The following is a 43,532-nucleotide window of genomic DNA, read 5'->3' as shown; positions in this document are numbered from 1 at the left end:
CCCCGTCCTCCGGCCTTGACCTGGGCCTTGACCACCACAGGTCCGCCGAGTTCTTCAGCGGCTGCCTTGGCCCCGTTCGGATCAGTGGCCACGGAACCGGGCAGCGTCGGCACTCCGTGGGCGGCGAAGAGCTCCTTCGCCTGGTACTCGTACAGATCCACTCGACTCTCCTTTGCACGCAGGCTTGCATACAGTATGCACAACTTTGCGCGAAGGACCAAGCCTTTTCGATTCGACGACAAGTCCGACGCCTTCCCGGCAAGCAAGAGTGACCACCCGGAACCCGAGTGCCCCTGCGGCACATGTGCACAGCCTGCGCCAAAATGGAGGTGTGCGACTCGGAGGCGGGCTGCGCTCGCGCCTGCTTCGCGGTGACAGCAAGGGCTGTGACCGAACTCTCGGGCACTGGACTGTGGAATACTGTATACTGAAACCATCGGAACCGTACAACCGCAGTCGCAGGACCAGCACGGACGCTGAGCTGCTCTGCCGTCCCTGGGAGTTCACCTATGTCGCTGCCGTCAGGATTGCCGCAGGAGCTCTCGTCCCGGCAGGTCGCACGCCCTGTCCCACTACGGGAAACCGTCTACGAAGCCATCCTCGAGATGATCGTCACGGGCGATCTCCAGCCCGGTCAGCACCTGGTGGAAAAGGAGCTGGCGGAACTGCTGGGCGTCTCGCGCCAACCCGTGCGGGAAGCCCTGCAGTGGTTGCAGAAGGACGAGTGGGTCGATCTACGCCCGGGATACGGCGCTTTCGTTCACGTGCCCACCTCCGAGGAAGCCGACCAGCTGCTGGGAGTGCGCACGCTGCTGGAGGCCGAGTCCGCGCGCCTGGCGGCCACGCAGGCCGGCGAAGCCGGTATCGACAGGCTTCGGGAGATCTACGACCGCGGTATCGCCGCGCTCGCCGAGGACGACATCGACAGCGTCGTGGCGGCCAACGCCGAACTGCACACCTGCATCACCGAGCTTTCCGGCAACAAGGTGCTCATGGAGCTGGCAAGCCAGGTCGGTCGCAGGGTGCGCTGGTACCACACGCCGGTCGCCCGGAACCGCGGCCAGAAGGCCTGGGACGAGCATGCCGCGCTGATCGAGGCCATCGCCCAGGGCGAGGCCGACCGCGCGGCGACGCTGATGCGCGAGCACACCGAGCACACCCGGCGGTCCTACCTCGAGCAGAACGACGAGGAGCACAGCGGCGAGGACGAGCCCACCCCGGCGAAGTCCTCCCGGCGCCGCAAGCGGTAGTGCGGCAACCAACCCCCCTGGCCCGCCCCGCGTCCGGACGCACGCAGGATCGGTCCGTAAGGCCGCTTCGCCTCCGGACCTTCCCCGCCGAGAGTGCCCTATGCCTGCCCCGTGGTCGGCTCCGTGGATTCCTCCGCGGGGCGCCGGGAATCCTGCATGTGCTCCCAGCCGAAACGCCCCTTGATGCAGAGGTTGCCGTGGCCCACGGAATGGTCGTGCGGCGAGGTGACGCGCACGATCTCGTTGTCCTGGGTGTGCAGGGTGAGGTTGCAGCCGACGCCGCAGAACGTGCAGACGGTGGTCGTCTGCTGCTGCCGCGACTCGTCCCAGCTGCCCTCTGCGCGCATGTCGAACTCCTTTTTGAAGCTCAGCGCTCCGGTGGGACAGACCTCGATGCAGTTACCACAGTAGACACACTCCGAGTCCGGCAGCGGGTTCGCGAACTCCGTGGAGATCCGCGCATCGAAGCCGCGGCCGGCAACGGCGATGGCGAAGGTGTTCTGCCACTGTTCCCCGCAGGCGTCCACGCACTTGTAGCACAGGATGCACTTGCCGTAGTCGCGGACGTAGAGGTCGTTGTCCACTTTGGCCGGCTGCTGCACGGTCGCGGCCGTGGTGCCGTCCGGCTCCTCGTGCTCGCCGGGCGGCCGTTCGTCGTGGTCGTCGGCGGGCGGATCCGGGGGACCGAACCGCTCCGGCTTCGCCTGGTACTGCTCCATCCACTCGGCGACGTGCGGCGTCGTGGACAGGTCGGCCGACGAGCCGAGCAGTTCGAGCACCAGCTTGCGACTGTGCCGGGTGCGCTCGGAATCGGTGCGCACCACCATTCCCTCGGTGACCTTGCGGGAGCAGGAGGGAACCAGTGTCCGCGAACCCTCCACCTCCACCATGCACACGCGGCAGGCGTTCGCCGGGCGCAGCGTATCGCCGTAGCACAGGGTCGGGATGGACGTGCCCACCGCCGTGCAGGCGTCCAGGATGGTCGACCCTTCCGGGACGCTGACGGTCTCGCCGTCCAGTGTGACGTCCACCAGCCGACGCGGCAGGCCGAGATCGACGACGGTCATGCGGGTCCTCCTTTCGACAGCGTGCCGAGTCGGTCGATCGCCGATTCGACCGCGTTCCACGCGGTTTGCCCCAGCCCGCAGATGGACGAGTCCCGCATCACCTGACCGACCTCGCGCAGCAGGGCGAGATCATCGCCGTCGGGGGGTGCCTTTCCGCCCGCCATGCGCTGCAGCGCCTCCTCCTGGCGCACCGTCCCGACCCGGCACGGCACGCACTGCCCGCACGACTCGTCACGGAAGAACGACGCGATTCGCAGCAGCATCGCGGGCAGGTTCACCGTGTCGTCGAAGACGAGGACGACGCCCGAACCGAGTGTGGTCCCGGCTTCCTGCGCACCCTCCATCGTCAGCGGAAGATCGAGCTCGCCCGGCCGGACGAAACCACCTGCCGCCCCGCCCAGCAGCACCGCGCGCAACGTGCGCTCCTCCGGCACACCTCCCGCGAGGTCGAGCAGCTCGCGCAACGTCGTGCCGAACGGGACCTCGTACAGCCCGGGACGGGCCACAGTGCCGGACAAGCAGAACAATCGGGTGCCGGTCGAGCGCTCCGTTCCGATGCGCGCGTACGCCTCGCCGCCCTCGATGAGGATCAGCGGTACGTTGACCAGTGTCTCCACATTGTTGACCACGGTCGGCTTGCCGAACAGTCCTTCCTCCACCGGCAGCGGCGGCTTGCTGCGCGGCTCACCGCGGTATCCCTCGATGGAGTTGAACAGGGCGGTTTCCTCACCGCAGATGTAGGCCCCGGCACCCCGGCGGATCTCGATGTCGAAGTCGACGCCCTCGTGCCCCATGATGCTGCGGCCGAGAAAGCCTCGTTCGCGGGCCTGCGCGATGGCGTTGGCCAGCCGACGTGTCGCCCGCGGGTACTCGCCGCGGATGTAGAGGTAGCCCTTGGCGCACCCGGTGGCGAAGCCGGCGATGGTCATCGACTCGATGACGGAGAACGGGTCGCCCTCCATGAGAATGCGGTCCTTGAAGGTGCCCGGTTCGCTCTCATCGGCGTTGCAGACGAGGTAGTGCGGCCGCACCGGCTGGGAAGCCGTGCTGTCCCACTTGCGCCCCGTGGGGAAGGCCGCACCTCCCCTCCCCATCAGCTTCGCGTCCGTGACCTGCTTGATGACTTCCGCCGGGCCCGCGCGCAGGGCGTTGCGCAGCGCGATGTAGCCGCCGTGGGCGCGGTAGTCGTCCAGGCTGTCCGGGTCGACGACACCGACCCGGTGCAGCAGTCGCAGCTCGGGATCACCCGCCTGGGGAACCGACTCGCGTGCCGGGGGTTCCCGGTCCGCATCGGCCGGTCCGGAGCGCGCCGATTCTTCGATCTCGTCGGTGCCCGCGGGTGCGAGCAACTGCGTGCGAGCGGGATCGCCCGCCTCGAACGCCAGCGCCGCCGGTGCGCGCTCGCACGCCCCCAGGCACGGGCTGTGCTGCCACGTCATCCCGTCGACCGCCGTTCCCGCAGGGCCGAAGGACTGTTCCAGCCTGTCGCACAGCTCGGAGGAGCCGTTGGCCTTGCACGCCAAGTCGGTGCAGACGTGCAGCACCCTCGACGGCCTGGGCCGCAGCGCGAACAGGGCGTAGAAGCTCGCCACGCCGTAGGCATCGGCCGGAGGCACCGAGAGCTGCCTGCAGATGTGGTTCAGTGCTCCCTGGCTGATCCAGCCGATTCGATCGTGCACGGCGTGCAGAGCGGGCAGCAGCATGTCCCGCCCGTCCCGCGTGCCGTTGCCGTGCGCGGATCCGTTGCCGTGGGCGGCCCCGTGGGCGGGAAAGGGCCCACTTCCGTTCGGATGCCCGCCGTTGTGCGCATCCCCGTGGCCGTGGACCGTGCCCGGATCGAGACCGTTGCCTCCCTCCGGTGATCCGAGCAGGGCGTCCACCGCGGCCCGTTCGGCCTCGGTCGGCGTGGCATCAAGGTAATGCAGATCCACAGCAGCTCCTCACGTGCACTCGGGAGCCGATCCCCGCCTGCGGGGCGAAATCGGGCCGTCGCCGGTGTGTGGTGATCATGTCGAAGCGGGTGCGTCAGGACACCGGGGTCGCGGCTGCCGGAGCGGTGTCGGAGGCCGCGGTTTCGATCTGGTGGTTGAGCAGATCCGCAAGCGCGTTGATCACGCGCAATGTCGGCGCCGAAGTGCCGGTCAGGTCGGCCAGCTCGACGACCGCGGCCAGCAGCACGTCCAGCTCCATGGGCTTGCCACGCTCCAGGTCCTGCAGCGTGGACGTCTTGTGCTCACCGGTGCGCTCGGCGCCTGCCATCCTGCGTTCGATGGCGATGTCCGGGTGACATCCCACCCCGGCGGCGACATCGAGGGTCTCGCGCATCATCGTGACGACGAGTTCCCGGACATCCCGGTGCCGGCACATGCCGGCCATGGTGGCTCGGGTCAGCGCGCTGATCGGGTTGAACGCGATGTTGCCCATCAGTTTGATCCAGATCTCCGGCCGCAGGTCCCGTTCCACCGGACACTTGAGACCGCCGGCCACCATCGCGTCGCTGAACTCCCGGCAGCGCTCGGACATGCTGCCGTCCGGTTCGCCGATGGAGAACCGGGTGCCCTCGAGATGCCGCACCACTCCCGGTGCTTCCAGTTCCGTTGCCGCGTAGACGACACAGCCGATGGCGCGATGCAGGGACAGCGCCTCGGTCACGGCCCCGTCCGGGTCGACACTGTGGATGCGATGGTTTTCGTACTCACCCGGCATGCCGTGGAAATACCACCACGGGATGCCGTTCTGCGCCGCGATGACCGACGTCCGCTCGTGCAGCAACGGATGGACCATCGGACCTGCCGCGGCATAGGAGTTGGCCTTCAGGCCGAGGAAGACGTGATCCACCGGGCCCACTTCAGCCGGGTCATCGGTGGCATGCGGGCGCACGTGGAAGTCCCCTCGCGGGCTCAGCACCTGCACTCCGTCGCGACGCAGCGCTTCCAGATGAGGCCCTCGGGCGATGAGGGCGACTTCAGCGCCGGCGCGTTGCAGGCTGGCACCGACATACGCGCCGATGGCGCCCGCACCAAGAACAGCGACTCTCACATCGAACTCCGCTCTCCCCAGGAATTCGGCGGGATACCGTCATTGCATTCAGCATACTGTATGTCGCCCCGCAGGCAAATGCCCTTTCTGCGATCGGGCCTTCGCCTGCGGTCCAAGCGGCTGTCGACAAGTGGGGCGCCGTGGCGGGTCGTGCTCATGCCCGGTCCCGTGCCACCCGGAGTGAGCCTACTGCGCCTGTGAAGGCCTCCCCCTGCCCCGAAAGCGCCCGCACGGGCCGTTCGACGACGAGGCACCGCGCATCTCTGGACAGAAGCCCACCTTCAAGAGTATGCATACCTCCATACGGTATTCAGTATGGAGCTATCGCTTCGTGTTTCGCGAGGCATCGAAAGGGCCGTGAGCCGGCCGGTAAGCACGCCGGCGGCGACCAATTGCCCCGCCACGTCGAGTTGCCGTACGCGACCGAGGAGATGAGGACGCACCATGGCGCAAACCACCCAGACAACGCCCGAGAACGCCGCACCGCTCGGCGCTGCCGAGCAAACCCACGAGCCCGAGCAGGTATCCGGCGGTCACCTGGTGGCCAAAGCACTCAAGGCCGAAGGTGTCGACACGATCTTCACCCTGTGCGGTGGCCACATCATCGACATCTACGACGGATGTGTGGACGAGGGAATCTCGGTCATCGACGTACGGCACGAGCAGGTGGCCGCGCACGCCGCCGACGGGTACGCGCGCGTCACCGGCAAACCCGGGTGCGCGGTGGTGACCGCCGGGCCCGGCACCACCGATGCGGTCACCGGCGTGGCCAACGCCTTCCGAGCGGAGAGCCCGATGCTGCTCATCGGCGGTCAGGGCGCGCTGTCACAGCACAAGATGGGGTCCCTGCAGGACCTGCCGCACGTGGACATGATGGACCCGATCACCAAGTTCGCAGCCTCGGTGCCGCACACCGAGCGTGCCGCCGACCTGGTGTCGATGGCCTTCCGGGAAGCCCACCACGGCGCACCCGGTCCGTCCTTCCTGGAGATTCCGCGGGACGTGCTCGACGCCCGGGTTCCGGTCGAGAAGGCACGGGTTCCCGAAGCCGGGCACTACCGCGCCTCCACGCGTTCGGCCGGTGATCCGCAGGCCATCGAGCGGCTCGCCGACCTCCTGCTCACCTCGGAGAGGCCGTGCATCCTGCTCGGCAACCAGGTGTGGACGTGCCGGGCGACCGACTCCGCCGTCAAGCTGGTCCGGGAACTCAACGTCCCCGCCTTCATGAACGGCGCCGGGCGCGGCACGCTGGGGCCCGACGACCCGCTGCACTACCAGCTCGCCCGGCGGCACGCCTTCAACAATGCCGACCTGATCATCATCGTCGGCACACCGTTCGACTTCCGGATGGGCTACGGCAAGCGGCTGTCCCCGGAGGCAACGGTGGTGCAGATCGATCTCGACTACCGGACCGTCGGCAAGAACCGCGACATCGACCTGGGCATCGTCGGCGATGCCGACGCGGTGCTGTCCGCGGTCGCCGAGGCCTGCTCCGGTCGCATCGACAACGGCGCCACCGGCCGCAAGCAATGGCTGCAGGAGCTGCGCGAGGTCGAAACGACCGCCTACAACAAGCGGCTTCCCCGGCAATTGTCCGACGCCTCCCCCATCGACCCGTATCGCCTCGTCCACGAAATCAACGAGTTCCTCACCGAGGACTCGATCTACATCGGCGACGGCGGCGACATCGTCACCTTCTCCGGCCAGGTCGTCCAGCCCAAGGCCCCCGGCCACTGGATGGATCCGGGTCCGCTGGGCACGCTCGGGGTGGGCATCCCGTTCATCATGGCCGCCAAGCACGCGTTCCCGCACAAGGAAGTGGTCTGCCTGTTCGGGGACGGTGCGCTGAGCCTCACCGGCTGGGACTTCGAGACGCTGGTGCGCTTCGACCTGCCGTTCATCGGGATCGTGGGCAACAACTCCTCGATGAACCAGATCCGGTACGGCCAGATCGACAAGTACGGCGCCGATCGCGGCCGGGTCGGCAACACTCTCGGCCACGTCGAGTACGACAAGTTCGCCCAGATGCTCGGCGGGTACGGCGAAGCGGTCCACCACCCGTCCGAGATCGCGCCGGCCCTGCAACGCGCGCGGGAGTCGGGCAAGCCTTCTCTGATCAACGTCTGGGTCGATCCGGAGGTCTACGCCCCGGGAACCATGAACCAGACGATGTACAAGTGACCGCGATCACGACTTCATCGATGTCGATTTTTTCGAATGTCGGTCGACGCGCGCCGAGCATGTCGCGGCGCGCCTGTTCGAAAAAGGGGAAAGGCACATGAGCAAGGCACTGGAAGGTGTCCGCGTGCTCGACATGACCCATGTCCAGTCGGGACCGTCCGCGACGCAGATTCTGGCCTGGCTGGGCGCCGAGGTCGTCAAGCTGGAATCACCCAGCGGGGACATCACGCGCACCCAGCTCAGCGATGTCGACAACGGCGACAGCCTCTACTTCACGATGCTCAACTGCAACAAGCAGAGCATCACCCTCAACATGAAAAGCGAGCGGGGCAAGGAGGTTTTCACCGAACTCGTCGCGAGCTCCGACGTCCTCGTGGAGAATTTCGGTCCCGGCGCCGTGGATCGCATGGGATTCACCTGGGGAAGGCTCCAGGAAATCAATCCACAACTCATCTACGCCTCGATCAAGGGATTCGGCGAGGGTCCGTACACGCATTACAAGGCCTACGAGGTCGTCGCCCAGGCCATGGGCGGTTCCATGAGCACGACCGGGTTCGAAGACGGTCCCCCGACGGCGACCGGTGCGCAAATCGGCGACTCGGGTACCGGGATCCACACCGTGGCGGGCATCCTCGCCGCACTGTTCCAGCGGGAACGCGGCGGACACGGCCAGCGGGTGTCGGTGGCGATGCAGCACGCGGTCCTCAACCTCTGCCGGGTCAAGCTCCGCGACCAGCAACGGCTGGCCCGAGGGCCCCTGCGTGAATACCCGAACGACGAATTCGGCGAGGAGGTGCCGCGTTCGGGCAACGCCTCCGGCGGGGGGCAGCCGGGATGGGCGGTGCGCTGCAAACCCGGCGGGCCCAACGACTACATCTACGTCATCGTCCAGCCCGCCGGCTGGGCCCCGATCGCGAGTTTGATCGGCCGGCCCGAGCTCGCCGACGATCCCGAGTGGAACACGCCGCAAGCACGGCTGCCCAAATTGGACAAGATGTTCCACATGATCGAGGAGTGGACGATCAACCACGACAAGTGGGAGGTGCTGGCCCAGCTCAACGCCCACAACATCCCGTGCGGCCCGATCCTGTCCACCCGGGAGCTGATCGAGGACTCCTCGCTGGCCGACAACGACATGATCGTGTCCGTGGACCATCCCGAACGCGGCGAGTTCAAGACCGTGGGGTGCCCGATCAAGCTGTCCGACTCACCGGTGGAGGTCGAGCGATCCCCGCTGCTGGGCGAGCACAACGAAGACGTCTACATCCGCCGGCTGGGACTCGAGGAATCCGAGTTCGCCGAACTCAAAGCGAACGGAGTGATCTGAGATGGCCTACGACAGCACCAGCGTACGCGAGATCCTCGACAAGGCACGGGCCGAGGGGCGCGAGGCGCTGACCTCTCCCGAGGGGAAGTTGCTGTGTGACGCCTACGGCATTCCCATCGCCGGTGAGGGGTTGGCCGGCACCGCCGAGGAGGCCGTGGAGATCGCCGAGTCGATCGGCACCGCGGTCGCGATGAAGATCGTCTCCCCGCAGATCCTGCACAAGACCGACGCCGGCTGCGTGGTCGTCGACGTCGAGGGATCCCAGGAGGTGCGCTCGGCCTACGACAAGATCCTGGCCAACGCCCGGGCCCACGACCCCGGCGCCACCATCCACGGTGTCCAGGTGCAGCAGATGGTCACCAGCGGGCACGAGGTGATCATCGGCGCGACCACCGACCCGACCTTCGGCAAGGTGGTGGCCTTCGGCCTCGGCGGTGTCCTCGTCGAGGTCCTGCAGGACGTCACCTTCCGGCTCGCCCCCGTGGCCGCCGGTGAGGCGCGTTCGATGCTCGACGACATCGCCGCCGCCGACGTGCTGCGCGGCGCCCGCGGCGCCGAACCCGCCGACTCCGACGCGCTGGCCGACGTGGTCCGGCGACTTTCCGACCTGGTCACCGACTTCCCCGAGATCCGGGAGTTCGATCTCAACCCGGTCTTCGCGGGGGCCGACGGTGCCACGGCCGCGGACGTGCGCGTGCTCGTCGAAACCGGCGAGGTCGCCCGGCCGGAGCAGCGTTCCCAGGAAGAGATCCTGCGGACCATGAACCGGTTGATGAAGCCCGACAGCGTCGCGGTGATCGGCGCGTCCTCCGAAGAGGGCAAGATCGGCAACTCGGTCATGAAGAATCTCATCAACGGCGGCTACTCCGGACAAATCCATCCGATCAATCCGAAGGCCGACGAGATTCTCGGGCGCACGGCCTACTCCAGCATCGCCGAGGTGCCCGGCAACATCGACGTGGCCATCTTCACGGTGCCGGCCAAGTTCGTCCCCGCCGCGCTGGAGGAATGCGGGCGCAAGGAGATCCCGGCCGCGGTGCTCATTCCCTCCGGCTTCGCCGAGACCGGCAACGACGAACTTCAGCAGCAGGTGGTCGACATCGCCGGGCAGTACGACATCCGGCTGCTCGGGCCGAACATCTACGGCTACTACTACACCCCGAAGGATCTGTGCGCCACCTTCTGCACTCCCTACGACGTGCGCGGCGGCGTGGCGCTGACCTCGCAGAGCGGCGGCATCGGCATGGCCATCCTCGGCTACAGCCGCACCACCAAGATGGGCGTGTCGGCCATCGTCGGTCTCGGCAACAAGTCCGATGTCGACGAGGACGACCTGCTGACCTTCTTCGAGCACGACGACAACACCAACTGTGTGGCCATGCACCTCGAAGACCTCAAGGACGGCCGGTCCTTCGTGGAAACCGCCCGCAGGATGACCCGCAAGAAACCCGTCGTCGTCCTCAAAGCGGGCAGGACCGAGATGGGCGCCCGCGCCGCCAGTTCCCACACCGGCGCCCTGGCGGGCAACGACAAGGTCTACGACGACATCCTGCGCCAGTCCGGCGTCGTGCGGGCACCGGGTCTCAACGAGATGCTGGACTACGCCCGCGGCTTGCCGACCCTGCCCACGCCCCAGGGCGAGAACGTCGTGATCATCACCGGTGCAGGCGGTTCCGGGGTGCTGCTGTCCGATGCCTGCGTGGCCAACGACCTCGACCTCATGCACATCCCACCGGATCTCGACCAGGCCTTCCGCGAGCACATCCCCCCGTTCGGCGCCGCGGGCAACCCGATCGACATCACCGGCGGTGAACCGCCCAGCACCTATGAATCCACGATCAAACTCGCCCTGCACGATCCCCGCATCCACGCGGTGATCCTGGGCTACTGGCACACCATCGTCACCCCGCCCATGGTCTTCGCCGAGCTCACCGTCCGCGCCGCCGAAGAGGCACGAGCCGCCGGCATCGACAAGCCCATCGTCGCCTCGCTCGCCGGCGACACCGAGGTCGAAAAGGCCAGCGACCACCTCTTCGAGAACGGGATCGTGGCTTTTCCCTACACCACCGAGAAGCCCGTCGCCATCCTCGGCGCCAAGTACCAGTGGGCCCGCTCGGCGGGACTGCTCCCCCGCTGAAGGGCTCGGGAGAGCGGGCACCGCCAACCGCCGTCATCGGCGCGCGCCGGACGCGCGCCGGGAAGTGGAAAAAGCCCGCCGACTGCCCGGAACTCGGCCTCCGCACCGGGCCGGTCTGCTCACCGGGCAAGGCAGTCGGTCGGGACAGCCGGGCCGGGGCGGCACGACAGGTACCGAACGACGGTGCTCGTGTCCGCCCCTCCCGGGCAGCGGTTGATGCGCCGTTCACCGAGAACGAGCATCGACGCGCTCGCATCGCCGCCGGCGCCGATTCGACGTGCGCCACCGAGGGCCCCCGACCGGAGCTCTCGGTTCGTGCAAGCGGTATCGCGCAACAGGAGGCACAACAGCAGGTCCGAACACGGCTCAAGGGAGATCCGAAGTGGACGCTGATAATCCACCCGCCGCCAGAGAACCCGATCCGGAACTGACCACGGCCGAAGGCACCGAGGACGAACGGGTGTGGTCGGCCGGTCGGCTGGATCCCATGCCGATCCGCAAGCTGCCCGAGTCACCACCGTCGATCCACCTTCTCGGACCGACCGTATTCCTCGTCGCCCTCGGTGTGGGGATGGGCGAGACCTACATGTGGCCACGGCTGGTCCTCGTCTTCGGGCCGGAGATCCGCTGGCTGTTCCTCATCGGTGTCACGCTGCAGGCGTTCGTCATGCTGGAGATGGCCCGGTATGCGATGGCCACCGGCGAGAGCATCTTCACCGGTGCGGCCCGTGTGGCCAAACCACTGATGTGGTTCTTCTTCGGCACGGCACTGATCGTCTACATATGGCCCGGACACCTCTCGGCCGGAGCCGGAGCGCTCGAACAGATCACCGGAATACCGTGGATGGTCACCGCGATAGCCGGGCTGCTGCTCGTCGGCCTGATATTCACGCTGGCCAAAGTGATCTACAACCTGCTGGAGAGCGTGCTGTCGTTCCTCATCGGGTTGCTCGTGGTCGGGTCGAGCATCATCGCCGCGATGGTGGGCCAATTCAGCGACGTGACCAGCACGCTGACGGGGATGGTCCAATTCGGCTACCTGCCGGATGCGGCGACGTCCGCGGCCTGGTTCCCCATCATCGTCGGCTCGATCGCCTTCGCAGGCCCCTCCGGCATGCAGCAGATGTGGTACACGCTGCACCTGCGCGAGAAGGGCGCCGGGATGGGCGCGCACATTCCCAAGCTCCGTGGTCTGGCCCACGCGGGTGACGAGGAAGCGATGCCCGCACGCGGCTTCATGTTCGACACCGACGACCCCGACGAGATGCGCAAGTGGAAGGGCTGGCGCCGCTGGGTGACCTTCGACGCGCTGCTGCTCTTCTGGGGTATCACGATGCTCGTCACGGTCACGTTCACCGTGCTGGCACAGTCCGCCGCCCGGCAGAACCCCAACGTGCGGATCCTGATCGAAAACGGTGAGCGCGAAGCGGCGATGAACGCGATGGCGGATTCGTTCAGCGCCGCGGGAGGCCCCCTGCTGGGCGGGATTTTCCTCGGGTTCATCGCCCTGATCGGCCTCAACGCCACGCTCGGCCTGTACGATTCGTTCTCCCGTGGTCAGGCCGACATGGCCTACAACTTCATCAAGGGCGTCAACAAGTTCCGGATGGCGCACATCTACGCGACGTTCCTGTGGGGTGTGATCATCTTCGGGATCCTCGTCCTGCTGTTCGGACCAGCGGACGGACCCAGCGCCATTCTCGACACCCTGGCGTTCCTCTCGGCCTTCGCGATGGGCGCCTACTGCGTGGTGCTGCTGCTGGTGAACAACATCATGCTGCCCAAGCCGATCCGGCCGAATCTGGCGAGCAATCTGATCATCGGCTTCGGTGCCACGTTCTACCTGGGCATGCTCTTCTTCAGCCTGTTCACCTACGGCGTCATCCCGGACTGATGACCATGACAGAGACGGCACTTCCCCAACGTGAGGCAACACTTCCCCAACGTATGGGCGAGTTGGCCCTGCCCGGCGCGCTGGTCGGGGCTCTCGCCGGCTGCTTCGCAGCAATACTGGCGGTACTCGGTGGCCAGACACCGTCCTGGGCAGCGATCACCACGGTGACCCTGGCCGTCCCCCTGGCCATCCTGGGTGCCGGCTACAGCCTGCTGCTGGCGACCGGCCTGTTCCGACCCGGAGTGTTCGCTCCCGCCGGGCTGTACTGGTTCATCGGGTTCCCGCTGGCCCGGCTGGTGCACGAGCTGGGAGCCCACTCGATTCTGGCCGGTCAGCTCGGAATGCCGAAGGATCCGCTGGCTTTCCTCGCCTTCCAGGCACTGGTCAGCCTCGGATTCGCGATCGGCTTCCTCTGGCTGCACGAGCGGGTCATGCCCAGGTGGTTACTGCGAGTCTACGAACACAACTCGCGAGCCTGGAATGTGCTGGCGCACTACCTCCAACTCGCCGAGCAGATCCAGGAACAGCGGGACCGTAAGCAGACCCGTAGCCGGCGGGGCAAGGAACGATCCCTGCGGGAGCGCGTCGCCGAACGGCAGGGAGGACACGGATGACGATACCCGGTTGGCTGTGGATCGCGACGATCGCCGGCTTGCTGGCGCTGCTCGCGTTCGATTTCTGGCTCGTTTCCCGCAATCCCCGCGATCCGTCGCTGAAGGAGTCGGCGGCGTGGGTCTCCTTCTACGTCGCTCTCGCGGTGCTGTTCGGGATCGGGGTCATGACACTCGGTGGGAGCCGGTACGGCGGCGAGTTCTTCGCCGGCTGGATCACCGAGTACTCCCTGAGCATCGACAACCTGTTCATCTTCGTGCTGATCATGACCCGATTCTCGGTACCCCGCCAGTACCGGCAGAAGGTCCTGCTGATCGGCATCGTGCTGGCACTGATCATGCGGGGCGTGTTCATCGCCCTCGGTGCCGGGATGGTGGCACGCTTCAACTGGATCTTCTACATCTTCGGGGCCTTCCTGCTCTACACCGCCTGGAAGCTGATCAAGGACAACGGAGGGGAGGAGGAATTCTCGGAAAACGCCGCGCTGCGCACCGTGCGACGTGTGCTGCCGACGAGCCCGGACTACCACGGCGCGGCGATGACCACCCGCATCGACGGGCGACGGGTGGTGACACCGATGCTGATCGTGATGGTGGCCATCGGCACGACGGACCTGCTGTTCGCGGTGGACTCCATTCCCGCCATCTTCGGTCTCACCAAGGAGCCCTACCTGGTCTTCACGGCCAACGCCTTCGCCTTGATGGGGTTGCGGCAGCTGTTCTTCCTCATCGGTGGTCTCCTCGACCGGTTGATCTACCTGAGCAAGGGACTGGCGATCGTCCTGGCCTTCATCGGGGCGAAGCTGATCCTCGAAGCCCTGCACCACCAGGGGGTGCACTGGGTGCCGACGATCCCGATCACCGTCTCGCTGCTCGTGATCGTCGGCACGCTCACCATCACCGCCGTGGCGAGCCTGCTCAAGTCCCGGCAGCAGGCTCGCGCCGACAACGAGGTGTCCGCCACCGACGAGGCCGAGGTGCCGTAAACGTCGGGTCAGCGGAGTGCCGATGCGGTGCTGGAGGAGCGAGCACGCTGTGCCGTTCCTCCAGCACCGGCCCGGGTCTCGGCGTCAACCACGAGCACCCGCCGAGCCCTTCTCCTTCTCCCGCTGGGACGGGTTCGCCCGGGCGACCACGGCACGGTCGCCCGGCGAGTCCAGTTCACGACTCGAGTCGATCGCCGTCGACAGAGCCAGACCCAGCATGCGTCCGTCGGCCGCACAGCCACGCGGCATCCGCGCGAAGTGGCGCACGATGTTCTTCAGTCCCCGCATGGGTACTCACCTCTTTCTCTCGCCAAGGGGGCCTACCCGTTCGAAAGGCGGGCCAGTCATCAACCCGTGTCGAGGCCGTTCGTGGCGCTCGGTCGCCGGGCCACCCGGCCGGCCACCATTCCGCCGAGGGATCGCCTCGGGGGAGGCCTCGTCACCGTTGCGCTCGTCGCACCGGTGATCCGGGTGCCGGGATCTTCTTACCCCGGACACGCCATACAGTATCCAGAACTCCGGCGCCGAGCAGGTCGGCTGTGAGCAGGGCTACACGCACACCTGCGGCGCGACAGCCAACGTCACCGCGCTGAGCTGCAACAAAGGCTTCCCTGGTGACGAAGGACACAGCATACTGAATTCGGTATGCACGCCACACCGGTACCGTTCCCGCGCTGTCACACCAGCGAGCCGATCGCCAACCGGACCCGATTTCCGGAGGTGCATCATGAGCAGCCCCGTTCAGCAGATACGCGACCACCACGGCCGCCGCTACCGGATCGGAGAACAGCCGCGAGAGCTCATGGGGAGATCCAGGACGTGGATGCTCCTGCTGTGCTGGGCACCGATGCTGCTGGTGGGCACAGGCCAGTACGCCTACGGCGCCGCGCTCCCCTCGATGGCCACCGACCGGGGATGGCCGCTCGGCAGCTCTCTGTGGCCACTGGCCGTGTGGACGATCTTCCAGGCCGGCGCGGGGTATCCCGTGGCGCACCTGCGCCAGCGCCATCGCATCGGTCCGCGGCCCATGATGATCCTCGGGGCGCTGCTGTGCCTGGCCAGTCCCCTCACCCTGGCACACGCGCAGAGCCTGCCCGGCATGCTGGTCGGGTACTCCGTCCTCGGCGGCACCGGGGCGGGATTGATCTACGCCACCTGTACCTCGACCGTGGCCAAGTGGTATCCGGAGCGGGCGGCGAGCCGGGTCAGCGCTGTCACGGGTGCCTTCGCCTACGGCTCGGTTCCCTTCATCGTAGCCCTCGTCGTCGGGGTGGATGCCGGCACCGTGCCGGTGGCATTCGACGGTTTCGGCATGCTGCTGTTCGCCGTGGTGCTCGCCTGCGGGATGCTGTTCACCGACCCGCCGCGGGACTGGTGGCCCTCCCACATCGACCCGCGGCAGTGGGCCTCGAGCGGACGGCTCAACCCCGGCCGGCTCCGGAATCCTCCGGCGGTGCGGCAGTACACCGCAGCCGAGGCACTGCGCACTCCCGCTCTTCCGGTGATGTATGCCTGCCTGTTCTGCGCGGGCTCGGTGTCCCTGTTCAACGCGGTGCTCCTGGTGGTCTTCACCACCCGGCTCGATTACGGGCCCTGGTCCGTGGCGGTGCTCGCCGCCGCGTTCGCCGGCGTCAACGGGGCGGGGCGGGCACTGGCGATCCGCGTGTCCGATCGCGTCGGCCGCCGCCGTGTCCTGGCCTGGTCCCTCGGCATTCAGGGTGCGGGCCAGTTCTGTCTGCTGCTGGCCGCGGCGGGTGCCACGGGTGGGGTACTGGCGGCGGGAACGGTGCTCGCCGGTCTCGGCGGAGGAGCCTTCTATCCGCTGTTCGCGAGCCTGGCGCGGGAGTTTTTCGGGGAGAACAGCAGCGCGGAGGTTCACGGCGTCATCTACAGCGCGAAAGCGTTCAGCGGCGTGGCCGGGGTGGGCATGGCGGTGCTGGCACTGGGTCCCTGGGGCTGTGCGCCCGTGTTCGCCGCCGCCGGGTTCCTGGCACTGTGCTCGGCGGTGCTCACCCGGACGCTACGGCGTCCCGGGATGCCCCGCACCCTGCCGTAGCCCGACCACGGTACGAGGATCTTGACCAGGAACTCCATACTGTATACTATTATGTCCGCGTGGGGCCTGACGCCGGGACTGCAACCCGAACGTCATCGCCTCTTCCGCAACGGCGACATCGGCTCAATTGCGCTGGAGGCAGCAATGCGCTACACCCGACTCACGGAACCGCTGGTCCGGGAAAACGGGGAGTTCCGGGAAACCACCTGGGAGCACGCCCTGGATCGAGCCGCCGAAGGCTTCCGGCGCAACCTCGACAGGCACGGTCCGGACGCTTTCGGAATGATGTCCTGTTCCCGCGCGACCAACGAGATGAACTTCATCGGGCAGAAGTTCGTCCGGTCCGTGATCGGCACCAACAGCGTCGACTCCTGCAACCGCACTTGACACGCTCCCAGCGTCGCCGGTCTGGCGGCCGTGTTCGGTGCCGGGGGTGGCACCTCGTCCTACCGGGAGATCGAGGACACCGATGTGGTGATCCTGTGGGGATCCAACGCCCGGGAGACACACCCCATCTTCTTCCACCATGTCCTGAAAGCACTCCACAAGGGAGCCAAGCTCTACGTCGTGGACCCGCGGCGGACCCGCTCGGCACAGTGGGCCGACAACTGGCTCAGCCTGAACGTGGGTACCGACATTCCGCTCGCCAACGCGGTCGCCCGCGAGATCATCCGGCAGAACCTGTACAACACCGCCTTCGTCGAGCGTGCGACGACGGGCTTCGAGGAGTTCGCCGCCGCGGTCGAGCCCTGGACGCTCGAGCGGGCCGAGCGCGAAACCGGCGTGCCGGCTTCGGCGATCCGTGAGCTCGCCCATGCCTATGCCCAGGCCGACCGCGCCCAGTTGTGCTGGACGCTCGGAATCACCGAGCACCACAACGCCACCGACAACGTCCGGGCACTGATCAACCTGTCCTTGCTGACCGGCCATGTCGGACGGTACGGGTCGGGGCTCAACCCGTTGCGGGGCCAGAACAACGTCCAGGGCGGCGGGGACATGGGAGCCATCCCCAACCGGCTTCCCGGGTTCCAGGACATCCTCGATCCCGCGGTGCGGGAGAAGTTCGCCCACGCGTGGGGGACCCCGATCCAGCCGAGGTACGGACGGCATCTGACGCAGATGCTGGAGGCGATGGATTCCGGCGAGATGACCAACGCCTACATCATCGGGGAGAACCCGGTGCAGTCGGAAGCCGACGCCACACGCACCGCGGCCAGGCTCTCCGGGCTGGACCATCTCGTGGTGCAGGACATGTTCCTGACCAAGACCGCTGCGCTCGCCGATGTCGTGCTGCCCGCCAGCGCGTCGTGGTGTGAGACCAACGGCACGGTCACCAACAGCGAACGGCGTGTCCAGCTGGTCCGCCAGGCCCTGGCCCCACCGGGCAACGCGCGCAACGACATCGACATCATCGGCGATATCGCACGGCGGCTCGGCCACGACTGGGGTCGGCCCGGTGCGGAGCGGATCTGGGACGAGTTGCGCTCGCTGTCTCCCATCCATGCCGGGATGAGTTACCGGAGACTGGCGGAGCTGAACGGTATCCAGTGGCCCTGCTATTCCGAGGACACTCTCGAACCGCCGTATCTGCACGGCAGGCTCTGGGACGACGATCCGGACAGCAGGGGCGCTCCGGCCCCCTTCGCGGCGGTCGAGCACCGGCTGCCGGTGGACGCGCTCGACGAGGACTACCCGCTGCGGCTGACCACGGGGCGGCGGCTCGACTCCTACAACACGGGAGTGCAGTCGGGCGGGTTCTCCTCCCCGATGCGCGACGGTGAGGGCATCGACCTGAGCGCGGAGGACGCCGCACGCCTGGGCTTGCGGGCCGGCGAGCGGGTCACGGTCAGTTCGCGGCGGGGATCGGTCGTCGCGCCGGTGCGTGTCGATCCCACGCTGCGGGCCGGCCTGGCGTTCATGACGATGCACTTCCCCGACGAGGTCGACACGAACTCGCTGACGATCGAGGCCAGCGATCCGGTCGCCGGAACCGCCGAGTACAAGGCCACGGCCATCCGCATCGACAAACTCGGCAGCACCACGGCCGATCCGGCACCGGTCTCGGGCGTGCCGTGACACACCGCTCGGGATGCGTCCTTGCGGCACCGCGTGGATACTTCCTTCCGGGCCTGCGGTGGGGTGCTCATCGCCGCACCGCAGGCCGGACCCGGTATGTTCCTACCGCAGCTGGCGGAATGGATACCACATACGGTATACAGTACCTATGTACTCCTCCGTCGAACCGTCGCGGGTGCAGGTACGCAGCGGCACAGTGGTGCGGGTGGCGATCTTCCTCGTCGTCACCGCCATCGGGCTCACCTGGGCCAAGTGGTGGCCCTATGCGACCCGGATCCGGGATCTGTGGGCGCAGCGGCAGCCGGCCTCCACGTCGGTGCTCGACTCGGCGGGAGCCGCGGGATCCGCACCGAGTTGGCGCGCCGGATGGGATTTCACCGTCACCTACATGGCGGCGGTGTGGCCCGCCCTGGTAGTGGCCCTGGTGGTCGCCGCGCTGCTGGACGCCCTGGTTGCGCGACGCCGGCTGCCGGTCCTGTTCGGCAACCGGTCGAGGCTCGCCGGCTCGCTGACGGGAGGAGTACTGTCGCTGCCGAGCATGATGTGCACCTGCTGCACCGCCCCGCTCGTGGCGACCCTGCGGCGGCAGGGTGTGCAGCGCTCGGCACTGCTGGCCTACTGGGTCGGCAATCCCACCCTCAACCCGGCCGTGCTGGCCTTCCTGCTCCTGATCGCGCCCTGGCAGTGGTTCGCAACCCGCCTGGTAGTCGGAATGGTGCTCGTCTTCTGGTTCAGCGCGCTGGTGGCCCGGCTGTTCGCCCCGGCAACCGGACACAGCGAGGCCGTCTCCGCCCCACCGCCCGGGCCCACGCCCGGACCGGGCACACCGAAAGAGGTGGCCCGGGGCTTCCTGACCCGACTGGCCACGCTGTCGCTGCTGCTCGTCCCCGAGTACTTCGCCGTCGTGTTCGTCCTGGGCGCACTGCGCGGATGGCTCTTCCCACTGGACCAGGGCGCGCTGGGCTGGGGGCCGCTGATCGTGGTGATCGCCGCCGTCGCCGGAACCCTGGTCGTCATCCCGACGGCCGGTGAGATCCCGATCCTGCTCGGCCTCGTCACCGTCGGTGCGGGCGCGGGCACGATCGGAGCGTTGCTGATCACGCTGCCTGCCGTGAGCGCGGCCTCGGTGGTGATGCTCGGCCGGGCACTGTCCTGGCGGGTCGCCTGGGCGATGGCCGGAGCCGTCGCCGTCAGCGGCCTGCTCGGCGCCGGTTTCCTGACGGCGCTCACCTGAACGCGCGATGCCGGTGGTGACGGCACAACACCTGCACCCGCTTGTTGCCCGGCGGAAACAGAAAGCAGCCCCGGATGTCGCGCTCAAGAGCGACTGCGCGAACTGCGCATGGCCCTGGTCACCGTGATCGGTGCTCCCGACTCGCTGCGCCGCCTGCCGGAGACGAACTCGGCGTATTGCGGAGTTTCGACACCGTACAGGGCCAGACAGCCGTGTGAGTCGGCGTGAATGCCCCAGCCGTAGCGCTTCCCCAGGTCGGACGAGCGCAGGCAAGCCCGGCTCCGGGAGTGGAACTCGGCACGGGCCGTCTCCCGCCCCGTCTCGGGAATCCCCTGGCGGTCGGCGAAGACGGTGAACAGGACATCGCCGGACGTGAACCCGTAGGGGTGCTCCGCGATCAGCCGATAGGTGCGCGCGGCGATCGACGGGTTCTCCGATCTGCTCGGAGGTACCGTCCCCGTCTCCGCCGGGCTGTCCTCGGCGACGGCGATGAAGGTGTCCCTGTAGTCGACTCGCTCCATAACCGTGATCGTAGCCGGGATCTCCGACAGTGCGCGGAAGTCGAGAGCGAGCCCCCTTGCCCGTGCCCACCACGTCGCACCGACCGAGCCACGGAAGGTGGGCGTGCCCGCCCGGGGGAGGTCGGCCCGGGCGGGCACGGGCACATCATCAATCGAGTCGGCAGGTGCGGACCGTCAACCGGTCTCCGAAACGGCCTCCGGGCCTGCGACCCCGCACACGGCACGGCCGAGCAGATCCAGCACCGCATCCGTGGTGAGATGGCCGTAGCCGGCGGTATGGGCATCCCGGAAGTGCCGTTCGATACCGATGTCCTTGCGGAAGGCGGACTGGCCACACACTTTCATGCCCAGCTCGGCAACCTGCACCGCGGCATCGGCCGCGATGGGCATCGTCTCCAGCAGGCGCATCCGGAAGTCCTCGTCCCGCCAGATCGCGGCCTGCACGGCATCGCCGAGCGCCACTCGCACCACCCGTGCCCTGGCCTTCATCCGAGCCAGGTCGGAACGCACCTCCGGCTGGTGGGCAGGGGGCGCCTGCCCGCGGGCCCAGGACGGCTGCGGCCCCGTCACGCACTCCACCGATCGCTGGATCACCGCCTCCATCGACCCCAGAGCCATGGCCGCGTTCAACGCCAGGAACCACGGCAACGCGGTGGCGTGCACGATGTCCGTACCGTCCCCGTCACCGCCCAGCACAGCCGACGAGGGCACCTGCGCCGGATCGGCGGTCACCATCGCCGCCCCGCTGCCCCGGAGACCGACCCCCTCCCGATGGGTCGGCACGCACAGCCCCGGTGCTTCGGCAGGCACCATCCACAGGGTCGAGGAGTCACGCGTACCGCGGGCACCGCTGGACCAGACGTAGCTGTCCGCCTCACCGGCGGCGGTCACCCAGCTCTTGCGTGCGTGCAGGTCTACCACTCCTCCGTGTACCGAGGGTGGCCTGCCGGGTGCGAGCGGGGGCCCGTCGCCGAGTTCCGACAGTGCCAGTGTCGCCAGGTGCCGCCCCGCGGCGATGTCGGCGAGCACGGCAGGAGGGCCGTACTCGGTCAACACCGCGGTCGCGGCGAAGTGGGCCTGCAGCACCGCAGCCGTGGAGCCACAGGCGCGTCCCACCTGTTCGACCACGTGCACGGCCTCGGCCAGTCCCTTGCCACCACCGCCGTGACGCGTCGGGACGGTCAGGCCGAGAATGCCGGCCCGCCCCAGTGCGGTGATCGCGGTCCTGGGAAATGTCGCGTGATCGTCCACGTGCCGCGCGGCGGGTTCGACCACCGTGCGGATCACGCGGGCAAGGTCGCCGGAGTAGCTCACGAATCCACCTCCTCGAGGGGCGATGACCGACCTGAGCGGCCGGCCGGGTCGGTGGGTAGAGGGCACAGGACGGGAAGTTTCCGTACGGCCGCTCGTTCGGCGGTGGCCGGCTGCGCACTTGATCGATGCCCGCATGCAGCCGGAAGCTTTTGCATACAGTATGTCGTACACTACGAACCGCGCAAGCACTCGTGTCGACACCGCCGCGGAAGTCGAGCAACTCCGGCGGCGCTCCCCTGCCACCCCTTGAGGAGGAAAGCGCTCGCCACCGCCCTCGACGGGGACATCAGTCGAGAGACGCCCGAAATCGACCACCCTCCACCGGAGCGCGACGAGAAACGAAGGGTGGACAATCCCGCGAATGATCGGGTAAATCTACATACCGTATGTTGTGATCCACATCACGAAGAAACCACATCACGAAGAAACGAGTGTCGGCCGAACCAACACCGCAGCGCCCACATCGAAACTTTCGGATCCAGGACCTCATGCACACGGACTCCCCGGGCATGTCCGCGGCCAAGCGCCTTGCTCTCACCACCGAAGGGCCCGCCATGGACAGTGGCAGCGAGTACAGGATCGTGGTCGGCGTCGACGGATCGCCTTCTTCCCAGGCCGCATTCCACTGGGCTGTGCAGCATGCCGAGCTCACCGAGGGAGTGGTACAAGCCGTCCTCGCATGGCAATATCCCGCCTTTTCCCGCTGGGAAGGCGGGATTCTGGTACCGGAGGATTTCGAGGGCCCGGCACGGAAGATCCTGGCCGACACGGTCGAGGCAACCGTCGGCCGGCTCGACGGGAAGCCGGTGGTCCACCAGGACGTCGTGCACAGTTCCAGCGTGCCCGCACTGCTTCGCGCGGCCAGGAACGCGGACCTTCTCGTGCTCGGCAGCCACCGAGGCCGTGGCTTCTTCCGGCGCTGGTGCGGTTCCGTGAGCCGCCGGTGCGCTCGCCGTTCACAGTGCTCGGTGGTCATCATCCGCGCGTAGCCGCCGTGCCACCACCACTCGATGTGGGAAAACGTCTTCTGCCCGTGCAGTGAGCTCCGCCTCGACCGACCCCGCGAAGCGCAGGCCGATTGCGCCCGGGAATCGATATATGTCAAATTTGAACTATGTCGAACCAAACCGGGCAGGACTCCGGGCGGTGGTGCTGCTCGCCGGTGACCGGTGAACCGCTGTCGGGCGAACAGGCCGGCCAGTTGGCCACGATGTTCAAGGCGCTGGGGGATCCGGTGCGCCTGCGGCTGTTGAGCCTGATCGCCGCCCATGCCGGCGGGGAAGCGTGCGTGTGTGACCTCACCGGAGCCTTCGACCTGTCGGGGCCGACGATCTCGCACCACCTCAAAGTGCTGCGCGAGGCGGGACTGATCGCCAGTGAACGGCGTGCCACCTGGGTCTACTACTGGGTGCTGCCCGAGGCGCTGCAGCAGCTTTCCTCCGTACTGGGGCCGGCTCCGGCAGCAGCCACGCGAGGTTGACCACCGGCACGGGTCCGCGGCCCGGTGCCGTGGACAACAACGGGCTCATTGCCCCGAACTTCCGCGCTCCCGAGGGGCGGCGAGCAACGCGGAAGTCTTCGACGATCACTTCGACAGCACTCGGGTCGAAGCACGAACGAGAGGTGGAGCGTGACCGAAACGGCGGAGCAGCCACCGGCGAGCACGGTGGTGCAGCGGTTGTCGCTGCTGGACCGGTTTTTGCCGGTGTGGATCGGTACGGCCATGGTGATCGGGCTGCTGGCCGGCCGATTCGTGCCGGGACTGAACACGGTGCTGAACTCGCTGCACGTGGTCTCCGGGGTGTCACTGCCGATCTTCATCGGGCTGCTGGTGATGATGTATCCGGTGCTGGCCAAGGTCCGCTACGACCGGCTGGAGTCCGTCACCGCCGACAAGCGCCTGCTGATCTCCTCGCTGGTGATCAACTGGCTGGTCGGTCCAGCGGTGATGTTCGTGCTGGCCTGGACTTTCCTGCCGGATCTGCCGGAATATCGCACCGGTCTGATCATCGTCGGACTGGCCCGCTGCATCGCCATGGTCATCATCTGGAACGATCTGGCCTGCGGCGACCGCGAGGCCGCCGCCGTGCTCGTGGCGCTGAACTCGGTGTTTCAGGTGTTGGCGTTCGCCGGGCTGGGCTGGTTCTACCTGTCGGTGCTGCCGGGCTGGCTCGGTTTGTCCCAGGTCGGCCTCGATGTATCGGCCTGGCAGATCGCTCGATCGGTGCTGATCTTCCTCGGCATCCCCCTGGTGGCCGGCTACCTCTCCCGCCGCTTCGGCGAACGCGCCCAGGGCCGCCAGTGGTACGAATCGACGTTTTTGTCCACCATCGGCCCGATCGCCCCGTACGGGCTGCTGTTCACCATCATCGTGCTGTTCGCCCTGCAAGGTGAGGCGATCACCAGCCGGCCCCTGGACGTGGCCCGCATCGCCCTGCCGCTGCTGATCTACTTCGTGATCATGTGGGCGGGCACCTTCGCCCTCGGCAAGGGCCTGCGTCTGTCGTATGAACGGTCGACGACCCTGGCGTTCACCGCCGCGGGCAACAACTTCGAACTGGCCATCGCCGTGGCGATCGCCACCTTCGGTGTCACCAGCGGCCAGGCCCTGGCCGGGGTGGTCGGCCCACTCATCGAGGTGCCCGTGCTGGTCGGGCTGGTCTACGTCTCCCTGGCCGCCCGCCGCTGGTTTTCCAGCGACTCGACCACCGCGCCCGTCTCCGCCGACGCATCCCGGCGGCAGTAATTCCCGATCCCGCCCCCGAGGAGAGCACTCCGTGTCTTCCACTCCGGAAGTGTTGTTCGTGTGCGTGCACAACGCCGGACGCTCGCAGATGGCCGCCGCCCTGCTGGCCCACCACGCCCCAGGGGCCGTGGCCGTGCGCTCAGCCGGCTCCACCCCCGCCAGTGAGGTCAACCCCGCCGTCGTCGAGGTCATGAGCGAACTCGGCATCGACGTCTCCCAGCAGTTCCCCACGAAGCTGACCACCGGCGCCGTGGAGGCCTCCGACGTGGTCATCACCATGGGCTGCGGCGACGCCTGCCCGGTGTCTCCCGGCAAGCGCTACCTCGATTGGGACCTCGACGACCCGGCGGGCAAACCCGCCGAGCAGATCCGCCCGATCCGCGACGAGATCGACCGCCGCGTGCGCGACCTGCTCGCCGAGCTCGTCGGACAGCCGAGCTGATTCCCGGATCACAGCGCGGCGAGAGCAGCCGAGACACAACCGCCGATCACCGCTGCCGCCGCGCACACGCGGCACTGCCGTCCGGCGCTGCGATGACGTGCGCACCGAGAGAGGAAAAACCGTGGCCGAGGTCTGCGATGTGGTGGTGATCGGCGGCGGCCAGGCCGGGCTTGCCGCCGGATACTTCCTCCGGCGAGCGGGTCTGGACTTCGCCGTCCTCGACGCCGCTCCCGAACCGGGCGGGGCCTGGCAGCACGGATGGGACTCGCTGCGGCTGTTCTCCCCGGCCGAGCACAGCCCGCTGCCCGGATGGCCGATGCCGCGCCAACCCGGCGAGGAGTTCCCGACGGCCGGCCACGTCGTCGACTACCTGGCCCGCTACGAGCAGCGCTACGACCTGCCGGTCCACCGGCCCGTGCGCGTGCACGGGGTGCACCGGGGCGAGAACGATCTCGCGGCGCACACCGACCACGGCACGTGGCACGCCAGGGCGGTCATCAGCGCCACCGGCACGTGGCAATCGCCCTACGTCCCCTCCTACCCGGGACAGGAGAAATTCACCGGTCACCAGTTGCACACCGTCTCCTACCGGCGTCCCGACGACTTCCGCGGTCAGCGGGTGATCGTGGTCGGCGGCGGCAACTCGGCCGCACAGATCCTCGCCGAGGTCTCCACCGTGGCCGAGACGACCTGGGTGACCTCGCGTCGGCCGCGCTTCATGCCCGAAGGCGTCGACGGTCGTGTGCTGTTCGACGTTGCCACCCGGCGAGAAGCGGCCCGGCGACTCGGTACCGAAGACACCGGTGGAGTGGCCGCGCTCGGCGACATCGTGATGGTGCCCGGCGTGCTCGAGGCCCGCGATCGTGGCGTGCTGCACGCCGAGCCGATGTTCACTCGGCTCACCGCCGGCGGTGTCGCCTGGACCGACGGCAGCGAACGGATCGCCGATGCGATCATCTGGTGCACCGGATTCCGGCCGTCGCTGCGGCATCTGCGTCCGCTGGCGCTGCGCCGCCACGGCGGCATCATTCCCACCGACGGAACCCGCTCGATTCAGGAACCCCGCCTGTACCTGCTGGGCTACGGCGACTGGACCGGCCCCGCCTCTGCCACCCTCATCGGCGCAGGCCGCACCGCCAAAACCACTGTCGCCGACATCGCCGAGCGGCTCACCGTACCGGTTTCCGCCCGCCGGCGGCCGTGAACGCAGCGCCGGTCAGGGCTTCTGCACAAGCCGGTCCGCACGGCCACTTACTCCGCGTCGGCGACGACGTGGCGCAGGTCCAGTTCGGGATGCAGCCGGATCAGCGATCGTAGGGCGATGTCGTCGGTGAACGCGGCCAGCGCCGAACCGTCGGGCCGGTCGAACACCTCGCTGGTGCGGGTCTGCAGCCTCGGGCGCTGGCTTTCATCGCCCACCAGGCGCACCACCCGGTAGGGCAGTCGTTCGAGCTCGATGGGAGCGCGGAACTCGGACTCCATGCGATGGGTGGCCACGTCGAACTGCATCGGACCCACCGCGGCCAGCACCGGCGCACCCTCCCCCCGGGTCTGCGAATGCAGCACCTGCACCACCCCTTCCTGGGACAGCTGCTCGATACCGCGCCGGAACTGCTTGGCACGCCCCGGATCACTGGTGCGGGCCACCGCGAAGTGCTCCGGGGCGAAACTGGGCATGCCGGGAAACTCCACCGCGGGCTTGCCGGCATACAGGGTGTCGCCGACCCCGAGGGCGGAGGCGTTGACCAGGCCGACCACGTCACCGGGATAGGCCGTCTCGACGGTGTCGCGCTGCCGACCGAAGACCTGCTGGGCGTACTTGGTGGCAAAGGGCCTGCCCGTGGCGGCATGCGTGACGACCATGCCGCGTTCGAACTCGCCCGAACACACCCGCGCGAAGGCCACCCGGTCCCGATGGGCCGGATCCATCCCGGTCTGCACCTTGAACACGAACGCCGAAAACGGCGCCTCCAACGGACGAGACTTGCCCCGCACATCGGCACGCGGGCCCGGCTGCGGCGCCAACCGCACCAGCACATCGAGCAACTGTCCGACCCCGAAATTGCGCACCGCCGACCCGAACAACACCGGCGTGGCACTGGCCTCGTTGAACGCGGCGATGTCCAGATCGGCACCGTCGGCCGAGAGCAACTCGGACTCCTCAACCGCCTGCTGCCACTCCGCGCCGATCTCGGCCGCGGCCTGCTCGGCGCTCAACCGCTGCTGGGCCGCCAGCTGGGCCCCGCCGGCCTGGCGCTCGTAGCCGACGAACCCGCCGGCCTCGCGATCCAGCACCCCGCGGAAATGCCCCGCCTCGCCCACCGGCCAGGTCAACGGCATCGGAGACAACCCGATGCGCTCGGAGAGCTCATCGCACAACTCCAGGGCCGCACGCCCCGGACGATCCCACTTGTTGATGAACGTGATCACCGGGATGCCCCGGTGGCGGCACACGTCGAACAGCTTCAACGTCTGCGGCTCCAGCCCCTTGGCCGCATCCAGCAGCATCACCGCCGAATCCACCGCCGACAACACCCGATAGGTGTCCTCGGAAAAATCCGCGTGCCCCGGCGTGTCCAACAGGTTGATCACGCAGTCGTCATAGCCGAACTGCAACGCCGCCGAGGTGATCGAAATCCCCCGGGCACGCTCCATGGCCAACCAGTCCGACACCACACCGCGCCGACCGGCCTTACCGTGCACCGCACCAGCCTCCGACAGCACCCTGGCATGCAGCGCCAGCGCCTCGGTCAACGTCGACTTGCCCGCGTCCGGATGACTGATCACCGCAAACGTACGACGCCGCCGGGCCTGCTGCACGGGATCACCGCCACCGACAGCACTACGCGCATCCTCCGTGGCACTCATCGCAATCCCCGTTGCAGGCGCATGCCCTGCCGGTCTCGACTCTGCACGCCGCCGAACCTCCTCGCCGAACTCTTCCCTCACGTTACAGAAGGCTTTCCTCGCGCTCGTCGTGTGGATGCCATCTCCCGGGGACCTCCCGGCCAGCCTCCCTCATCGCTCGGACAGGCGCCGATCCGGCGCGGCAACGCACACAGCCGCCGAGTCCCCGCTTCGCCCTGTCGGTGCGGCGGGGACTCGGCGGCTGTCCGACACGATGTCAGTTGACGCCGTGCATGTACCGCTTGATCCAGGGCGTACCCAGCGCCAGCACCCCCGCCAGCGCGAGCGTCACCAGCCCGACACCGCCGAAGTACAGATTCTGGTTCTCCTCCGAGTACAGCTGGGCGATCTGGGAAGCCACACCTTGCCCCAGCGCGGGCGCGAGGAAGTACAGCCCCATCGTCTGCGACGAGAACGCCTGCGGGGCGAGCTTGGTGGTCACCGACAGTCCGACCGGGGACAGCATCAGCTCGCCGATGGTGAACAGCACGAAGACGAAGGCGATCATCAGCGGGTTCATCAGGCCCTCGCCGTTGCGGAACAGTCCGGAGAAAATCACCCACAGGAAGCCGAGAGCGACGAAGGTCAGGCCGCCGACGAACTTCATCGGGGTGCTGGGCTGACGGTCACCCCACTTGACCCACAGCAGCGCGAACAGTGGCGCCAGGATGATGATGGCCAGCGGATTGATCGACTGGAACCACCCGACCGGGAAGTCGTAACCGAACAGGGTGGTATCCGTCTGGAAGTCGGTGACCACCACCAATGTCGCGGCTTGTTGCTCGAAGAGCAAGAAGAACAGGGCCGTGGCCAAAAACAGCGGGATGTAGGCGGTCAGCCGATCCCGTTCCATCTTGGTGATCTGCCTGCTGCGGAACATCACCGTGAAGTACAGAGCCGGCAGAGCGATCGAGATCCCGGTGATCGTGTTGATCAGTCCCTCGACGCCCCACAGGAAAGTCGCCCCGACGAGCACGACCACCAGAGCCACCGCGATGGCCGCGGCCCGGACGAGCACCGTGCTCTTCTGGTCCTCCGGCAACGGATTGACCGGCTGCTTGCCCGCGTTGCCCAGCCGGGCATTACCCAGGACGTACTGGATGAGACCGAGAGCCATGCCGACGGCCGCCGCGCCGAAGCCCCAGTGGAAGCCGATCCTGTCGGCAAGAGCGGCCGTGATGAGCATTCCGATGAAGGCACCGATGTTGATGCCCGTGTAGAAGATCGAGAAACCCGCGTCTCGACGGTAGTCGTCCTTGCTGTAGAGGCCGCCGACGACATTGGAGACGTTGGGCTTGAGCAGGCCGGAACCGAGCACGATCAGGCCCAGCCCCGCGGCCAACGAGGAGTAACCACCGGGCAGCGCCATGCAGATGTGCCCGAGCATGATGAGCACACCGCCGTAGAAGATGGCGCGTTGCGCACCGAACACTCGGTCGGCCAGCCACCCGCCGGCGACACCGGTGAGGTACACCGAAGCACCGTAGGCCAGCACCAGCGATACCGCCGTGGGCTCGTCCATCCCGAGGCCACCCTCGGTGACCACGGTATAGAGGTACAGCGCCAGAATGGCGCGCATCCCGTAGTAGGAGAAGCGCTCCCACATCTCGGTGAAAAACAGCGTGGACAACCCCGGAGGATGGCCGAAAAAGCCCTTCCCCTTCGGCTGGTCCGCAACCGTGGTGGTGTGCACGATCACGTCCTCTCGTACATCTCACAGGGCGGCGGTAGCCGCCTGGTAACTCGGCGGTGGGTACGCCTCGCGCGTGCGGGCCTCGGTTCTCGAGGCAACACGGAAACCGTACCCAGGCAAAACAACATTATCCAACATGCTCACACAATGAAGCTTCTGGGGTATCCACCGCACACAGCTGTATTCAGCAGGAATTCGACTGAACACGGTGAGTATTCAACAAAACCGATCCGCTCACCGGCAGCGGCAAGGGGACCGTTACCGACTCTCGCAGTGCCGCACGGCAACTCGCCGGCCGGTGATCACGGAGGCCTGCCGACGTTTCCTTCTGCTCCATTCGAGATACAATTGCCGTATCCCCGACGAAGCTCGGCGAACGAGCTCACAGCAAAGGAGTGACAGCCTCAGTGCCCGAGGCACCCTCGACCGACGGCAGTACCGGGCCGGGGCGAAGACCCGGCTTCCCAGGCCAGCGGGCAAGGAATTCCCGGCGGGGTGACCGCTGATGGACCTCGTACTGGCGATTCTCGGGCTCCTGTTCGTCGGAGTGCTCACCCTCGGCACCGCGCTGGCGGTCGCCGCCGAGTTCTCCCTGACCTCCCTGGACCGCAGTACGATCGATGCGCACGCCACGGAGGTCGCGGACCGGCGCTCCAAGACGGTCCAGCGAGCCCACAGCACCTTGTCGTTTCAGCTTTCCGGTGCCCAGGTGGCGATCACACTGACCACGCTGGTCACCGGCTACGTCGCCGAGCCGTTGATCGGCGACCTGCTGCACCCGGCGCTGGCCGGGCTGGGGCTGCCCGAGGCGGCGGTGAGCTCGGTCTCGCTCATCCTGGCCATCCTGATCGCGACCACCCTGTCGATGGTCTTCGGCGAAATGGTGCCCAAGAATCTCGCGATCGCCCGGCCGTTGCCCACGGCCCGCGCGGTGTCCGGGTACCACTCGGCGTTCTCGCGGGTGTTCCGCTGGCTGATCGACGGGATGAACAACAGTGCGAACTGGGTCGTGCGTCGCATGGGCATCGAGCCGCAGGAGGAACTGCGCTCGGCCCGCTCGCCCGATGAGCTCGGCTCGATCGTGCGCTCCAGCGCCGAGCACGGCACGCTCGACGAGTCCACCGCCGAGCTGATGGACCGATCGCTGCGCTTCGGCGACCGTTCCGCGGACGAATTGATGACCCCGCGGGTGCGGGTCGAGTCGCTGTCGTCGGAGGCCACCGTCGGCGATCTGCTCGAGGCCGCCCAGCGGACCGGGTTCTCCCGGTTCCCCGTACACGGGGGTGACCTGGACAACATCCACGGTGTCGTGCACGTCAAGCAGGCCTTCGGAGTGCCGCTCGACCAGCGCGCGACCACCCCCGTCGGTTCGCTGACCCGCCCCGTACCGACCGTGCCCGAGACCCTCGACGGTGATGCGCTGCTGAACCGGCTGCGGGGATCGGGGCTGCAACTGGCCCTGGTCGTCGACGAATACGGCGGCACGGCCGGCATCGTCAGTCTCGAAGACGTCGTCGAGGAGATCATCGGCGACGTTCGCGACGAGCACGACCGGCGAGAGACCGCCGCCGTCCGCGCGGTGAGCCACAACAGTTGGCTCATCTCCGGCCTGTTGCGCTCCGACGAGCTGACCGAAGCCACCGGCTTCACCATGCCCGAGGGCGACTACGAGACCGTGGCCGGGCTCGTGCTGGCCGAACTCGGCCGGATACCGGCCGAAGCCGACAGTATCGACACCGGTGGTTGGCGGTTGACCGTCACCCACATGGATCGCCACCGCATCGCCGAGCTCCGGTTGACCCGGCAGCGGGACAGCGCCGGAGTCGTGCCTTCCCCCACGGACGACCTGCAGGAGGTGTCGCGGTGAGCGACGGAATCGCTCTGGTCTTGGCCATCCTGCTGTTGCTGTGCAACTCCCTGTTCGTCGGGGCGGAGTTCTCGCTGCTGTCCTCGCGGCGCGATCGGCTGGAGGCCCTGCGCGAACAGGGGGTCAGCCGGGCCAGGACGGTCATCAATGCCAGCCAGGAAGGCTCGCTGATGTTGGCCAGCGCCCAGCTCGGCATCACCCTGTGCTCGCTGGGACTGGGCCGTCTCGGCGAGCCGGCCGTGGCCCATCAGCTCGAGAAACTGCTCGGCCCCATCCCGGTGCCGCAGGCACTGCTGCACGCGGTGGCCTTCGCGATCGCGCTGGCGCTCGTGGTCGTGCTGCACGTGCTGGTCGGCGAGATGGTGCCGAAGAACCTGGCCATCGCCAGCCCGGAACGGCTGGCGCTGTGGTTCGTGCCCGTGCTGGTCGGGTTCGTCAAACTGGCACGGCCGCTGATCGCGCTGTTCAACGTGATGGCCAACTCGGTGCTGCGGCTGCTCAAGGTCGAACCCAAGGAGGATCTGGAAACCGCCTACACCTCCTCCGAACTCGCCGAGCTGCTCGGCGAGTCACGACGGGAGGGGTTGCTCGACCAGTCCGAGCACCGCCGGCTGGCCAAGACGCTGTCATCGGTGGAAAACACCGTCGGCGATGTGCTGATCCCGCTGGACGACCTGACCACGCTGCCCGCCAGACCCACGCTGGGTGATGTCGAAAAAGCCGTGTCGGCCACCGGGTTCTCCCGGTTCCCGGTGCGCTCCGACGGCGGCCGGCTGATCGGCTATCTGCACGTCAAGGACGTGCTCGATCAGGCGGGCACCGCACCGGCAACCCCCGTGGTGCCCTCACGGGTGCGCACCCTGCCGACCGTTCCCGTACAAGCCCGGCTCGACGACGCGCTGACGTCGCTGCGACGTTCGCGCAGCCACCTCGCCACCGCTGTGGACGGAGCGGGCACCCCGCTGGGCGTGGTCGCGATGGAAGACCTCGTCGAGGAATACGTCGGCACCGTCCGCGACAGCACCCACGTCATCTGACCTACGCTGGAACATCGTGTCGGGATCGAGGCCGGTACTGTCCGAACGTGAATGGGGCGAGCGGGAAGCGGCGCATCGCGCGCGGGTGACCCGGTGGACCGAACCGCATCGCCGCCGCAAGCAGCGCGGCGAGGCGCACCCGGTGATGGACTTCCTGTTCACCTACTATTCGCAGCGCCCCTCGCAGCTGGAGCGCTGGCAGCCCGGGTACGGGGTGGTGCTCACCGGCGGGGACAAGTTCCTCGAGCGGCGCGGTTACCTCGAAACCGGCGACGGGGTCATGGTCGACCCGGCTGTGCTGACCCCCTCCCGGCGCAGCACCGTGGAGTTCGTGCTCTCGCTGCTCACCGCGACCGCCTCGCGCCCGGCGCAGCTGGGATGCTTCGGGCTCCACGAATGGGCGATGGTCTACCGGACCGGCCCGGACGAGGTGCGGCATACCGGCCGGCCACTGCGGCTGGGACACCAGGGCACCGACGAGGTCGTCGAATCCATGCGGATCCAGTGCAGTCATCACGACGCGTTCCGGTTCTTCACCGCACAGGCACAGCCGCGCAACACCCTGCAGCCCCGCCGCGAGGACCAGGTGCACCTCGAACAGCCCGGCTGCCTGCACGCGAACATGGACCTGTACAAGTGGTGCTACAAGCTGGGCCCGCTCGTGCCCGCCGAACTGGTCGCCGACTGCTTCGATCTGGCCGCCCGCATCCGGGAACTCGACATGCGCGCCAGCCCCTACGACCTCGGTGATCTCGGCTATTCACCGGTGCCCATCGAAACGCCCGAGGGGCGTGCGGAATACGTGCGCGCCCAGCGCGCCTTCGCCGAGGAATCCTCGGCCTTGCGCCGCCGGCTGGCCGAACTCTGCCGAGGTGTGCTCACCTGGGCCGAACAACAGCCTGCGGCAGCCACCCGCGGCAGCCCACGGTGACGGTGAAACGGCGGGATTCGGGCAGTGCCCGCCGGAACGAAAAGGAGTTCCTTTCCCACCGGCGGGCACCCGCCTCACTCCCGTACGGTCAGTCCGAGCTCGCCGTTGTCATCGCGCTCGGCATCCAGGGTCTTGTCACCGAGAACCGAGGACGCCTGCGGGTCGAGGAAGACCCGCACGCCTTCGGCCTCGACGACCTCGTCACTGCCCTCGGGTTCGGCAACGACCGAGGCCAGCAGGCCCTGGTCGGCATCGCCGCCCTCGGGTGAGGCGATCCGCAAGCCGCCCCCCTCGGAGGACTCGCTGCCCGCCAAGACCACCTTGATGACCTCGGCCGCGTCTTCGCTGATGGTGAGCATGAGCCCACCCCCTCTCGAAGTCTTTTCACGGGAAGTCGCCCACGGTAGTCCATGGCCTCACCGACCGTGCCAAGCGGTCACTCTTCGTACGCCGACAGCGGCGGGCAGGAGCACACCAGATTGCGGTCCCCGCGTGCCCCGTCGATGCGCCGGACCGGCGGCCACACCTTGGCCATCGACGTGCCCATCGGGTAGGCAGCCTCCTGACGGCCGTAGGCATGGTCCCACTCGCCCACCAGGGACGCCGCGGTGTGCGGTGCGTGGACGAGCGGATTGTCGTCGGCGGGCCACTGGCCGGCCGCGACCTTGTCGATCTCGGCGCGAATGGCGATCATCGCGTCGCAGAACCGGTCCAGCTCGGCGAGATTCTCGCTCTCGGTGGGTTCGACCATCAGCGTGCCCGCCACCGGGAACGACATCGTCGGTGCGTGCAGCCCGTAGTCGCACAACCGCTTGGCGACATCCTCGACCGACACCCCGCTGTCCTTGGTGATCGAGCGGAGATCGAGGATGCACTCGTGGGCGACGAATCCCCCGGAGCCGGTGTAGAGCACCGGGAAGTACTCGTCCAGCCTGCGGGCAACGTAGTTCGCCGCCGCCACGGCCGTCAGCGTCGCACGGCGCAGGCCGTCGGAGCCCATCATCCGTACGTAGGCCCACGAGATCGGCAGGATCGACGCGCTGCCCCACGGAGCCGCACTGATCGGCCCCACACCGGTCTCGGGCCCGGCCTGCGGCTGCAGCGGGTGATTCGGCAGGAACGGCGAAAGGTGCCCACGCACCCCGATCGGGCCCACACCGGGGCCACCGCCGCCGTGCGGGATGCAGAAGGTCTTGTGCAGGTTCAGGTGCGAGACATCGGACCCGAACTTGCCCATCCGGGCCAGACCGATCAGAGCGTTGAGATTGGCCCCGTCGACGTAGACCTGACCGCCCGCATCGTGCACCAGCCCGCAGACATCCTGCACCGTGTCCTCGTACACGCCGTGCGTCGACGGGTACGTGATCATGATGGCGGCGAGGTCGTCACGATGCTTCTCGACGAGTTCCCGCAGGTGGTCCATCTCGATATTGCCGGAATCGTCGCAGCGCACAACGACCACCCGAAGTCCGGCCATCACGGCACTGGCCGCGTTGGTGCCGTGGGCGCTCGCCGGGATCAGACACACTTCGCGCTCGGACTCACCCCGGTCGTGGTGGTAGGCACGAATGGCCAGCAGACCGGCGAACTCGCCCTGGCTGCCCGCATTGGGCTGCAGGCTCACCGCGTCGTAACCGGTGATCTCGGCCAGCCACCCCTCCAGGTCGGAAACGACCTGCAGCAGCCCCTCGGCGTCCTCGGCCGGGGCGAACGGGTGCAGCTCGGCGAAGGCGGGCCAGGTGATCGGTTCCATCTCGGCGGTCGCGTTGAGCTTCATCGTGCACGATCCCAGCGGAATCATGCTGCGATCCAGCGCCACATCGGAGTCGGAGAGCCTGCGCAGATACCGCAGCAGCGAGGTCTCCGAGCGGTGCTGGTGAAACACCGGGTGGGTCAGGTACTCCGAGGTGCGCCGCAATGCCTTCGGCAGGGCGTCCGGAGTCCGGGCATCGAGGTCGTCGACGTCGGCCAGGTCCGCCGTGTCGAGCCCGAACGCCTGCCACACCAGCGCGAGACGGTCACGGCTGGTGGTCTCGTCGCAGCTGATGCCGACGTGGTCGGCATCCACCCGCCGCAGGTTGATCCCGGCACGCTTGGCGGCTGCGATCACCTCGTCGGCCCGGCCGGGCACTCGCGTGACCACGGTGTCGAAGAAGTCCTCGTGCACCACCTCGATACCGGCATGACGGAACTGAGCCGCCAGCACGGCAGCCATCCGATGGGTGCGCGCCGCGATCGCCCGCAGCCCCTCCGGGCCGTGATACACGGCGTACATCGAGGCCACCACGGCCAGCAGTACCTGAGCGGTGCAGATGTTGCTGGTGGCCTTCTCCCGGCGAATGTGCTGCTCCCGCGTCTGCAGAGCCAGCCGGTAGGCCTGATCGCCGTCGGCGTCGACGCTGACCCCGACCAACCGGCCGGGAAGCTGACGCTCCAGTCCTTGACGGACCGCCATGTACCCGGCGTGCGGCCCTCCGAAGCCCATCGGCACACCGAAGCGCTGGGTGGTTCCGACCACCACGTCCGCCCCGATCTCGCCGGGAGCGCGGAGCAGAGTCAGCGCCAGCAGATCGGCTGCCACCACGGCCATCGCCCCTCGCCGGTGGATCTCGGCGATCACCGCCTCGTGGTCACGCAGCGAACCCGAGGCGCCCGGGTAGGCCAGCAGCGCCCCGAAGAATTCGCCCTCGGGCAGCCCGTCGACCCCCTCGGACAGGTCCGCCATCACCACCTCGATACCGAGCGGTTCGGCACGGGTCCGCAACACCGAGATCGTCTGCGGCAGGGTGTCGGTGTCGACGACGAACCGGGGCGACTTCGCCCGGCCGGCACGCCGCACCAGGGTCATCCCCTCCGATGCGGCCGTGGACTCGTCGAGCATCGACGAGTTCGACACGGGCACACCGGTGAGGTCGGCGACCATCGTCTGAAAATTCAGCAGCGCCTCGAGACGTCCCTGCGAAATCTCCGGCTGGTACGGCGTGTATGCGGTGTACCAGGCAGGGTTTTCGATCACATTGCGGCGGATCACCGGCGGAGTGATCGTCGGGTAGTAGCCCAGTCCGATCATTTCCGCGTGCGGACGGCAACGCTGCGCCAGGTCGTGCAGTTCGTCCAGCGCCTCGGCTTCGGTGGCCGGTTCCGGCAGCGTCATCTGCAGATCGCGCTCGCGGATCCCGTCGGGCACAGCATGCTGACCGAGCTCCTCCAGGGAGCCGACACCGACCACGTCCAGCATTCGGGCCAGCTCGGCAGGCATCGGTCCGACATGGCGGTCGGCGAACGGAGTGCCGTGCTCGAGAGCGGCGAGGGGGATGCGATCGTTGCTCATGTCGGTCATCGCCCAACCTCCATCATTGCGGGCATTGCAGTCAGGGGCAGACAGCACTCGTGGTGAGTACTGCCCTCCCCCTCTGTCAATGTCCGCAATGCGGACGCCTGAGAGCTTCACCCGGCGTAGCCGAGCTTGCACCGTCGGCGGAGCCCGCCACCGATGGTGGCCGACTCTCTTTCCAGAGGTATCTCGCCCGCACGGTCCATAGGCCTGAGAGGTTGTCGGGGAGGCGTTGCTCCTTCGGCGCCGCTTCGGCTGGCGGACGAAGCGGACTCTCCCGCACGGGGTCTGCGACTCCTCGAAGCCTACCCGATATGTCAGCCCGTTTGGCGATCGCGACGGCGTCGAGAAAGTTCGTCGTGCGTGTCACCGAGGGACTCGGTGCTGCCTGCACTGTCCGCACGTTCGGCGGGGAACTCGTGAATCGTTCCGGTGATCTCGCGCATGGCACCGCTGACCGCGATGCCGAACACGCCCTGGCCGCCCTGCAGCAGGTCCACCACATCCTCGGCGGAGGTGCACTCGTAGACCGTCGTGCCATCGCTGAACAAGGTGATTCCGGCAAGGTCCCGGACTCCGCGTCGGCGGAGATGGTCCACCGCGACACGGATGTTGTGCAGGGAGACTCCGGTGTCCAGCAACCGCTTGACGACCTTGAGGACCAGGAGATCCTTGAACGAGTACAGCCGCTGCGAACCGGAGCCCTCCGCGAGCCTGATCGACGGTCCCACCAGCTTCGTACGCGCCCAGTAGTCGAGCTGCCGATAGGTGATACCGGCAATCTGGCAAGCAGCAGGCCCCCGGTAGCCAACCAGCTCATCCGGCAAGGAAGCATCCGGGAACAGGTCTCCCTGCTTACCGGCAGCATCCCTGTCGGGTGCTTGCTCAACCACGCCTGCCTCCCCTCGACCGGCGTCCAGCCGGCAACCGCCAGACCCCGGGAACCACACTACCGCCCGGGGACGCTCCACATCCGCGTCGGATTCACCCCCGTCACCGACGAGCACACCGGAGCACAGTGCGCGACTTCGACGATAGGTCCACACCGGAAAGCGGGCAATACGACGCGTGGGCGGCGGCCGAAGCCCCCGCCCACGGTGCTCAACCCACATCCCGGCAACTCTTCGTGTCTGCTGCCCGGATTGCCGGGCATCGCCGCCGCTACCGACTCAAGGCGTGCGTCTCAGGTGTCGGCTCCCCGGAAGTCCTCCGGTGAGACCGAGTCCAGAAACTCCTTGAATTTCTCGACCTCGTCTTCCTGCTCATCCGGAATGAGCAATCCGGCCTCATCGAGCACGGACTCGTCAGCGTGAATCGGCACACCGATCCGCAGTGCGAGCGCCACCGAGTCGCTCGGCCGCGCCGAGACTCGCACGTCCCCGTCGAAAACGAGCTCGGCGAAGAACGTGCCCTCCTGCAGATCGGTGACTCGTACCTGTTCCAGATCGCGCCCGAGCGCGCCGATCACATCCTTGAGCAAATCATGAGTCAGCGGCCTTGCCGGCCGCACACCCTGCTGCTCCAGGGCGATGGCCGTCGCTTCCACCGATCCGATCCAGATCGGCAGGTAGCGCTCACCCTCGGTTTCCCGCAACAGTAGGATCGGCTGGTTGGCTGGTAGTTCCACACGCACGCCGACGACGCGCATTTCGCTGCTCATCGTCCAATCGCCTCCTCCAGCGCGCCGAAGCGTGACATCCCTGTCGAGGATCGCGCACCGACGCCTTCGACGCTACCCGCGATACGGCGGAGACGCCCATAATCGGCCACCGCCAACCGCACCATTCCCATTCTGTGAGCCACAAAACCTCTACCGAACGTTGTTCCGGTGGACAACACCCTGCACGATACACCGCGACCAGGGCGAACCCCGAGAGCAGCCAGCCACCGATCCGGACCCGGGCCGGGACACAGCAGCGAACCACCACATCCGGTCGGTTCTGCACTCGTCAACAGTCGGGGGCGGCGCCGCCCGGCGCCGCCCCCGTTCGATCTCCGAGTCCGCTACCGGGATTCCCGCTCTTCGGCGGCCGGTCCGGTCAGAAACACCAGTCGGAATTTGCCGATCTGGACCTCGTCGCCATTGGCCAGGACCGAGGTGTCCACCGGCTCCCGATTGACATACGTGCCGTTGAGACTGCCGACGTCGACAACCACATAGTCACTGCCCTCCCGCCGGAACTCGGCGTGCCTGCGCGAGACCGTGACGTCATCCAGGAAGATGTCGCTGTCGGGGTGGCGTCCGGAACTGGTGGTCTCCCGGTCGAGCAAGAAGCGCGACCCCGCGTTCGGACCACGCTTGACCACCAGCAGGGCGGACCCGGCGGGCAGCGAATCGACCCCGGACGCGGCTGGATCCGAGGGCGCACTCTCGGTGCTTTCCTGCTCCGAGAGGAAGGGCCTGAAGACCGAGGTGGTCTCCGAGGACTGCTCCGGCGGTACGTCGCCGGGCCCGTCGTTCGTGCTCACCTGAGCTCTCCTCTAAGCGGATGGGTCGTGCCAGTGTCACCCAACGTACCGCGCCGTAAACCGTGGCGGACGTGCGACTCCCGATATTGCTTCCGGCAATCCCCGGCCGATGACGATCACCCCTGGTCGAGCAATTCCCGGTACGCGGATTCGTCGAGCAGCCGCTCCAGAACCGCGGGGTCCTCCAGACGGATGTCGACCATCCATCCGTCCGTATACGGTTGTGCGTTGACCAGCTCGGGCCGGTTGTCGAGTTGCTCGTTGCGGGCCACGACCTCACCGGCCACGGGGGCGTAGAGGTCCGAGACGCTCTTGGTCGACTCGACCTCCCCCATCGTGGCGCCTTCCGCCACGTGCTCGCCCACATCGGGCAACTGCACGAAGACCACATCCCCGAGTTGCTGCTGGGCATAATCGGTGATGCCGATCCGCACGATGCCGTCGCCGGTGGGGGACACCCACTCGTGCTCCTGGGTGTACCTGGTTGCTTCCGAGGCCACCTGGGGTCCGCCTTCCTCGTCGCCCGTCGTCGGATCCCGCCGCGGCAGTGCTCGTGCAGCGGGAGAGTCGAGCCTATTGGCAGCCCTGTCCACATCGCAAGAAGTCCCTCCCACCGCGCCGGTGCTTCCGGCGTACCGGGCGACGGGTCGGCGCTCCGGCCGCCACGGGAACCCGGGAGCATCCGGTGGACGGGCCTCGGCGACGCATCGGAACGCTTGCCCGAACCCCTAACCGCGGCGCCGGTGTGCCACTCGCACCGCGGCGATCACCTGGACGAGATACAGCACCCCGGCCCAGAGATACAGCGCGCCGCCCCAGCACGTGAAGGCGTAGGCGATCGGGCGGACCACGCTGTCGAAGAAGAAGTCCCCTTGCACGAGCAGCAGCAGGGGGAAGGCGTACATCAGGCAGAACGTCGCCGCCTTGCCGAGGTAGTGCACATCGGGCGGTTCGTAGCCGTGGTAGCGCAGCACCGGCAGGGACGAGGTCAGCACCACGTCACGGGCGATGAGCGTGGCGGCAGCCCACCAGGGAACGACGTCACGCAGGACGAAGGCGAACAGCGTCGCGACGATGTAGAGACGGTCGGCCGCCGGGTCCAGAAGCTGACCGAGGCGGCTGTACTGGCCGAGCCATCGCGCGAGCTTGCCGTCCAACCAGTCGGTCACACCGCTGACCACCAGGACCAGCAGCGCGAGCAGGTCGGAGTGCGGCCCGAGCAGCAGCCACAAGAACACCGGAACCCCGGCGAGCCGGAGCGCACTGAGCAGGTTCGGCAGTGTCCACCAGTGGTCGTCCCAGACTCCGGCGGCGACTTCCTTGATGCGTTCCAGTCCCGGATCGGGGTCACGCTCGGAGAAAAGCCGCGCCTCGGACCGTTCTGCCGGGCTCCCCGCGGTGGTTCGGTCAGGGGCGCCTTCGGCATCCTGCACCACGAGCGCCTCCCCTGCACCGTTCCGCGGCCGGACCCGGCCGTACCGGCTCGCGAGGACGGGCACGTCAACCTGTGTGAACCGCGCGGTGCCCGACACGTTCAGGATCCCACACGGCCTTCGGCGCGATCGCGGCGGCCGTCAGCGCGGGGGGAGGCTCCACCCGCGGCGCTGCAGCTCGGTACCGGTCAAAAAACGCGGGTGCCCGCGGTCGTCGACACCCGCCCACAGGGAGCGGCCCCCCACGCCCTCGAGTACGTACGAGTGCCCGCCGCTCCACACCACGCTGCACGGCGTGGTCGGTAGTTCCGCGCTCCTGCCGTCGCCGTCCGCATCAGCCGTCTCCGCCGAATGCGTCTCCGTGCGCATCAGTGGTAACACCTCCATTCCGAGTGTCGTTCCGGCTCCTTCTTTCGTGAGCCGGCGACATGCCCTGGCACGATTGTGTGTGATTGAAGACACTGTGTCGCGCTGTACCGGGCCTCCGAGCGCTCAGCGGCCCTCCTCGCGCGCCGAGCTGTCCGCCACCGGAAGCCGCGCTCACCGCGCGGCAGCACCGTCCTCGACCACTCGTCGGCAGCCGGATGGTTCTCGACCGGCTGTCCTGCGGTCCGCACCCGTGCGCACCAGCGGTGCGGTCCGAGGCGACTGTTCCGGCGAATCCGGTTCGCCCCGCCTTTCCCTCGCGTGGTGGCTGGCATGCACGCGAGGTGTGCGGTAGGACCCGGTGTGCGAGGCGGCGAAGGGTGCCCGCCAGTACCGGGGAGGTCGACGATCATGGATACATACGCGGACACCTACCGGCGGAGCCTGAGCGATCCGGAGGGGTTCTGGTTGCAGGCAGCCGAGTCGATCGACTGGGTGCGCAGCCCGGCTCGCGCGCTGGACGACTCCCGCGCCCCCTTCTACCGGTGGTTTCCCGACGGTGTCCTGAACACCTGCCACAACGCACTGGACCGGCACGTCGCGACCGGACGCGGTGAGCAGTGCGCCCTGATCTGGGACTCGGCCATGACGGGCGCGGTGTCGCACGTCACCTATGGACAACTGCTGGAGCGCGTACGCCGCTTCGCCGGTGCCCTGCGGGATCTGGGCGTCGCCAAGGGCGACCGGGTGGTGCTGTACCTGCCCATGATCCCGGAAGCAGTGGTGGCGATGCTCGCTTGTGCCCGCATCGGCGCGGTGCATTCGGTCGTCTTCGGTGGGTTCGCGGCGAAGGAACTGGCCGCTCGCATCGACGATGCACGTCCCACCGTCATCGTCGCGGCCTCCTGCGGACTGGAACCCGGCCGCGTGGTCGAGTACAAGCCGATCGTCGACGAGGCCGTTGCCCTGTCCGCACACCGGCCGAGCCGGGTGGTCGTCCTGCAGCGGGACCGGGTCACCGCACCGCTCGGAGAACGGGACGTCGACTGGGACACGGTCACCGCCCGGGCCGACCCGGCCGACTGCGTCCCCGTGGCCGCGACCGACCCGCTGTATGTGCTCTACACCTCGGGCACGACCGGCCGCCCGAAAGGTGTCGTCCGGGACACCGGTGGCCACGCGGTGGCACTGCAGTGGTCCATGGCCAACATCTACGACATCGGACCCGGCGACGTCTTCTGGACGGCCTCCGACGTCGGCTGGGTGGTCGGGCACTCCTACATCGTGTATGCGCCGCTGCTGGTGGGCGCCACCACCGTCCTGTACGAGGGCAAGCCGGTCGGCACCCCGGATGCCGGTGCGTTCTGGAGGGTCATCGCCGAACATCGCGTCAAGGCGCTGTTCACCGCACCGACCGCGTTCCGGGCGATCAAGCGCGCGGATCCGGAGGCCGCCAAGCTCCGCGAGCACGACGTCTCCAGCCTGCGAACACTGTTCCTGGCCGGCGAGCGTCTCGACCCCGAGACCTACCAGTGGGCCGATCAAGTTCTGGACATCCCGGTGATCGATCACTGGTGGCAGACCGAGACGGGCTGGCCCGTCTGTGCGAATCCACGCGGTCTGGACCCCCTGCCGGTCAAACCGGGGTCGCCGACGGTGCCCATGCCCGGATTCGAGGTGCACGTGCTCGATCAGTCCGGCACACCGGTTCCGCGCGGCCGGGAGGGCGCGATCTGCCTCGCGTTGCCGATGCCGCCGGGCACCCTGCCCACGCTCTGGAGCGACGCCGAGGGAGGTGACACGGAGCGTTTCCACGAGGCCTACCTGGCCCGCTTCCCCGGCTACTACCTCACCGGCGACAGCGGCTACATCGACGAGGACGGGTATGTCTTCGTCATGGGGCGCACCGACGATGTCATCAACGTGGCCGGGCACCGGCTGTCCACCGGCTCGATCGAAGCCGTGCTCGCGGCTCATCCGGACGTGGCCGAGTGCGCGGTCGTGGGCGTGCACGATGCGATGAAAGGCCAGGTTCCGCGCGGATTCGTCGTGCTGAAGTCCGGTTCGGGCGCCGACGGGGACACGTTGCGCGCGGATCTCGTTGCCGCCGTGCGTGCCCAGATCGGTCCGGTGGCCGCGTTCCGGGACGTGGACGTGGTCGAGGCGTTGCCCAAGACCCGCAGCGGCAAGATCCTGCGGAAATCCATGCGCGAGATCGCCGATACCGGGCAGGCACAGGTCCCTTCCACCATCGAGGACCCGGCCGTCCTCGATGCCTTGCGGCCCACACTGCACCAGCGGGCCTGAGAGGCCGTCTTGGAATTTGGTCAGGTGGTTGCTGAACCGCCGTCTCAGGCGGCGCCTTGCGGCGTTGCAGGCCACATCGAGTAGCCACCTACGCCACGTGGCCAACTGCCTTGCTGATGCCCGCCTGCGGGCATTCCGATCGAATACGCCGGAGCGGGTCACCCTGCTCAGGCTGATCACTCGAGCGAAAGAGCCAAATCAAAGACAGGCACTGAGAGCCTGTTCTGGAACTGGTTTGTGTGGTGGGGCGGTGCTGGAGAGAAAGGAACTCCTGGTAGAGCGGTCGGTGTCTAAGCGCCGCTGGTAC

Annotated in this window: 36 protein-coding genes and 2 riboswitches; of the genes, 19 read left to right on the top strand and 17 right to left on the bottom strand. The window is 67.7% G+C overall.

The window, feature by feature from the left end; all coding sequences use genetic code 11:
• A partial coding sequence (locus tag DFQ14_RS20640; RefSeq protein WP_179951452.1) for an ATP-grasp domain-containing protein occupies nucleotides 1-161 on the bottom strand: 161 nt, incomplete at its 3' end.
• Nucleotides 162-509: 348 nt separating this feature from the next.
• Here DFQ14_RS20640 and DFQ14_RS20635 point away from each other — a divergent pair.
• Nucleotides 510-1,250, top strand: a complete 741-nt coding sequence (locus DFQ14_RS20635) for a GntR family transcriptional regulator (RefSeq protein WP_114454996.1) — start codon at nucleotides 510-512, stop codon at nucleotides 1,248-1,250.
• A gap of 98 nt (nucleotides 1,251-1,348) precedes the next feature.
• On the opposite strand, the gene DFQ14_RS20630 is transcribed toward DFQ14_RS20635, so the two are convergent.
• The 3 genes from DFQ14_RS20630 to DFQ14_RS20620 all read right to left on the bottom strand — a co-directional run bounded on the left by DFQ14_RS20630 (nucleotide 1,349) and on the right by DFQ14_RS20620 (nucleotide 5,356).
• Nucleotides 1,349-2,317 carry a 2Fe-2S iron-sulfur cluster-binding protein gene (locus tag DFQ14_RS20630; RefSeq protein WP_114454995.1) on the bottom strand — a complete coding sequence of 323 codons (969 nt, stop codon included), beginning with the start codon at nucleotides 2,315-2,317 and terminating at the stop codon, nucleotides 1,349-1,351.
• Nucleotides 2,314-4,248 carry an NAD(P)H-dependent oxidoreductase subunit E gene (locus DFQ14_RS20625; protein ID WP_114454994.1) on the bottom strand — a complete coding sequence of 645 codons (1,935 nt, stop codon included), beginning with the start codon at nucleotides 4,246-4,248 and terminating at the stop codon, nucleotides 2,314-2,316. The genes DFQ14_RS20630 and DFQ14_RS20625 overlap by 4 nt, the downstream gene beginning before the upstream one ends.
• 94 nt (nucleotides 4,249-4,342) lie before the next feature.
• Nucleotides 4,343-5,356, bottom strand: coding sequence for a 2-dehydropantoate 2-reductase (locus tag DFQ14_RS20620; RefSeq protein WP_114454993.1), 1,014 nt, complete (start codon nucleotides 5,354-5,356; stop codon nucleotides 4,343-4,345).
• Between the two features lie 444 nt (nucleotides 5,357-5,800).
• On the opposite strand from DFQ14_RS20620, the gene DFQ14_RS20615 reads away from it, so the two are divergent.
• The 6 genes from DFQ14_RS20615 (at nucleotide 5,801) to DFQ14_RS20590 (ending at nucleotide 14,492) form a co-directional block, all read left to right on the top strand.
• Nucleotides 5,801-7,537: a thiamine pyrophosphate-binding protein gene (locus DFQ14_RS20615; protein ID WP_114454992.1), complete on the top strand. Its 1,737-nt coding sequence runs from the start codon at nucleotides 5,801-5,803 to the stop codon at nucleotides 7,535-7,537.
• A 97-nt stretch (nucleotides 7,538-7,634) separates the two neighbouring features.
• Nucleotides 7,635-8,864: a formyl-CoA transferase gene (gene frc / locus DFQ14_RS20610; protein ID WP_114454991.1), complete on the top strand. Its 1,230-nt coding sequence runs from the start codon at nucleotides 7,635-7,637 to the stop codon at nucleotides 8,862-8,864.
• Nucleotide 8,865: 1 nt separating this feature from the next.
• Nucleotides 8,866-11,001 (top strand): acetate--CoA ligase family protein, encoded by a 2,136-nt coding sequence (locus DFQ14_RS20605; RefSeq protein ID WP_114454990.1) that lies wholly within the window; start codon nucleotides 8,866-8,868, stop codon nucleotides 10,999-11,001.
• Between the two features lie 487 nt (nucleotides 11,002-11,488).
• Complete coding sequence (locus tag DFQ14_RS20600) at nucleotides 11,489-12,895, top strand: Nramp family divalent metal transporter (RefSeq protein ID WP_114455002.1); 1,407 nt, start codon at nucleotides 11,489-11,491, stop codon at nucleotides 12,893-12,895.
• A complete protein-coding gene (locus DFQ14_RS20595) occupies nucleotides 12,895-13,509 on the top strand; it encodes a hypothetical protein (protein ID WP_179951631.1) in 615 nt (204 codons plus the stop codon). Before DFQ14_RS20600 ends, DFQ14_RS20595 begins: the two co-directional genes overlap by 1 nt.
• Nucleotides 13,506-14,492: a TerC family protein gene (locus tag DFQ14_RS20590; RefSeq protein ID WP_114454989.1), complete on the top strand. Its 987-nt coding sequence runs from the start codon at nucleotides 13,506-13,508 to the stop codon at nucleotides 14,490-14,492. Before DFQ14_RS20595 ends, DFQ14_RS20590 begins: the two co-directional genes overlap by 4 nt.
• Nucleotides 14,493-14,576: 84 nt before the next feature.
• On the opposite strand, the gene DFQ14_RS20585 is transcribed toward DFQ14_RS20590, so the two are convergent.
• The gene (locus DFQ14_RS20585; RefSeq protein ID WP_114454988.1) at nucleotides 14,577-14,780 is read right to left on the bottom strand and encodes a hypothetical protein; all 204 of its coding nucleotides are present in this window, start codon (nucleotides 14,778-14,780) and stop codon (nucleotides 14,577-14,579) included.
• Between the two features lie 439 nt (nucleotides 14,781-15,219).
• On the opposite strand from DFQ14_RS20585, the gene DFQ14_RS20580 reads away from it, so the two are divergent.
• The 3 genes from DFQ14_RS20580 to DFQ14_RS20570 all read left to right on the top strand — a co-directional run bounded on the left by DFQ14_RS20580 (nucleotide 15,220) and on the right by DFQ14_RS20570 (nucleotide 19,858).
• Nucleotides 15,220-16,548 carry an OFA family MFS transporter gene (locus DFQ14_RS20580; RefSeq protein WP_114454987.1) on the top strand — a complete coding sequence of 443 codons (1,329 nt, stop codon included), beginning with the start codon at nucleotides 15,220-15,222 and terminating at the stop codon, nucleotides 16,546-16,548.
• Between the two features lie 144 nt (nucleotides 16,549-16,692).
• Nucleotides 16,693-18,624 carry a molybdopterin oxidoreductase family protein gene (locus DFQ14_RS20575; RefSeq protein WP_114454986.1) on the top strand — a complete coding sequence of 644 codons (1,932 nt, stop codon included), beginning with the start codon at nucleotides 16,693-16,695 and terminating at the stop codon, nucleotides 18,622-18,624.
• A 148-nt stretch (nucleotides 18,625-18,772) separates the two neighbouring features.
• On the top strand, nucleotides 18,773-19,858 hold the full coding sequence (locus DFQ14_RS20570) for a permease (RefSeq protein ID WP_114454985.1): 1,086 nt from the start codon (nucleotides 18,773-18,775) through the stop codon (nucleotides 19,856-19,858).
• Between the two features lie 83 nt (nucleotides 19,859-19,941).
• Here DFQ14_RS20570 and DFQ14_RS20565 read toward each other — a convergent pair whose 3' ends face one another.
• Both DFQ14_RS20565 and DFQ14_RS20560 read right to left on the bottom strand, forming a co-directional pair.
• Complete coding sequence (locus DFQ14_RS20565) at nucleotides 19,942-20,379, bottom strand: DUF6157 family protein (protein WP_114454984.1); 438 nt, start codon at nucleotides 20,377-20,379, stop codon at nucleotides 19,942-19,944.
• Between the two features lie 174 nt (nucleotides 20,380-20,553).
• On the bottom strand, nucleotides 20,554-21,693 hold the full coding sequence (locus DFQ14_RS20560; protein WP_158546736.1) for an acyl-CoA dehydrogenase family protein: 1,140 nt from the start codon (nucleotides 21,691-21,693) through the stop codon (nucleotides 20,554-20,556).
• Nucleotides 21,694-22,181: 488 nt separating this feature from the next.
• Here DFQ14_RS20560 and DFQ14_RS20555 point away from each other — a divergent pair, with 488 nt between their 5' ends.
• From DFQ14_RS20555 to DFQ14_RS20535, 5 genes are all read left to right on the top strand, one after another.
• Nucleotides 22,182-22,682, top strand: a complete 501-nt coding sequence (locus DFQ14_RS20555) for a universal stress protein (RefSeq protein WP_246195395.1) — start codon at nucleotides 22,182-22,184, stop codon at nucleotides 22,680-22,682.
• Nucleotides 22,683-22,807: 125 nt separating this feature from the next.
• Entirely contained in the window at nucleotides 22,808-23,173 is a 366-nt protein-coding gene (locus DFQ14_RS20550; RefSeq protein ID WP_114454982.1) for an ArsR/SmtB family transcription factor, read from the top strand.
• Between the two features lie 150 nt (nucleotides 23,174-23,323).
• Nucleotides 23,324-24,439: an ACR3 family arsenite efflux transporter gene (gene arsB, locus DFQ14_RS20545; protein WP_114454981.1), complete on the top strand. Its 1,116-nt coding sequence runs from the start codon at nucleotides 23,324-23,326 to the stop codon at nucleotides 24,437-24,439.
• Nucleotides 24,440-24,527: 88 nt separating this feature from the next.
• Entirely contained in the window at nucleotides 24,528-24,881 is a 354-nt protein-coding gene (locus tag DFQ14_RS20540) for an arsenate reductase/protein-tyrosine-phosphatase family protein (RefSeq protein WP_114455000.1), read from the top strand.
• Between the two features lie 121 nt (nucleotides 24,882-25,002).
• Complete coding sequence (locus tag DFQ14_RS20535; protein ID WP_114454980.1) at nucleotides 25,003-26,085, top strand: ArsO family NAD(P)H-dependent flavin-containing monooxygenase; 1,083 nt, start codon at nucleotides 25,003-25,005, stop codon at nucleotides 26,083-26,085.
• A 47-nt stretch (nucleotides 26,086-26,132) separates the two neighbouring features.
• On the opposite strand, the gene DFQ14_RS20530 is transcribed toward DFQ14_RS20535, so the two are convergent.
• Together DFQ14_RS20530 and DFQ14_RS20525 are read right to left on the bottom strand one after the other, a co-directional pair.
• Nucleotides 26,133-27,749 (bottom strand): peptide chain release factor 3, encoded by a 1,617-nt coding sequence (locus tag DFQ14_RS20530; RefSeq protein WP_114454979.1) that lies wholly within the window; start codon nucleotides 27,747-27,749, stop codon nucleotides 26,133-26,135.
• 256 nt (nucleotides 27,750-28,005) lie between these two features.
• Complete coding sequence (locus DFQ14_RS20525) at nucleotides 28,006-29,487, bottom strand: peptide MFS transporter (RefSeq protein WP_114454978.1); 1,482 nt, start codon at nucleotides 29,485-29,487, stop codon at nucleotides 28,006-28,008.
• 499 nt (nucleotides 29,488-29,986) lie between these two features.
• On the opposite strand from DFQ14_RS20525, the gene DFQ14_RS20520 reads away from it, so the two are divergent.
• Genes DFQ14_RS20520 through DFQ14_RS20510 form a run of 3 tightly spaced genes read left to right on the top strand, consistent with a single transcriptional unit; the run spans nucleotide 29,987 to nucleotide 33,316 of the window.
• Nucleotides 29,987-31,348, top strand: coding sequence for a hemolysin family protein (locus tag DFQ14_RS20520; RefSeq protein WP_114454977.1), 1,362 nt, complete (start codon nucleotides 29,987-29,989; stop codon nucleotides 31,346-31,348).
• The gene (locus DFQ14_RS20515) at nucleotides 31,345-32,385 is read left to right on the top strand and encodes a hemolysin family protein (RefSeq protein ID WP_114454976.1); all 1,041 of its coding nucleotides are present in this window, start codon (nucleotides 31,345-31,347) and stop codon (nucleotides 32,383-32,385) included. Before DFQ14_RS20520 ends, DFQ14_RS20515 begins: the two co-directional genes overlap by 4 nt.
• Nucleotides 32,386-32,401: 16 nt before the next feature.
• Entirely contained in the window at nucleotides 32,402-33,316 is a 915-nt protein-coding gene (locus DFQ14_RS20510) for a 3-methyladenine DNA glycosylase (protein ID WP_246195397.1), read from the top strand.
• Nucleotides 33,317-33,390: 74 nt separating this feature from the next.
• On the opposite strand, the gene DFQ14_RS20505 is transcribed toward DFQ14_RS20510, so the two are convergent.
• The 8 genes from DFQ14_RS20505 to DFQ14_RS20470 all read right to left on the bottom strand — a co-directional run bounded on the left by DFQ14_RS20505 (nucleotide 33,391) and on the right by DFQ14_RS20470 (nucleotide 40,921).
• Nucleotides 33,391-33,675: a HesB/YadR/YfhF-family protein gene (locus DFQ14_RS20505; protein ID WP_114454975.1), complete on the bottom strand. Its 285-nt coding sequence runs from the start codon at nucleotides 33,673-33,675 to the stop codon at nucleotides 33,391-33,393.
• Nucleotides 33,676-33,752: 77 nt separating this feature from the next.
• The gene (gene gcvP, locus DFQ14_RS20500) at nucleotides 33,753-36,647 is read right to left on the bottom strand and encodes an aminomethyl-transferring glycine dehydrogenase (protein ID WP_179951632.1); all 2,895 of its coding nucleotides are present in this window, start codon (nucleotides 36,645-36,647) and stop codon (nucleotides 33,753-33,755) included.
• Between the two features lie 72 nt (nucleotides 36,648-36,719).
• Nucleotides 36,720-36,838: riboswitch (glycine riboswitch) on the bottom strand.
• Nucleotides 36,839-36,940: riboswitch (glycine riboswitch) on the bottom strand.
• A 27-nt stretch (nucleotides 36,941-36,967) separates the two neighbouring features.
• Nucleotides 36,968-37,543 (bottom strand): MerR family transcriptional regulator, encoded by a 576-nt coding sequence (locus DFQ14_RS20495; protein WP_114454973.1) that lies wholly within the window; start codon nucleotides 37,541-37,543, stop codon nucleotides 36,968-36,970.
• Between the two features lie 290 nt (nucleotides 37,544-37,833).
• Complete coding sequence (locus DFQ14_RS20490) at nucleotides 37,834-38,310, bottom strand: bifunctional nuclease family protein (RefSeq protein WP_114454972.1); 477 nt, start codon at nucleotides 38,308-38,310, stop codon at nucleotides 37,834-37,836.
• A 344-nt stretch (nucleotides 38,311-38,654) separates the two neighbouring features.
• Nucleotides 38,655-39,119 carry a glycogen accumulation regulator GarA gene (garA, locus tag DFQ14_RS20485; RefSeq protein WP_114454971.1) on the bottom strand — a complete coding sequence of 155 codons (465 nt, stop codon included), beginning with the start codon at nucleotides 39,117-39,119 and terminating at the stop codon, nucleotides 38,655-38,657.
• A gap of 116 nt (nucleotides 39,120-39,235) precedes the next feature.
• Nucleotides 39,236-39,619, bottom strand: coding sequence for a glycine cleavage system protein GcvH (gene gcvH / locus DFQ14_RS20480; RefSeq protein ID WP_114454970.1), 384 nt, complete (start codon nucleotides 39,617-39,619; stop codon nucleotides 39,236-39,238).
• Nucleotides 39,620-39,847: 228 nt separating this feature from the next.
• Nucleotides 39,848-40,555: a cardiolipin synthase ClsA gene (gene clsA, locus DFQ14_RS20475; protein ID WP_114454998.1), complete on the bottom strand. Its 708-nt coding sequence runs from the start codon at nucleotides 40,553-40,555 to the stop codon at nucleotides 39,848-39,850.
• 138 nt (nucleotides 40,556-40,693) lie between these two features.
• On the bottom strand, nucleotides 40,694-40,921 hold the full coding sequence (locus DFQ14_RS20470) for a hypothetical protein (RefSeq protein ID WP_114454997.1): 228 nt from the start codon (nucleotides 40,919-40,921) through the stop codon (nucleotides 40,694-40,696).
• Between the two features lie 408 nt (nucleotides 40,922-41,329).
• Between DFQ14_RS20470 and DFQ14_RS20465 the strand changes: the two genes are divergently transcribed.
• Entirely contained in the window at nucleotides 41,330-43,225 is a 1,896-nt protein-coding gene (locus DFQ14_RS20465) for a propionyl-CoA synthetase (protein ID WP_114454969.1), read from the top strand.
• Nucleotides 43,226-43,532 lie beyond the last annotated feature (307 nt).

The sequence above is a fragment of the Halopolyspora algeriensis genome, assembly GCF_003337235.1.
In the GTDB taxonomy this organism is placed as follows: Bacteria; Actinomycetota; Actinomycetes; order Mycobacteriales; family Pseudonocardiaceae; genus Haloactinomyces; species Haloactinomyces algeriensis.
Note: the sequence above shows the minus strand (reverse complement) of the source record. Positions and strands in the feature narration are given on the sequence as shown.

Coding starts and splice junctions, on each gene's coding strand:
- DFQ14_RS20635 (WP_114454996.1), top strand. CDS start 510: ATGTCGCTGCCGTCAGGATTGCCGCAGGAGCTCTCGTCCCGGCAGGTC.
- DFQ14_RS20630 (WP_114454995.1), bottom strand. CDS start 2,317: ATGACCGTCGTCGATCTCGGCCTGCCGCGTCGGCTGGTGGACGTCACA.
- DFQ14_RS20615 (WP_114454992.1), top strand. CDS start 5,801: ATGGCGCAAACCACCCAGACAACGCCCGAGAACGCCGCACCGCTCGGC.
- frc (WP_114454991.1), top strand. CDS start 7,635: ATGAGCAAGGCACTGGAAGGTGTCCGCGTGCTCGACATGACCCATGTC.
- DFQ14_RS20605 (WP_114454990.1), top strand. CDS start 8,866: ATGGCCTACGACAGCACCAGCGTACGCGAGATCCTCGACAAGGCACGG.
- DFQ14_RS20600 (WP_114455002.1), top strand. CDS start 11,489: ATGCCGATCCGCAAGCTGCCCGAGTCACCACCGTCGATCCACCTTCTC.
- DFQ14_RS20595 (WP_179951631.1), top strand. CDS start 12,895: ATGACCATGACAGAGACGGCACTTCCCCAACGTGAGGCAACACTTCCC.
- DFQ14_RS20590 (WP_114454989.1), top strand. CDS start 13,506: ATGACGATACCCGGTTGGCTGTGGATCGCGACGATCGCCGGCTTGCTG.
- DFQ14_RS20585 (WP_114454988.1), bottom strand. CDS start 14,780: ATGCGGGGACTGAAGAACATCGTGCGCCACTTCGCGCGGATGCCGCGT.
- DFQ14_RS20580 (WP_114454987.1), top strand. CDS start 15,220: ATGAGCAGCCCCGTTCAGCAGATACGCGACCACCACGGCCGCCGCTAC.
- DFQ14_RS20570 (WP_114454985.1), top strand. CDS start 18,773: ATGTACTCCTCCGTCGAACCGTCGCGGGTGCAGGTACGCAGCGGCACA.
- DFQ14_RS20565 (WP_114454984.1), bottom strand. CDS start 20,379: ATGGAGCGAGTCGACTACAGGGACACCTTCATCGCCGTCGCCGAGGAC.
- DFQ14_RS20555 (WP_246195395.1), top strand. CDS start 22,182: ATGCACACGGACTCCCCGGGCATGTCCGCGGCCAAGCGCCTTGCTCTC.
- DFQ14_RS20550 (WP_114454982.1), top strand. CDS start 22,808: ATGTCGAACCAAACCGGGCAGGACTCCGGGCGGTGGTGCTGCTCGCCG.
- DFQ14_RS20540 (WP_114455000.1), top strand. CDS start 24,528: ATGGCCGCCGCCCTGCTGGCCCACCACGCCCCAGGGGCCGTGGCCGTG.
- DFQ14_RS20530 (WP_114454979.1), bottom strand. CDS start 27,749: ATGAGTGCCACGGAGGATGCGCGTAGTGCTGTCGGTGGCGGTGATCCC.
- DFQ14_RS20520 (WP_114454977.1), top strand. CDS start 29,987: ATGGACCTCGTACTGGCGATTCTCGGGCTCCTGTTCGTCGGAGTGCTC.
- DFQ14_RS20505 (WP_114454975.1), bottom strand. CDS start 33,675: ATGCTCACCATCAGCGAAGACGCGGCCGAGGTCATCAAGGTGGTCTTG.
- gcvP (WP_179951632.1), bottom strand. CDS start 36,647: ATGAGCAACGATCGCATCCCCCTCGCCGCTCTCGAGCACGGCACTCCG.
- DFQ14_RS20490 (WP_114454972.1), bottom strand. CDS start 38,310: ATGAGCAGCGAAATGCGCGTCGTCGGCGTGCGTGTGGAACTACCAGCC.
- DFQ14_RS20470 (WP_114454997.1), bottom strand. CDS start 40,921: ATGCGCACGGAGACGCATTCGGCGGAGACGGCTGATGCGGACGGCGAC.
- DFQ14_RS20465 (WP_114454969.1), top strand. CDS start 41,330: ATGGATACATACGCGGACACCTACCGGCGGAGCCTGAGCGATCCGGAG.